51 protein-coding genes are annotated in these 57166 nt (G+C 70.6%); 27 read left to right on the top strand and 24 right to left on the bottom strand.

Annotated elements, in window-relative coordinates; genetic code table 11:
* Window positions 1-43 precede the first annotated feature (43 nt).
* The 13 genes from E3O32_RS10790 to E3O32_RS10730 form a co-directional block, all read right to left on the bottom strand.
* Entirely contained in the window at window positions 44-4441 is a 4398-nt protein-coding gene (locus E3O32_RS10790) for a DUF4082 domain-containing protein (RefSeq protein ID WP_134509446.1), read from the bottom strand.
* 315 nt (window positions 4442-4756) lie between these two features.
* Window positions 4757-5638 carry a KPN_02809 family neutral zinc metallopeptidase gene (ypfJ, locus tag E3O32_RS10785; protein ID WP_134509374.1) on the bottom strand — a complete coding sequence of 294 codons (882 nt, stop codon included), beginning with the start codon at window positions 5636-5638 and terminating at the stop codon, window positions 4757-4759.
* Between the two features lie 10 nt (window positions 5639-5648).
* Complete coding sequence (gene pip / locus E3O32_RS10780; protein WP_134509372.1) at window positions 5649-6605, bottom strand: prolyl aminopeptidase; 957 nt, start codon at window positions 6603-6605, stop codon at window positions 5649-5651.
* A gap of 140 nt (window positions 6606-6745) precedes the next feature.
* Window positions 6746-7435, bottom strand: a complete 690-nt coding sequence (locus E3O32_RS10775; protein ID WP_420898109.1) for a response regulator — start codon at window positions 7433-7435, stop codon at window positions 6746-6748.
* Window positions 7432-8787: a sensor histidine kinase gene (locus tag E3O32_RS10770; RefSeq protein WP_134509370.1), complete on the bottom strand. Its 1356-nt coding sequence runs from the start codon at window positions 8785-8787 to the stop codon at window positions 7432-7434. Before E3O32_RS10770 ends, E3O32_RS10775 begins: the two co-directional genes overlap by 4 nt.
* A gap of 10 nt (window positions 8788-8797) precedes the next feature.
* A complete protein-coding gene (locus tag E3O32_RS10765) occupies window positions 8798-9667 on the bottom strand; it encodes an ABC transporter permease (protein WP_134509368.1) in 870 nt (289 codons plus the stop codon).
* A complete protein-coding gene (locus tag E3O32_RS10760) occupies window positions 9664-10596 on the bottom strand; it encodes an ABC transporter ATP-binding protein (RefSeq protein ID WP_134509366.1) in 933 nt (310 codons plus the stop codon). The genes E3O32_RS10765 and E3O32_RS10760 overlap by 4 nt, the downstream gene beginning before the upstream one ends.
* A 142-nt stretch (window positions 10597-10738) precedes the next feature.
* Window positions 10739-12847 (bottom strand): acyl-CoA dehydrogenase family protein, encoded by a 2109-nt coding sequence (locus tag E3O32_RS10755; RefSeq protein ID WP_134509442.1) that lies wholly within the window; start codon window positions 12845-12847, stop codon window positions 10739-10741.
* Between the two features lie 331 nt (window positions 12848-13178).
* Window positions 13179-13868, bottom strand: coding sequence for a class I SAM-dependent methyltransferase (locus E3O32_RS10750; protein ID WP_241974796.1), 690 nt, complete (start codon window positions 13866-13868; stop codon window positions 13179-13181).
* A gap of 3 nt (window positions 13869-13871) precedes the next feature.
* Window positions 13872-15872 (bottom strand): DNA helicase RecQ, encoded by a 2001-nt coding sequence (gene recQ / locus E3O32_RS10745; RefSeq protein WP_134509364.1) that lies wholly within the window; start codon window positions 15870-15872, stop codon window positions 13872-13874.
* A 9-nt stretch (window positions 15873-15881) separates the two neighbouring features.
* Window positions 15882-16574 carry a copper resistance CopC family protein gene (locus E3O32_RS10740; protein ID WP_134509362.1) on the bottom strand — a complete coding sequence of 231 codons (693 nt, stop codon included), beginning with the start codon at window positions 16572-16574 and terminating at the stop codon, window positions 15882-15884.
* A 9-nt stretch (window positions 16575-16583) separates the two neighbouring features.
* Complete coding sequence (locus E3O32_RS10735; protein WP_134509360.1) at window positions 16584-17291, bottom strand: YcnI family copper-binding membrane protein; 708 nt, start codon at window positions 17289-17291, stop codon at window positions 16584-16586.
* A 140-nt stretch (window positions 17292-17431) separates the two neighbouring features.
* On the bottom strand, window positions 17432-18100 hold the full coding sequence (locus tag E3O32_RS10730; RefSeq protein WP_134509359.1) for a hypothetical protein: 669 nt from the start codon (window positions 18098-18100) through the stop codon (window positions 17432-17434).
* Between the two features lie 124 nt (window positions 18101-18224).
* Here E3O32_RS10730 and E3O32_RS10725 point away from each other — a divergent pair, with 124 nt between their 5' ends.
* Window positions 18225-19154: an EamA family transporter gene (locus E3O32_RS10725; RefSeq protein WP_134509357.1), complete on the top strand. Its 930-nt coding sequence runs from the start codon at window positions 18225-18227 to the stop codon at window positions 19152-19154.
* Between the two features lie 297 nt (window positions 19155-19451).
* Here E3O32_RS10725 and E3O32_RS10720 read toward each other — a convergent pair whose 3' ends face one another.
* Together E3O32_RS10720 and E3O32_RS10715 are read right to left on the bottom strand one after the other, a co-directional pair.
* On the bottom strand, window positions 19452-19865 hold the full coding sequence (locus tag E3O32_RS10720) for a GreA/GreB family elongation factor (protein ID WP_134509355.1): 414 nt from the start codon (window positions 19863-19865) through the stop codon (window positions 19452-19454).
* 60 nt (window positions 19866-19925) lie between these two features.
* Entirely contained in the window at window positions 19926-20519 is a 594-nt protein-coding gene (locus tag E3O32_RS10715) for a helix-turn-helix domain-containing protein (protein WP_134509353.1), read from the bottom strand.
* A 90-nt stretch (window positions 20520-20609) separates the two neighbouring features.
* Between E3O32_RS10715 and E3O32_RS10710 the strand changes: the two genes are divergently transcribed.
* Both E3O32_RS10710 and E3O32_RS10705 read left to right on the top strand, forming a co-directional pair.
* Window positions 20610-21575, top strand: coding sequence for an NAD(P)/FAD-dependent oxidoreductase (locus tag E3O32_RS10710; RefSeq protein WP_134509351.1), 966 nt, complete (start codon window positions 20610-20612; stop codon window positions 21573-21575).
* A 73-nt stretch (window positions 21576-21648) separates the two neighbouring features.
* Complete coding sequence (locus E3O32_RS10705) at window positions 21649-21903, top strand: putative antibiotic biosynthesis monooxygenase (protein WP_174776505.1); 255 nt, start codon at window positions 21649-21651, stop codon at window positions 21901-21903.
* 291 nt (window positions 21904-22194) lie between these two features.
* Here E3O32_RS10705 and E3O32_RS10700 read toward each other — a convergent pair whose 3' ends face one another.
* Genes E3O32_RS10700 through paaA form a run of 6 tightly spaced genes read right to left on the bottom strand, consistent with a single transcriptional unit; the run spans window position 22195 to window position 26942 of the window.
* Window positions 22195-22968, bottom strand: coding sequence for an enoyl-CoA hydratase/isomerase family protein (locus E3O32_RS10700; RefSeq protein ID WP_134509349.1), 774 nt, complete (start codon window positions 22966-22968; stop codon window positions 22195-22197).
* A 27-nt stretch (window positions 22969-22995) separates the two neighbouring features.
* Complete coding sequence (gene paaE, locus E3O32_RS10695) at window positions 22996-24201, bottom strand: 1,2-phenylacetyl-CoA epoxidase subunit PaaE (protein ID WP_134509347.1); 1206 nt, start codon at window positions 24199-24201, stop codon at window positions 22996-22998.
* Between the two features lie 2 nt (window positions 24202-24203).
* Window positions 24204-24731: a 1,2-phenylacetyl-CoA epoxidase subunit PaaD gene (gene paaD, locus E3O32_RS10690; protein WP_134509436.1), complete on the bottom strand. Its 528-nt coding sequence runs from the start codon at window positions 24729-24731 to the stop codon at window positions 24204-24206.
* 11 nt (window positions 24732-24742) lie between these two features.
* Window positions 24743-25630, bottom strand: a complete 888-nt coding sequence (gene paaC, locus E3O32_RS10685) for a 1,2-phenylacetyl-CoA epoxidase subunit PaaC (RefSeq protein ID WP_134509345.1) — start codon at window positions 25628-25630, stop codon at window positions 24743-24745.
* Window positions 25627-25932 (bottom strand): 1,2-phenylacetyl-CoA epoxidase subunit PaaB, encoded by a 306-nt coding sequence (gene paaB / locus E3O32_RS10680; RefSeq protein ID WP_134509343.1) that lies wholly within the window; start codon window positions 25930-25932, stop codon window positions 25627-25629. The genes paaC and paaB overlap by 4 nt, the downstream gene beginning before the upstream one ends.
* Window positions 25932-26942, bottom strand: coding sequence for a 1,2-phenylacetyl-CoA epoxidase subunit PaaA (gene paaA, locus E3O32_RS10675; RefSeq protein ID WP_134509341.1), 1011 nt, complete (start codon window positions 26940-26942; stop codon window positions 25932-25934). Before paaA ends, paaB begins: the two co-directional genes overlap by 1 nt.
* Before the next feature lie 115 nt (window positions 26943-27057).
* Here paaA and paaI point away from each other — a divergent pair, with 115 nt between their 5' ends.
* The 7 genes from paaI (at window position 27058) to E3O32_RS10640 (ending at window position 33824) form a co-directional block, all read left to right on the top strand.
* A complete protein-coding gene (paaI, locus tag E3O32_RS10670) occupies window positions 27058-27492 on the top strand; it encodes a hydroxyphenylacetyl-CoA thioesterase PaaI (protein ID WP_198417552.1) in 435 nt (144 codons plus the stop codon).
* A gap of 32 nt (window positions 27493-27524) precedes the next feature.
* On the top strand, window positions 27525-28835 hold the full coding sequence (gene paaK, locus E3O32_RS10665) for a phenylacetate--CoA ligase PaaK (protein ID WP_134509432.1): 1311 nt from the start codon (window positions 27525-27527) through the stop codon (window positions 28833-28835).
* Between the two features lie 126 nt (window positions 28836-28961).
* Complete coding sequence (locus tag E3O32_RS10660; protein ID WP_134509339.1) at window positions 28962-29612, top strand: TetR/AcrR family transcriptional regulator; 651 nt, start codon at window positions 28962-28964, stop codon at window positions 29610-29612.
* A gap of 143 nt (window positions 29613-29755) precedes the next feature.
* Complete coding sequence (locus E3O32_RS10655) at window positions 29756-30127, top strand: hotdog fold thioesterase (RefSeq protein WP_134509430.1); 372 nt, start codon at window positions 29756-29758, stop codon at window positions 30125-30127.
* A 10-nt stretch (window positions 30128-30137) separates the two neighbouring features.
* Window positions 30138-30482, top strand: coding sequence for a helix-turn-helix transcriptional regulator (locus tag E3O32_RS10650; protein ID WP_134509337.1), 345 nt, complete (start codon window positions 30138-30140; stop codon window positions 30480-30482).
* A gap of 75 nt (window positions 30483-30557) precedes the next feature.
* Window positions 30558-31058, top strand: a complete 501-nt coding sequence (locus E3O32_RS10645) for a universal stress protein (RefSeq protein ID WP_134509335.1) — start codon at window positions 30558-30560, stop codon at window positions 31056-31058.
* Between the two features lie 9 nt (window positions 31059-31067).
* The gene (locus E3O32_RS10640) at window positions 31068-33824 is read left to right on the top strand and encodes a cation-translocating P-type ATPase (protein WP_134509333.1); all 2757 of its coding nucleotides are present in this window, start codon (window positions 31068-31070) and stop codon (window positions 33822-33824) included.
* 81 nt (window positions 33825-33905) lie between these two features.
* On the opposite strand, the gene E3O32_RS10635 is transcribed toward E3O32_RS10640, so the two are convergent.
* Window positions 33906-36152 carry a DEAD/DEAH box helicase gene (locus tag E3O32_RS10635; protein ID WP_134509331.1) on the bottom strand — a complete coding sequence of 749 codons (2247 nt, stop codon included), beginning with the start codon at window positions 36150-36152 and terminating at the stop codon, window positions 33906-33908.
* A gap of 264 nt (window positions 36153-36416) precedes the next feature.
* On the opposite strand from E3O32_RS10635, the gene E3O32_RS10630 reads away from it, so the two are divergent.
* The 4 genes from E3O32_RS10630 to E3O32_RS10615 all read left to right on the top strand — a co-directional run bounded on the left by E3O32_RS10630 (window position 36417) and on the right by E3O32_RS10615 (window position 39668).
* Window positions 36417-36926: a GNAT family N-acetyltransferase gene (locus E3O32_RS10630; RefSeq protein WP_134509329.1), complete on the top strand. Its 510-nt coding sequence runs from the start codon at window positions 36417-36419 to the stop codon at window positions 36924-36926.
* Entirely contained in the window at window positions 36923-38092 is a 1170-nt protein-coding gene (locus tag E3O32_RS10625) for an FUSC family protein (protein ID WP_241974790.1), read from the top strand. Before E3O32_RS10630 ends, E3O32_RS10625 begins: the two co-directional genes overlap by 4 nt.
* A gap of 101 nt (window positions 38093-38193) precedes the next feature.
* Window positions 38194-39222, top strand: coding sequence for an alpha/beta hydrolase (locus tag E3O32_RS10620; RefSeq protein WP_134509327.1), 1029 nt, complete (start codon window positions 38194-38196; stop codon window positions 39220-39222).
* A gap of 71 nt (window positions 39223-39293) precedes the next feature.
* Window positions 39294-39668 (top strand): hypothetical protein, encoded by a 375-nt coding sequence (locus E3O32_RS10615; RefSeq protein WP_134509325.1) that lies wholly within the window; start codon window positions 39294-39296, stop codon window positions 39666-39668.
* 40 nt (window positions 39669-39708) lie between these two features.
* Here E3O32_RS10615 and E3O32_RS10610 read toward each other — a convergent pair whose 3' ends face one another.
* A complete protein-coding gene (locus E3O32_RS10610) occupies window positions 39709-40482 on the bottom strand; it encodes an IclR family transcriptional regulator (protein WP_134509323.1) in 774 nt (257 codons plus the stop codon).
* An 89-nt stretch (window positions 40483-40571) separates the two neighbouring features.
* Between E3O32_RS10610 and hutH the strand changes: the two genes are divergently transcribed.
* The 5 genes from hutH (at window position 40572) to E3O32_RS17635 (ending at window position 47348) form a co-directional block, all read left to right on the top strand.
* Window positions 40572-42185, top strand: a complete 1614-nt coding sequence (gene hutH, locus E3O32_RS10605; protein WP_134509321.1) for a histidine ammonia-lyase — start codon at window positions 40572-40574, stop codon at window positions 42183-42185.
* 201 nt (window positions 42186-42386) lie between these two features.
* Entirely contained in the window at window positions 42387-43034 is a 648-nt protein-coding gene (locus tag E3O32_RS10600; RefSeq protein ID WP_134509319.1) for a response regulator, read from the top strand.
* 17 nt (window positions 43035-43051) lie between these two features.
* Entirely contained in the window at window positions 43052-44389 is a 1338-nt protein-coding gene (locus E3O32_RS10595) for a sensor histidine kinase (RefSeq protein ID WP_134509317.1), read from the top strand.
* Window positions 44390-44529: 140 nt separating this feature from the next.
* The gene (locus E3O32_RS10590; protein ID WP_134509315.1) at window positions 44530-45498 is read left to right on the top strand and encodes an AfsR/SARP family transcriptional regulator; all 969 of its coding nucleotides are present in this window, start codon (window positions 44530-44532) and stop codon (window positions 45496-45498) included.
* 539 nt (window positions 45499-46037) lie between these two features.
* Window positions 46038-47348: a M23 family metallopeptidase gene (locus E3O32_RS17635; RefSeq protein ID WP_241974789.1), complete on the top strand. Its 1311-nt coding sequence runs from the start codon at window positions 46038-46040 to the stop codon at window positions 47346-47348.
* A gap of 24 nt (window positions 47349-47372) precedes the next feature.
* On the opposite strand, the gene E3O32_RS10570 is transcribed toward E3O32_RS17635, so the two are convergent.
* Window positions 47373-47765, bottom strand: coding sequence for a PPOX class F420-dependent oxidoreductase (locus E3O32_RS10570; protein ID WP_134509313.1), 393 nt, complete (start codon window positions 47763-47765; stop codon window positions 47373-47375).
* Between the two features lie 134 nt (window positions 47766-47899).
* Here E3O32_RS10570 and E3O32_RS10565 point away from each other — a divergent pair, with 134 nt between their 5' ends.
* From E3O32_RS10565 to E3O32_RS10525, 8 genes are all read left to right on the top strand, one after another.
* Window positions 47900-48583 (top strand): IclR family transcriptional regulator, encoded by a 684-nt coding sequence (locus E3O32_RS10565; protein WP_134509312.1) that lies wholly within the window; start codon window positions 47900-47902, stop codon window positions 48581-48583.
* Window positions 48584-48666: 83 nt separating this feature from the next.
* A complete protein-coding gene (gene hutU, locus E3O32_RS10560) occupies window positions 48667-50325 on the top strand; it encodes a urocanate hydratase (RefSeq protein ID WP_134509310.1) in 1659 nt (552 codons plus the stop codon).
* Window positions 50322-51542 carry an allantoate amidohydrolase gene (locus tag E3O32_RS10555; RefSeq protein ID WP_241974787.1) on the top strand — a complete coding sequence of 407 codons (1221 nt, stop codon included), beginning with the start codon at window positions 50322-50324 and terminating at the stop codon, window positions 51540-51542. The genes hutU and E3O32_RS10555 overlap by 4 nt, the downstream gene beginning before the upstream one ends.
* On the top strand, window positions 51539-52981 hold the full coding sequence (locus tag E3O32_RS10550) for a formimidoylglutamate deiminase (protein ID WP_241974785.1): 1443 nt from the start codon (window positions 51539-51541) through the stop codon (window positions 52979-52981). The genes E3O32_RS10555 and E3O32_RS10550 overlap by 4 nt, the downstream gene beginning before the upstream one ends.
* Window positions 52978-54183, top strand: coding sequence for an imidazolonepropionase (gene hutI / locus E3O32_RS10545; protein WP_134509308.1), 1206 nt, complete (start codon window positions 52978-52980; stop codon window positions 54181-54183). Before E3O32_RS10550 ends, hutI begins: the two co-directional genes overlap by 4 nt.
* Window positions 54184-54247: 64 nt before the next feature.
* The gene (locus E3O32_RS10540; RefSeq protein ID WP_166790828.1) at window positions 54248-54892 is read left to right on the top strand and encodes a HutD/Ves family protein; all 645 of its coding nucleotides are present in this window, start codon (window positions 54248-54250) and stop codon (window positions 54890-54892) included.
* Window positions 54893-55323: 431 nt separating this feature from the next.
* Complete coding sequence (locus tag E3O32_RS10530; RefSeq protein ID WP_134509304.1) at window positions 55324-55866, top strand: GNAT family N-acetyltransferase; 543 nt, start codon at window positions 55324-55326, stop codon at window positions 55864-55866.
* Between the two features lie 166 nt (window positions 55867-56032).
* Window positions 56033-57166, top strand: a 1134-nt coding sequence (locus E3O32_RS10525; protein ID WP_134509302.1) for an HNH endonuclease signature motif containing protein, incomplete at its 3' end; no start/stop codon positions are given.

Raw genomic sequence — 57166 nt, 5'->3', positions numbered from 1 at the left:
GCTGCCGGTGGTTGTGGAGTCTCGATCGTGCCTGACTGGTTCGCTACGGCGTGGGGACGAAGTGCACGTCGACCCAGTAGTTGTGGCTGGCGACCCGATCCGGGAAGCCGGTCGAGTAGCTGTAGGCGCCCCCAGTCGCGACGGTGGAGAGCGACCCGTTCGCGACCGACGCCGCAAGCCCATTCAGGTCGATAGCGTAGGAACCCGAGTTGGCGTAGTAGCTTGCGCGGTACTCGACGCCGGCCTGGATGGCGACGGGAGTCGCAAAGTAGAGGTCCTGCCATCCGCTCGCCGTCGCCGGGGCGAAGGTGCCCGTTGCCAGAACTGCACCGGTCGGGGACCACAGAGCACCCTGGTGGGCGCCCGTGTCGGTCGGACCTCGGTAGTAGCGGATGCCGGTGATGGTTCCGGTGGTCGACGCCATGAACCGCACGCCCAGCTGAACCGACCCCGGGTCTGCCCAGGAAAGGTTCGTCGGCGTGCTCGTCGACGAGAAGATCGACACGCCGGGGACGGGTGTCGGCGGCGGGGGCGGCGGGGTCACCGCGAACACCAGATCGACGAAGTAGTTGGTGGCGTTCCAGGAATAGGTGGGGAACCCTCCGGCGGCGCCGTACAGGTAGCGCCCATTGCCGCTCACCGGCGCCGTAAGCGGCCCGCTGGTCTTGGCCTGGCTGAAGTACGCCGGAGTGGAGGAGTATCGTCCCTGCGGAGCCAGATAGGACACGATGTAGCTCTGTCCGGCTGACAGGGCGAGCGGGGTGCTGAGCTGCGCGGTCTGCCATCCGCTGGCTGTTTCATTGGCGAAGGTCACCGACGCCAGTCGCACGCCCGCCGAGGACCAGATGGACCCGGTGTGAGTGCCGTCGTTGCCGGCCCCCTTGAAGAACCGGATCGCGGACACTGTGCCGTCCTGTGACGGAGTGATGGAGACACCCAGTTCCACCGCGGAGGTGTCGCCGGAGGCCGAGAGAGAGGTGGGGACATCACTGCCGAACAGACTGTATGTGGTCGCTTGCCCACCGGCCGCAGCAACGGTGAACGACCAGGTCTGAGTGGCGAGCGCGATCCCCTGGGTCGAGGTCACGTTGCTCAGGCTCACGTTCACGGTGGCACCGTCGGGCAGGGGCTGCGCCGGCGTGAGGGTGATCGTCATGCCGTCGCCGGATAGCGCGGTCGACCCGGCGATGGGCGTGCCCGCTCTGTTCGCGGTCAGAGAGAACCCGGTCTTGACGGCCGTGGACAGTCGGGCGGCGATGGCAGACGCGGGGGCGACGCCCGTCGCACCGTTCGCGGGAGTCAGGCTGACGACAGTGATCGGGTCGGGGGCACGATTGAAGATGACGTCGACGAGGTAGCTGGTCGATGACCGCGAGGATGGGAAGGCATCCGCGTAGACGTACGAACCGGCGTTGGGGCCGGCGACGAGCGGGCTCTTGGTGATGCCCGACCCGCTGAAGACCCCCGGCGATGCCGAATACGTTCCGAGGGGTGCACGGTAGGACGCGATGTACTCGGTGTTCGGGGTGATCGTCACCGGGGTGCCGAAGTTCACGGTCTGCCAGCCGGAGGTACTCTCGCCGGTGAACGTGGCCGTAGCCAGCTGGGTGCCCGTGGACGTCCAAAGCGTCCCGATGTGGGTGCCGGTGTTGCCGGCGCTCTTGTAGAACCGAACGCCTGAGATGGTTCCAGCGGCGGTGCTCGAGAAACGAACGCCCAACGTCAGCATCGCGTTGTCGGAAACCTGCAGGATGGTCGGCACCGTGGCGTCGGTGAAGATACTGCACGGGCAGAGTCCGTCGGCCGCAGGTGGTCGCACGGTCGTGAACGTCCAGGTTCCGCCGGATGACAATGACAGCCCCGCGGTGTCCTTGGCGGTCAGGGTGACGGAATACGTGACGAATCCGTTCAGGGCAGTCGACGGCGTGAACGTGGCCGTTCTGGTGGCGGCGGTGTAGCCGCTGCTGCCGGCCACGGTTGCACCCAGCTGATCGACGAGCTTGAAGCTGATCGAAGCCGGGTCGGACTCCTTGGACAACACGGCGCTGATGGTCGTGCCCATCGGCACACTCGATGAGCCGGGCAAGGGCGACTGTCCGGTGGCCACCAGCGGTGAATTGTCGGTGGCGTCGAAGATGGCATCGACGAAGTAATTGCCCTGCCGGTAACTGTCGACGGGGAATGACCCGTTCGTGCTGTACACGCCCGCGGGCGCGGCGCCGAAGCCGCCGGCGACGCCGAGGGGCGCACTGGTGACTCCGCGGTAGGACCAGTAGTACGACGCTGCCGCATAACGGCCCTTCGGCGCCGAGTAGGACACCGTATAGCTGGTTCCGGTCGTCACCTGCACCGCGGACGTGAAGGTCGCGCTCTGCCACCCGGAGGCACTCTCGTTCCCGAACGTCACCGTTGCCAGGCGCACGCCGGTCGAACTCCACAGGGACCCCGTGTGGGTTCCGGTGTTCGCCAGGCTCTTGTAGAAGCGCACCCCGGTGATGTAGCCGTTCTGGGTCGGCGTGAAGCGCAGCCCCAGCTCGACGGCCGACGTGTCGCCGGAATCCGGCAGGGAGGGAACCTGGGCTCCGAAGACGGAGTACGGTCCGGTACTCGTGATCGCGACGAGCGTCGGAGTGGCCGGTCGGTTCAGGCTGTCGTCAATCGCGCGCACCCGGATGCTCTGCGCACCGACACCGCGCTGGAGGTAGGTGTAGGACCACGTGGTGGTGCCGGTCGCCGGGTGCCAACTGGCACCTGCGTCGGTGGAAACCTCGACGCCGGCGACGACGCCGCCGACATCGGCGGCCGTGCCGTTGAGGGTGACGGATGTCCCGTTGGCCACCGATGATCCCGACGCCGGCGAGGTCACGGTGACCGTGGGTGCTGTCGTGTCCGTGGTTGCGGTTGCCGCGATGAGTGCGTTGGAGAGCGTGGCGGGCTGGGCGCCCATGTCCGCGAGGAGGTTGACCTGTGCCTGTTGCATCCGCAGATCCGCGGCCGCGCCTGCACCGTCGTGGGTCTGGTCGAGGCCCCAGGACCACTGGATGCTCCCGGCCGAGAACACGAGTGCACCGCTGGCCGCGCGGTACATCGTCAGGTGGTGCGTGGTCGTTCCTGCGGCGACGGTGTTACCGAAGTCCTGCAAATATTCGGGTACGGCACCGGTGGTGGTCGACAGCCGGATCTGGCCGGCGGGCCGGAATCCGTTGTCGAGGTCTTCGTTGGATTCGTAGCCGATGGTGTGCGGGGCGAGCGCCGCGGTCGTCCCAGGGGCGAGACTGGTCAGACTGGTGTTCCGCCACAGTCGATTCTTGCCCTCTGCCGCCGACACCGTCACCGGAAGGTCGGAGAAGTTCGACTGGTACAGCGTGCCGGACACCGCGTTTTCGGGCAGGCCGGCCCCGTTCGCCTGCGACGCGAAGCGAGGGTCCCGCCAGGTTCCCGTCCATTGAGGCGACGGGTCGATCTTGGCGCTGTCCTTGGTCTCCTTGTAGGTGACGAGCGTGCGGTACGGCGTGGCGCCCGCAACCGAGGGCTCAAAGCGCGTGCGCCAATAGGCCTCGTTGCCGGAGAGGAACTGCAGGTTCACCCCCGCATCTCGCGCGGCCTCGATGTTGGCCCGCTGAGCACCGGACCAGTACTCATCGTGCCCGACCGAGAGGAATACCTTGTGGTTCAGCAGGGCAGAGCCGAATCGGTCCGTGTCCACGTTGCTGAAGTACGAGACGTCGTAGCCGTTCTTCTCCAGAAACCGCACCAGAGGGTATTCACCGCTGAAGTAGAAGTCCCGGCCACCGCTGACACCACGGGTGGTGAAGGGACGGTTGTAGCTCACCTTGTAGGCGCGACCGACCGGCCCACCCTGGTACAGGCTGGAGCCGCCGTAGTTGTTGTAGGCCTGCCAGGTCGAATCCGAGGTCTGGAAGAGCACCGCCGAACGGCTGGCCTCGTTGCGCACGATGAAGGTGATGTGACTCTGGCCGCCGGTGTCGGTGCGGGTGAGCAACGCGAAGTAGACTCCGGAGACGGCGTCAGCCGGTACCGGCCAGGAGGCTGAGACCGCCCAGTTGCCGCAATCGTACAGGCCCGTCGACGCGTCGCTCAGGCACGCCGGTTGCGTCTGGGGCAGAGCAGCCGAAGGGGTGACGCTGGCAACCTTGCGCGCACCGAGGCCCTGGTACCAGCCGGTCCGATAGATGTCGACCGTGTAGGCCCGCGCACCGGTGAGCACCTTGAAACCGACCGTCGTGCCGACGTTGACGCTGATGTCGGTTGAGAATCCCTGGATCGTGGCATCGCCCGAATCGTTGATGTCCCAGACGGTGGGGCTGGTCCCCGGGAGCGCGTTCTCGCAGACGATCGGATTGGCGGCGACGCCGCATCCGGTTGCGGCCGTCGCCGGGGCGGAACCCGTGAAGACGACGGCGACGAGCACCACAGCCATCAGGAATGCACTCGCGGTGAAAGATGTCAGTCGTTTCACCGGCGTTCGGGGCGCCAGCGTTTCGTGGAAGAATCCACTTTTCAAGGTCGACACACGTACTCCCAGGCATCCCGGGTGGCTGTGGCCGTTCGGGTAACGACCGCCGTTGCTGGACTCCGTCGGGGTAGCTAGGCGAAGTGGATGCCGATCCAGCAGGTGTTCGCGGAAACCGAAGGAGGGTAAGTGCCGACGGGAAGTTGAGTTCCGCTCACAACACAGACAATGCCATAGGTCCGGGATACCCACACACCCCCATTCGGGGGCTAAATGGGGGGCCTAGAGTTCGGCGTCGCCGGGGGCGAAGGTGTCGCAGGCGCCGGCGCCCTGTTCCAGGCCGGTGCTGAACCAGCGCTGGCGCTGTTCGCTTGAGCCGTGGGTCCAGCCCTCGGGGTTCACCTGGCCCTGCGTCGCGGCCTGGATCCGGTCGTCGCCGACCGCAGAGGCCGCGCTCAGGGCATCCCTCAGCTGCGCCTGGGTGATCGGCTTGAGGAAGGTCACCCCGTTGTCGTCCGTGTTCGTCGTGGCCGCGCCGGTCCAGGCGCCGGCGAAGCAGTCCGCCTGCAACTCGACCCGCACCGAATTGGAGGCAGCGCCGGTCTGGCCGTCCTGCGACTGGGCCAGCACGCCGGTCAGGTTCTGCACGTGGTGGCCCCACTCGTGGGCGACCACGTACATCTCGGCGAGCGGCCCGCCGGAGGAGCCGAACCGGGTGCGCAGGTCGTCGAAGAATGCGGTGTCGAGGTAGATGGTCGCATCCGGCGGGCAGTAGAACGGGCCGGTGGCGGCGGATGCTGCGCCACAGCCGGTGCCGGTGCTGCCGGTGAACAGCGCGACCGGCTGCGGCTGCTGGTAGGCGACGCCGAGCCGGGGCAGCTCCTGCGCCCAGTAGGCGTCGAGCGAGGCCGCGGCACCCTTCATCCGGCATTCCACGTCGGCGTTCGCCTGCGCGCCGGTCGTGCACTCGGCGAGGTTGGAGACGCTTCCCGGCTCGGCGGCCGGCTCACCACCGGCGAGGCCGGTCAGGTCGACGCCGAGGAACTGCGACAGCAGGAACAGGGCGATCACGCCCAGCCCGCCGCCGCCCACGGCGATCCCCGTGTTCCGGCCCCGTTTGCTGACCCGGCCGCCGCCGATGTTCGCGTTGTCGTTGAACGTCATGAGTAAAAAGTTACAGCGCGAAGCGGTCCGTCGCCTCAATGATCGCGTCCAGGTTTCCGGGCTCGTCGAACGAGTGGCCGGCGTCGGGGATCAGGCGGAAGTCCGCCTCCGGCCAGGCCTGGTGCAGCTCCCAGGCGGTGAAGGCCGGAGTGCACATGTCATAGCGGCCCTGCACGATCACGCCGGGGATGTCTTTGAGCCGGTCGGCGTCGCGAATCAGCTGGTTCGGCTCGAACCAGCCCCGGTTGGTGAAGTAGTGGTTCTCGATCCGGGCGAACGCGACGGCGAAGGACGGTTCGGTGAACCGGGCGATCGTCTCGGGCTGCTGGAGCAGGGTGATCGTCGACGACTCCCAGGTCGACCAGGCGACCCCGGCCCGTTCCCGCACCGCCTGGTCGGGGTCGTGCAGCAGCCGGCCGTAGGCCTCGATCAGGCGGCCGCGCTCGTCGACCGGCACCGGCGCGATGAAGTCTTCCCAGAGGTCAGGGTAGATCGCGGCGGCGCCGCCCTCGTAGAACCAGTCGAGTTCGACCGGCCGCAGGGTGAAGATCCCGCGCAGCACGAGTTCGGTGACCCGGTCGGGGTGGGTCTCGGCGTAGGCGAGGGCGAGCGAGCTGCCCCAGGACCCGCCGCAGACCAGCCACCGGTCGATGCCGAGGTGCTCGCGCAGTTTCTCGATGTCGGCGACGAGGTGCCAGGTCGTGTTCGTGGCGAGGTCGGCATCCGCTTCGCTCGCGTGCGGGGTGCTCCGGCCGCAGCCGCGCTGGTCGAACAGCACGATGCGGTACTTCTCAGGGTCGAACACCCGACGCTGCTTCGGGCTCGAGCCGCCGCCGGGTCCCCCGTGCAGGTAGACCGCCGGCTTGCCGTCGGGGTTGCCGGATGCCTCCCAGTAGATGGACTGTCCGTCACCGACCTCGAGCATTCCGGTTTCGTAGGGTTCGATCTCTGGATAGAAGGTGCGCATTCCTTGAGCCTATTGGCCGCACCGGGCCGGAGCGAAACCGCGGATGCCACCGGCTACTCCGCCGCGGCATCCGTCGCCGCGCCCGGATCGGCAGCCCGCGCCCGCCGGCGCGGCCGCGCCGTGCGCAACCGGGCGCGGTGTCAGCGGCCGACGAGGCCAAGCCGGTAGGCGAGGATGACGACGTGCACCCGATCGCGCAACCCCAGTTTCGCCAGGATGCGCCCGACATGGGTCTTCACGGTGGATTCGGAGAGGAAGAACCGTTCGGCCAGCTCGGGGTTCGACAGGCCCTCCGCGATCGCGAGGAACACCTCCCGTTCCCGCTCGGTGAGCGCGCCGAGTCGGGAGGCGTCGTCGTCGTCCGCGGCCGGCAGCTTCGACCCGAACAGCTCGAGCATGCGCCGGGTCACCCGGGAGGAGACCGACGCGTCGCCGGAGGCGACCGCGCGGATCGCCGCCGTCAGCTCGCTCGGCTGCGCGTCCTTGAGGAGGAACCCCCGGGCTCCGGCGCGCAGCCCGCCGAAGGCGTACTCGTCGAGGTCGAAGGTGGTGAGGATGATGATCCTGCTGTCGGGGTGGGCCGCGCTGATCTGCCGGGTGGCCTCGATGCCGTCGATCCCGGGCATCCGCACGTCCATCAGGATGACGTCGGGCAGCACGCTCGCGGCGAGCGTGATCGCCTCCGCGCCGCTGCCTGCCTCGGCCACGACGGTGAAGTCGTCCTCGGCCTCGAGCACCATTCGGAAGCCGGTGCGGAGCAGGGCCTGGTCGTCGACCAGCATGATCCGGGTCTGCGTCATTCCGGTCGGGGTCGTTCGGGCCTGGGTCATTCGGCTGCCTCCGGTTCGTCCACGTCCATCACGGCCCGCACCTGCCACCCGCCGCCGCCGGGGATCGCCCCGGCCTCCAGCGTGCCGCCGTAGAGCGCGGCGCGTTCGCGCAGCCCGATGAGGCCGCGCCCGGGCGGCTGGGCCGGGCCCTCGACCCGGCGCCGGCCGTTGTCGGCGACGACGACCTCGACCCGGCCGGGCGTCGACGCCACGCGCACCGAGACGAGCGTGGCCGCGGCCGCGTAGCGCAGCGCGTTCGTCAGGGACTCCTGCACGATCCGGTAGATCGTGAGCTGCAGGCCCGGGTTCGCCGGGATCCGGCCGCTGAGTTCGAGCCGGGCCGGGAGCCCCGCAGGACGGAAGGAGTCGACCAGGTCGACCAGCTGGTCGGCTCCCGGCTGGGGGTTCAGGGGCGCATCCGCTGACGCCGGGTCGGCCTGGTCTGGACCGTCACGGCCGTCGTGATCCGCCGGGTCGGCCCGGTCGGCCGGGTCGGCCAGGCCTGCCGGACCGGGCGGGTCTTCGGCCAGCACCCCGAGCAGCCGGCGCATTTCGGTCATCGAACTCCGGCCGGTGGCGGCGACCTCGCGCAGCGCGGTCCTGGACCGTTCCGGGTCCTTGTCCAGCAGTGCGTCGGCGCCGTCGGCGAGCGCCACCATGACCGAGAGGCTGTGCGCGACGATGTCGTGCATCTCCCTGGCGATCCGCCCCCGTTCGGTGACCCGGGCGAGCTGGGCCTGCTGGTCGCGCTCCCTGGCCAGCTGGGCGGCCAGGTCGACCAGGGCGGCGACGTAGCGTTTGCGATCGCCGATCGTGACGCCGAGGAGAGTGGCCGCGAGCATGAGGATGGCGTACTGGCCGGCCACGCTGGGCCAGGCCGCGTAGGTCGCGCCGTCGGCCAGGTACGCGCCGAGCGCCGCGACACCGACGCCGGCGATCAGCCCGAGCCAGGCGCTCCGCACGCCGCGGTAGACCGCGACCGCGTAGAGCGCGATCAGAACGGGCACCGTGTCGCCCTGCCCCTGGCTCGGGAAGGAGGCGAGCAGCCCGGCGCAGGTGACCCCGAGCACGAGCAGCGGGGCGTGCCGGCGGAAGAGCAGCGCGGCGGTGAGCAGGGCGGTCACGACGGCGGTCACGACGACCGCGGACGGCCGGGCCGGGCCGCCGGGCGCCGCCAGGTCGATCAGCACGGTGATCGTCATCGGCACGAAATACCCGGCGGCGACGAGCGAATCGGTCAGCCACGGATGCCGCGCCCAGAACCGCCGGGCGACACCGGGCGGTGTCGGCAGGCGCAGGTCACCCCCGGGAGGCCGGGAAGGCCGCCCGGGGGTGAGCTGCGCGTTGGTCATTCTGTGGACTCTACGCGTCCCGCCGCTTCAGCAGCACCGCTGCGCCGACCAGGCCGGCCGCGAGCCAGCCGAGAACGACGAGCAGGTCGACCCACCATTCGATCGGCACCTGGCTGAACGACATCAGCCCGAACATGTTGATGCCGGCGTTGGAGACCAGGTAGGGCAGCAGCGAGGTCGCCCACGCGGCGGGGATCATCTGCAGCACGATCGGCACGAGCAGCACAATGCCGAGGACGACGGCGATGCCGCCGGCGCCGCTGCGCACGATCGTTCCGATTCCGAGGGCGAAGACCGCGATCAGGCCCAGGTAGAGGGCCCCGCCGAGCACCGGGAAGAGCACGGCCGGATCGAACAGGCCGGCGTGCAACCCCTTGCCGGAGAGCACGGCCGAGGAGACCAGGTAGGACCCGACGGTGCTGACCAGGCCGACCAGGAAGGTGGTCACGAACAGCACGGCGGCCTTCGCCCAGAGGGCAGGCAGCCGGTTCGGCACGGCGGCCAGGGTGGACCGGATCATGCCGGTGGAGTATTCGCCGCTGATGGTCAGCACGCCGAGGACGGCGACGATCAGCTGCCCGAAGAACACCCCGAAGGTCGAGGACTGGGCCACGAAGGTGGCCTGGTTCGCGGCCGGCACCATCGAGACGTCGGCGCCCTGCAGGTCCAGCGAGGCGGACATGATCGCGGCCAGTCCGAGGGAGAACACCACGAGCAGCGCGTACGACCAGACGGTCGAACGCACGCTGCGCAGTTTGATCCACTCCGAACGGATGAGGCCTGCCGCGCTCAGCCGGATGGCCGCCGCGTCCTTCCCCGGGCCGGACGGTGTCGCGTTCGGAGCGGCCTCGGGGGCGGTGGGCAGTGTGGTCGTGGTCATCGTGCTGCCTCCTGCAGTTCCGCGGAGCCGCCCGTGCGGTACTCCACCTCGTTTTGGGTGAGGGCCATGTAGGCGTCCTCGAGCGACGCGCCGATGCTGGTGAGCTCGTGCAGCACGATCCCCGCGGCGGCGGCCTGTTCGCCGATCTCCACGGCGGAGATGCCGGTCACGTCGAGCGTGTCCTGCTCGCCGGCCGTGACGGTCACGTCAGGCTGGGCGAGCAGGGTGGCCAGGCGGGTGGCCTGCGGGCTGCGCACCCGCACCGTGTTGCTCCCGGCGCCGCCGATGATGTCGGCGACCGGGGCATCCGCTATCACGCGTCCCCGGCCGAGCATGATCAAGTGGTCGGCGGTGAGCGCCATTTCGCTCATCAGGTGCGAGGAGAGGAGCACGGTGCGCCCCTCCGCGGCGAGGTGGCGCATCAGGCGACGCACCCACTGGACGCCCTCCGGGTCGAGGCCGTTGACCGGCTCGTCGAGGATGAGCACGGCGGGGTCGCCGAGCAGGGCCGCGGCGATGCCGAGGCGCTGCCCCATGCCGAGGGAGAAGCCGCCGACCCGCTTGCGGGCGACGGAGCCGAGCCCGGTGAGTTCGATCACCTCGTCCACCCGGCCGGCGGGGATGCCGTGGGTGGCGGCCAGGGCCAGCAGGTGGTTGCGGGCCGAACGGCCGGTGTGCACGGCCTTGGCGTCGAGCAGCACGCCCACCTCGCGGAGCGGCGCCGCGTGTTCGCGGTAGTGCTTGCCGTTCACGGTGACCGAACCGGCGCTCGGCCGGTCCAGCCCCACGATCATGCGCATGGTGGTGCTTTTGCCGGCTCCGTTCGGGCCCAGCAGGCCGGTCACCTTGCCGGGCTGCACGGTGAAGTCGACCGCGTCGACCGCCGTCTTGCTTCCGTAGCGTTTGGTCAGGGACTGTGCCTGGATCATCCGTCTCCTCGTTTTCGTCGCGGGGCCGTTGTCGCGTATCTGACAACGGCTACCAACGACGCTACGGGCGACGGATGCGGCGCGCATCGGCCGGGCGGCCCCACCTGGGCCGCCCGGCCTCGTACCTGGGTACGACCTGCTACTACTTCTTCTTCGCCGCCTTCTCGGGGGCGGGGGCCTGCCCGGACGCCCGCAGGGTGCGGTAGTAGTCGCGGGCCTCGTCCTGCCGGTCCTTCTCGGCGCCGCTGGCGATGCTCGACCGGAGGTGGTCCTGGCTGTAGCCGAACGCGTCGACGAGGTCGATCGCGTGCGGACGCAGCCGCGCGATGATCCGGTCGATGTAGGCCGTCACCGACTGGGCGCGCTGCGCCGAGAGCCGGCCGTTGATCAGGTACCAGGCCAGGTGCTTCTCGACCAGGCCGAGTCCGAAGAGGTCGCGCAGCCAGGTGAGCACCTGCCGGTTGCCCTCGTCTTCGGTGGCCTCCACGGCCTGGGTGAACGCCTCCCACTGCAGCAGCTCGCCGTGCGAACGGGCGGCCTCGATCAGGGCGTCCTGGTACGAGTTGAAGAGAGCGGCGGCTTCCTTCGCCGGGAGCTTCGCGGCCGGGCGCAACTTGCCGGCGATCTCGCCGATCATGGTCTCGACCCGGTCGGTGAGCAGCTCCCGCTGCACATTGGTCTCCCGGAGGGCGCCGACCGAGCGGGCGGTCGAACCGAAGTCGGAGACGGCCTGCGCCAGCGTGCGGAGTCCGGTGCCGTGGTAGGCGCGGTCCGCGGCCTGGGCCACGACGTAGCGGGCGAGCACACCGGTGCCGGCATGGGCGAACTTGCGGCTGTAGTCGGTGAGCAGGCGCTTGGCGACGAGCTGCAGCAGCACGTTGTTGTCGCCCTCGAAGGTGGCGTAGACGTCGAGGTCGGCCCGCAGCCCGACGAGACGGTTCTCGGCCAGGAAACCGGCCCCGCCGCAGGCCTCGCGGGCCTCCTGGAGGGTGTCGAGGGCATGCCAGGTCGACAACGGCTTGAGGGCGGCTGCCAGGGTTTCCAGGTCCTGGCGGTCGGAGTCGGTGTCGGCCGTGCCGCTGAAGACCTGGTCGAACTTGACCAGGAACTGGTCGTGCGCGAAGGTCTGCGCATAGGTCGTGGCCAGGCGGGGCAGCAGGCGGCGCTGGTGGCGCTGGTAGTCGAGGATGACCTCTTCGTCGGTGTCGCTGCCGGCGGTGAACTGGCGTCGCTGGCTGCCGTAGGTGATCGCGATGGTCAGGGCCATCGCCGAGGCCTGGGTGGCGGCGCCGTCGAGCGAGACGCGCCCCTGCACGAGGGTGCCGAGCATGGTGAAGAAGCGACGCCCCGGGCTCGCGATCGCGCTGCTGTACTTGCCGTCCACGGCGACGTCGCCGTAGCGGTTGAGCAGGTTCTCCCGGGGGATGCGCACCTGGTCGAAGTGCAGCCGGCCGTTGTCGATGCCGTTGAGCCCGCCCTTGAGGCCGTCGTCCTCGCCCCCGATTCCGGGCAGGAACGCCCCGGTCTCGTCGCGGAGCGGCAGCCAGAACGCGTGCACGCCGTGGTTCACCCCCTGGGTGATCAGCTGCGCGAACAGCACGGCGGCGACGCCGTCCCTGGCGGCGTTGCCGAGGTAGTCCTTCCACGCCGCGCGGAACGGGGTGTGGATGACGAATTCCCGGGTTGAGGGGTCATACGTCGCGGTCGTGCCGATGCTGGCGACATCCGACCCGTGGCCGGTCTCGGTCATCGCGAAGACGCCGGGGGTCTCGAGCGTCATGATGCCGGGGAGATAGGCGTCGTGGTGCTTCTTGGTGCCGAGGTGCAGCACCGCCGCACCGAACAGGCCCCATTGCACGCCGGCCTTGATCTGCAGGCTCGGGTCGGCGGTGACGAGTTCCTCGAAGCCGGCGATGTTTCCGCCGTGGTCGTCCGAGCCGCCCAGGTCCTTCGGGAACGCGCGGTGCACGTGACCGTTGGCGGCGAGGATCTTCAACTGGGCGAGCACGCGGTCACGGTGCTCGGTCATCGACTGGCCCTCGATCCGGTGCAGGTCGGCGCGGGCGGTGAGTTCGCGGGCGAGCACCCGCACATCGGCCCAGGTGCCGAGCAGCTGGCGGTTCAGTGCGGCGATGTTCACGGTCGGGGCGCCGGGGTGACCGGCCACCGTGACCGGGCCGGTGTCGACGGCCGGAGTGGCCGGGGTTCCGGTCGTGTTGAGGGCGGTGTAGCGCTGGGCAGTGTCAACCATCATTGGTCCTTCGTCTTCGCGCGGAATTTTATTACACGCTAGGTCGAGGACCGGGCACACGGAAATAGTGCGTGACGGGGCTACAACAAAGCGTGCTGGCCCCGGCATACGTATTGTAGGAATCCACAGCCGTATCACGCTTGGAGTCGGGCTAATCCACAAACGGCCGTGCTCGGCTGTGACCGCCAGGGCCCTCTTCCCCGTCGAATTCGACGGAGATATTCCCGAAAATGCGGCTGCAGACCCCAAAAAACCGCCGAATCCTCAAAATCTCCGTCGAATTTGACGGGGGGCGAGGGGCGGGGCGGCGGGAATGTGTGCGGCGGACGGGTTACGACGGGTTGCGGGCGATGATGTGGAAGACGTGCCAGTGCCTGGGACCCATCGCCGACTGGCCCGGGCGGTCGTCCTCGACGAGGCTGTGGATCTCCAGGCCGGCGAGCAGCGACTCGACCTCGGCCCGGTCGTGGAAGTTCATTTCGGCCCGGCCGGCCCAGTCGTCGTGCGGCCCGAACAGCTCACCGGCGAACCAGGCCCCCGGTTTCAACGCGGCACGGATGTCCGCCCAGAGCCCGGGGAACGCGGCCGGGTCGCAGAACGGCAGGGCGAAGCCCGCGTAGACGAGGTCGGCGGGAGGGAGCTCGGGCAGGTCCTCGAACCGGGCCTGGCCGAAGGCCAGCCGGCCCAGCTCCGCGGGGTGCAGGCCCCGCTGCACGAGGTCCTTCGCGCCGGGGTCGGCGTCGAACGCCAGGACGCGCCAGCCGGCCCGGAGCAGGTGCCGGGTCTCCGTGCCCTCGCCGCAACCCAGGTCGATCGCGGCACCGGCCGGGGTGTCCCCCCGACGCCGAAGTGCCTCGACCAGCACCGACCGGGCGGACCGGCCGGCCTGGGCGTCGTAGTAGGCAGGCCAGTCCATCGGCCCGGCGCCCATCGGCCCGGCGCCCATCGGCCCGGCGCCCATCGGCCCGGCGCCCATCGGCCCGGCGCCCATCGGCTTGCTGCCTGTCGGCTCGGCGCCCATCGGCTAGGCGCCGGCCGTGACGACCTCGAGGATCGCTGCCCCGTAGGAGTCGAGCTTCTTGGCGCCGACCCCGGAGATGCCGTCGAGGTCGGCCAGGCTGGTCGGCCGGGTCGCGGCGATCGCGAGCAGGGTCGCATCGCCGAAGATGATGTACGCGGGCACCCCCTGCTCCTTGGATTGCACGGAGCGCCAGGTGCGGAGCGCCTCGAACAGGGTTTCCTGCTCGGGGCTGAGGTCGGCGGCGGCGGCCTTCGCCGCGCTCTTCCGCGCGCCGGCCGCCGGGCGGGCGGCCCGTTCGGGTTCGGTGCGCAGTTCGACGGTTCGGCGCCCGGCGAGCACCTCGGCGGCGGCATCCGTGAGCACGAGCGTGCCGTATTCTCCGGAGGTGGCGAGGAATCCCTGGGCCAGGAGCTGGCGCACGACCCCGCGCCACTGCTGGTCGCTGAGGTCGGCGCCGATACCCCAGGTGGCCAGCTGGTCGTGGCCGTGCTGGGTGGTGCGCGGGGTCACCTTGCCGCGGAGGATGTCGATCAGCTGGCCGGCGCCGAAGCGCTGGTTGCGCTCGCGCAGGAGGCGCACGACGGTGGAGAGCAGCTTCTGCGCGGCCACGGTGCCGTCCCAGCCGACGGGGGGCTCGAGGCAGGTGTCGCAGTTGCCGCAGGGTTCGCTCGGCTGGCCGAAGTAGCGCAGCAGGTTCACCCGACGGCAGCTCACGGTCTCGCAGAGCGCGAGCATGGCGTCGAGGTGCGCGGACAACTTGCGCCGGTGCGCGAGGTCGCCGGGCGACTCGTCGATCATGCGGCGCTGCTGCACGACGTCTTGCAGTCCGTAGGCGAGCCAACCGGTCGACGGCAGGCCGTCGCGGCCGGCGCGGCCGGTCTCCTGGTAGTAGCCCTCGACCGACTTGGGCAGGTCGATGTGGGCGACGAAGCGAACGTCGGGCTTGTCGATGCCCATCCCGAACGCGATCGTGGCGACGATGACGACGCCGTCCTCGCGGAGGAACCGGGACTGGGTGCGGGCACGCAGGCCCTGGTCGAGGCCCGCGTGATACGGCAGCGCGTTGACGCCGTTCTGGCGCAGGAACTCGGCGGTCTGCTCCACGGTCTTGCGGCTGAGCGCGTAGACGATCCCGGCGTCGCCCTGGTGCTCGGCGCGGATGAAGGCGAGCAGCTGCTTGCGCGGTTCGGCCTTGCCGACGATGCGGTACTGGATGTTCGGCCGGTCGAAGCTCGCGACGAAGTGGCGGGCCTGGCCCAGCTGCAGACGGGTGGTGAGTTCCTTGTGGGTGGCATCCGTCGCCGTGGCGGTGAGCGCGATCCGCGGCACGTCGGGCCAGCGGTCGGCCAGTTCGGACAGGGCGAGGTAGTCGGGCCGGAAGTCGTGCCCCCACTGCGACACGCAGTGCGCCTCGTCGATGGCGAAGAGCGCGATGGTGCCGCGGTCCAGGAAGCGTTTGGTGGCCTCGGAGGAGAGCCGCTCGGGGGCGACGTAGAGCAGGTCGAGGTCGCCGGCGAGATAGTCGCGTTCGACCTGGCCGCGGGCAGCGGAATCCTGGCTCGAGTTGAGGAACGCGGCGCGCACGCCGACCGCGGTCAGGGCATCGACCTGGTCCTGCATCAGGGCGATCAGCGGCGAGATGACGATGCCGGTGCCCTCCCGCACGAGCGACGGGATCTGGTAACAGAGGCTCTTGCCGCCGCCGGTGGGCATCAGCACGACCGCGTCGCCGCCATCGATGACCTGGTCGATGATCTGCGCCTGTTCGCCGCGGAAGGAGTCGTAGCCGAAGACCGTGCTCAGCGCTTCCGCGGCCGTGGCGAACTTCGCGGTGGCGCGCCGGGGCGCGGCTACCGGGGGGCGCCCGCCGGAGGCCGTTTCGGCCGAGCCGGATGCCCCGGCGAACGCGGCATCGGCGTAGCCCTCCGGCGGGGGCGGGGCGTCGAAATCGTCGGGTGGTTCGAACTCGTCAGGATCCCACGGTATTTCGGCGTTCCAACTCACCCGGCAACTCTACCCGCGACCTCCGACGGACTCCTCCTCCTCCTCTTCCGCTTCCGGGCCGGCGGCCGACGTCCGGCCGCGCCGGTTGACCACGAGCAGGGTGCCGCCGATGGCCAGGACGACGGCGCCCAGGGCGCCGCCGATCCAGGCCAGGTCGCCGACGCCCGGGCCGGCCGGCGCGGAAGCGGGTGCAGGGGCATCCGCCCCGGTCTGCGCCGTGCCACCGCAGCGGGGAAGCGCCGGTGACCCCTCGGCCAGTTTCTGGCCGGCGGCCGGCTGCCAGCTGAAGGTGTAGTCCTTCGACACGGCGTGCCCGTCGGTGGAGACGACCTGCCAGATCACGGTGTACTCCCCCGGCTGGCCGAGCTGGGCCTTGGTTTCGATGCTCGGCCCGAACAGGGTGACGCAGCCGTCGCCGTAGTAGAGCGGGGTGGCCGCGCCGGCAGGGCCCCGGATCGCCATGGCGTTCCCGGAGCCCTCGCCGTGCAGGTCGAGCAGCTGGTCGTTCGTCGTCACCGTGAACGTGCCCGGCTGCTCGGTCACGACCGCGCCCTCGGACGGCGACGAGCCGACCGGATAGTTGTGCGCGAAGGCGGGCGCGGCGGATCCCCCGACCAGTGCCGCGACGACGGCGGCGGCGCCGAGCACCCTGACCGACCAGCGGCGGTTCCCCGCGCCGTGCGTCTCCCTGTTGCCTCGCATGGATCGAGCCTAGACCGACCGCTTGGTGCGTCGCCCGGTCACGGCCAGCACGATGCCGATCGCCCCGACGACGAGCCCGCCGACTCCGAGCACCCGGGCGAGCACGTCGTCGCCGGGGGCCGCGGCCGACGTCGCCTCGGCATCCGTGGCACCGGCCGCATGGCCCTGCTCACCGCCTGCGACGGCGGCCGTCACCGCGACGGACGGCGCCGGATGCTCCGGCTCGGCCTCGCCCTCCACGGCGTGCTGGTCCCAGGCCGTCGACCCGGTGGCACAGGTCTGCAGCACCGGGAACTCCAGGGTCTGCCCGGCCGCGTCGGCCGGGAGCGGCACGCTGAGGTCGAAGGTGGTGCGCAGTCCGTCTTCCATCGGGGTGATGGCCGTGTAGACGACCCGGCCGATCCGGGTGCTGATCGTGTTTCCCTCCGCGTCGGTGATCGGCTTGGCCAGGTCGACCGAGGTCTTCGCCACGGTCCAGCCGGGGTTGACCGTGGGGGTGACGCTGACGACGCTCTCCGGGATGCTGATGCTGATGCTCGTGGTCGGCGAACCGTCGCAGCCGTGCGGCAGCGCAAAGCTGAGCACCGCGTGGGAGCCGGCCGCGGTCGACGACGGGTCGATGTCGATGTGAGCGCTGGCCGCGAGCGGGGCTACGAGAGCGAGGAAGGTGCCGGCGGCGAGGGCCGACGCGGCGAGGGCGGTTTTCTGGAACTTCATGGGGTGTCCTTGCTGTGGGGCGCGCCGGCGGGAACGCAGGACGAGGCCTGCAGAGGGTTCGGCGCGGTGGCGCAATCGGTCTGGTCTTAACGATGTCCGACGCGCGGGGCCGACTAGACGGGAGCGTCAGGCAGGCAGCGTCAGGCGGGCAGGGAGACCGGCGGGCCACGATGCCGCATGGTCGAGAGGAGCACGCTCAGGTCTCGGGGCGTGAAGACCCGGGCGGTGGCCACCGTGCGGCGCGGCGACCGCGGCGGCAGCGTGAGGGCGTGCTGCGCGAACAGCGCACGGATGATCGGGCGCGCGTTCTCGAGGAGACCCCAGAACGCGCGTTCACCGAACCGGAGGGCGAGGATCGTCACGGCGGCGGCGGCGAGGTGGGCCAGCCGCATGGCGATGCCGTCGGCGGGGCCACCGGCCATGGCACCGGCCATGGCGCCGGTCATGGCGCCGGAGCCGAGGCGTCCGGAACCGGGCGCGGCGAGCAGCGCCGGGTCGGCCAGGACGGCGATCCAGCGGTGGTCGTGCGGCGCGGCAGAGGGCGTCGCCATCGCACCACCCGAGCCGCCGAGCGAGAACAGGCCGTGGAAGATCAGCTGGCTGGCGAGCACGGACAGGCTCACCCGCCAGAGCGAGAGGGTGCGGCCGGCCAGTCCGACGCAGACGATGCCGGCGAAGGCGACGGACAACAGAACGGGTAGGAGAGCCGGGCCGGACCCGCCGCCGAGGGTGTGTGAGAGCGCGGCGACGAAGGTCGAGAACAGGGCGGCGATCCAGCCGCGGGCGAACCGTGCCCACCGTGTGGTCATCGTCGCCCCCTCGGCCCGTTCGCTCCCACCCTACCCGGCACCGGACGACGGGCAGGCGGGACGGCGGGCAGGCGGGACGGCGTCTCGCCCCGGCTCCGCCGCCGCTCGCTAGGCTGGGCTTCTCATGCTCACCGCGGGACTCGGCCTCATCGGGGCGCTCATCTTCGGCAGCGCCGACTTTCTGGGCGGCCTGGCCGCGAAGCGGATGAGTTCCATGCTCGTGACCGCGGTCGCCGCGGCATCCGGTCTGGCCGCGCTGCTCCTCGCGCTGCCGTTCGTCGGCGGCGTCTGGTCGCCGCAGGCCGTGTTCTGGGGCGCCCTGTCCGGGGTCAGCGGGGCCATCGCCATCTCGCTCCTGTACGCCTGCCTCGCGATCGGGCCGATGAGCATCCTGTCCCCGCTCACCGCGGTGGTGTCCGCGGTGGTGCCGATGGCGGCCGGACTGGCCGGAGGCGACCGGCTCGCCCCGATCGGCTACTGGGCCCTGGGGCTGGCCCTGGTGGCGGTCGTGCTGGTCGGCTTCGTCCCGGAGAAGGGTGCGGTGCGGCCGAGCACGGTCGGGGTGCTGATGGCGCTCGGCTCCGGTGCCATGATCGGCGCGTTCATGATCATGATCGACCTGACCCCCGACGACAGCGGGCTGGTTCCGCTGGTGCTGAACCGCGCCGTGAACGGCACGATCATGTTCGTCCTGGTCGGCGTGCTGGCCCTGGCCGGCCTGCGCCGACGACGGATGCCGGCCGTGCCGGCGACGGGCCGGTCACGGGCGGCGGGCGCCCCGGGCCCTCGGGCCGCGCTGCCGCTTCGGCGCCCGACCCTGCTGGTGGGTCTCCGGCTGGCGGCGGCCTGCGGCGTGGTCGACGTCACGGCCAACTTCCTGCTGCTCCTCGGGATGCGGGCAGGGGACCTCAGCGTGATGAGCGTGCTCACCGCGATGTACCCGGCCGGCACGATCCTGCTCGCGGCCGTGGTGTTGCGGGAACGCATCGCGCCCGTGCAGTGGCTCGGCCTTGCCCTCGCGCTGGCCGCCGCCGGGATGCTCGCCGCCGCCTGATCCGTGCCGGCGGCGGGTGGGGGTCGGGCGAATGTCGCTGTGGGGCGGCCACCCGAGGCAGCCCCACAGCAACTCATCGAGCGGGTCGTCGGCCACAAACCCGAATTGTGGCGGGGAACCCGAACGGATGCCACGACTCGCGTGCGAGCCGCAGGTACAGGCAGCATATTGCGCCGCGCCCGGCACCAGCGGCAGCAACACGCCAGTGAGCCGGGTCGAACTTGTGGGACGGGACCGTGATGGCGAAGTGAGGAGACCCGGCCGGAGGCCTCCGCAGCGGCCGACCGGTCGACCGCCTCAGCCGGCGTAGGGGACGGCGGCGAGGATCTCGATCCGAACGCTCGGGTTGGAGGGGGTGGCGTACGTGACGGTGTCCCCGACATAGGAGCCGATGATGGCCCGGCCCACCGGTGACGACGGGGAATACACATCGATGTCCACGCCGGGATCGAGCGAAGCGAGTTCGCGTTCCCCGAGCAGGAACACGGTCGCCCGGGTGTCGCCGGAGAGCATCGCGGTGACCCGCATCCCGGGTTCGACCAGCCCGTCGTCCGGTTTGATCTCGGATTCGGAATGACGAAGGGTCTTTCGCAGCGCGCGGATGCGGTCGACCGTGCTGGCGTCGGGACGGGGGTGCGTGGCCAGTTGCGCGAGTTCCTCGATCATCGAGGCGAGCGCGCTGGGCGGGACCCAGACTGTTCCTGCGGTCATGGGATCTCTCCGTAACGTACGCGAAACGCTCGTGCGTTCCGCAGTGGTCAATCCACCATGCTACCGGCGAACCTCGCCGGGGGGTCGGGCGCGCACGTGGATGCGCTCTCCCTGCTTGCCGAACATGCTCAGGATCTCGACAGCCCCCGCGCCGGTCGACCCGAACCAGTGCGGGTTCCGGGTGTCGAATTCCGCGGCTTCGCCGGTTCCCATGATGATGTCGTGCTCCCCGAGGACCAGCCGCAGCCGGCCGGAGAGCACGTAGATCCACTCGTAGCCGGAGTGGGTTCGCGGCTCAGGGTCGCGATCCGTCGCGGGGATGGACATCTTGAACGCCTGCGGCTCGCCCTGGTGCACCGACAGCGGGGTGAGGGTGCGCCCGTCGGTGCGGGTGGACTTCTGGAGCACGCGGGGGTCTTCGATCCTCGGCGGCGTGACGACCTCGTCGAAGGGCACCCCGAGGGCGGCCACGATCGGCAGCAGGAGTTCGAGACTGGGCTTCCGCTGCCCCGATTCGAGGCGGGACAGCGTGCTCGTGGAGATCCCGGTTGCCTTCGACAGCTCGGCCAGGGTCAGGTCCTTCTTCTGGCGGATTCTACGCAGCCGGGGCGCGATCTGGCTGAGCGCGGTCTCGATGCGTTGCGCAGTGCTCATGCGCCCATCGAATCAGCTTCTCCCTGTTTCGGCAACAAAACTTCCACTCCGCGCCCCGGCGGTGGGACTCTGTGTGCGGAGGTGGTGACAATGACCGAGAAGACACACCACGATGTGATAATCATCGGCGCGGGAGCCGCGGGGCTGAGCGCCGGACTGGTGCTCGCGAGGGCCCGCGCGAGCGTTCTGCTGCTCGATGCCGGCGAACCGCGCAACGCACCGGCCGCCCACATGCACGGCTTCCTCTCCCGGGACGGCATGGCGCCGGCGGAGTTCCTGGCCGTCGGGCGGCGCGAGGCGACTGCCTCCGGCGCCACGATCGAGCCCGCGACGGTGAGAGGAATCGAGCGCCGCGACGACGGCGGATTCGACGTGACCCTGGCCGGCGGCACGGTCGAGGTCACCCGGACCCTGCTGGTGGCGACCGGACTGAAGGACGAGCTCCCCGGCATCCCCGGAGTGAGCGAACGATGGGGCGCGCTGGTGCACCACTGCCCGTACTGCCATGGCTACGAGGTGCGGGACCGTTCGATCGGCGTGATCGGCGGGGCCGCCCGCGAGATGTCACTCAAGCAGGCCGGGCTCCTGCGCCGGTACAGCGACCGGGTGACCCTCCTGACCAACGGCATCGAGCTGACTCCGGCCGAGCGGCACTACCTGGGGGCCTTCGGCATCCGGATCGTCGACGGCACGGTCTCCCGGCTCAGCGGAGAGGTTGACGGCCCCGTCGCGGTCAGCCTCGATGACGGACACTCCCTCGAGTGCGAGGCCGTGTTCATCGCTCCCGTCCCCCGCCCCACCGATGATCTCCTGCGCTCCCTGGGCTGCGAGGCCGACCCCCGCACCGGGCTCGTCGCCGTCGACGCGGCCGGCCAGACCAGCGTTCCCGGCGTCTGGGCCGCGGGCAATGTCGTCACGCCCAGCGCACAGGTCATCACCGCGGCCGGCGCCGGAAGCGCCAGCGCCATCGCGATCAACGGATGGCTGCTCCAGCAGGACATCGTCGCCGCATCCGCCGGCCGGCAATCCGGCGGCCGGCAATCCGCCGGCCGGTAGTCCGCCTGACCGAGCTCGATTCACGACCACTCTCAACTCACAACCACTGCATGACCCAACGAAAGGAACAACCATGTCCATGTCCCAGCCGAACCAGAGCAGCCCCGCGTCAGCACCCCCGTCCGTGCACGTCAGGGCGATGATCACCTGGATCGCCATCTTCCCGCTCGTGACCCTGGGCTTCTTCGCGATCGCGCCGTTCGCGGCCGACTGGAACCCGGTTCTCCGGGCGTTCGTGCTGTCGATCGTCGTGGTGCCCGTCGCCGTCTACCTCGTGGTTCCCCAGCTGATGCGTGCCTACCGCGCGCTCCAGGGCCGCCGCCGCTGACCGACCGGCGGATCTCAGTGACGAGCGGCGGTGTTTCCTGCCGCTGGTCCCAGACGCGTGGCGCATGGAGACGTGCACGTGTCCGCGCGTGTTCGCCCGCCTCCATCGCACTGCTCCCGGGGTGTCTCACGACCAATGGTGAGCAGCCAGGGGATGCCAGATACTCCGGCCGCTCTGAAGTCCGGCGGTAGTGCCGCAGAGCCTGGGCAGGGTGCGGTCTCGACAGGCTCGACCACCGGGCGGCGCCGGGGCTCGATCACCCGACGGGTGACCTCGGGGATGGGGAAGCGGTCAGTCCCGTCCGGTGAACACCGGCCGGCGCTTCTCCTGGAACGCGGCGAAGCCCTCCCGGTAGTCGTTCGTGGCGCAGAGTGCGGCCTGGGCGCGGTTCTCCGCCGCGACGCTCTCCCACAGCCCGAGCCGGTCGTCGCGGAGCGCCCGCACGAGCTCCTTGCTGGCCAGGAACGCCTGGGTGGCACCGGTCGCGGCCCGCGCCGCGGCCTCCTCGGTCGCCGCCCGCACCGCGTCGGCCGGGAAGACCTGGCTGAACAGCCCGGCGGCCACCGCCTCGGCGCCCGACATCAGCCGGCCGGAGTAGATCAGGTCGAGGGTTCGGTGCGCGCCGAGCCGCTCCACGAACAGGGCGTGCCCGCCCGAATCGAGCGTGGCGCCGAGGTTGGCGAACGGGGAACCGATCTTCGCCGTGTCGGCGACGTAGACGACATCCGTCGCGATCAGCAGGCCGAGGCCCACGCCGAGGCAGGCGCCGTGGGCGACCGCGAAGGTGGGGGCCGGGAAGGCGCTCATCCGTCTGAGCAGGGGGGTGACCAGGCCGCCGAGGAACCCCATCACGTCGTCGCTTCGCGGGTCGACGCCGGCGATGTCGCGCCCGGCGCAGAACGCCCGGCCCTCGCCGCGCAGCACGAGGGCGCGCACCCCGGCCGTCTCCGCCGCCTCGTAGGCGGCGTCGAGTTCGGCGAGCGCGGCCGCGTCCAGCGCGTTGAGCCTGTCGGGGGCGTTCAGGACGACGTGTGCGACGTCGTCGCGGATGGTCAGTTCGATCACGGCTGGTGGCCTCTCAACGATGGTCGGTCAGACGTCGTAGTCGACGACGACTTTGTCGGTCGTGGGGTGCGACTGGCAGGTGAGCACGTAGCCGCGGGCGATCTCGTCCGGCTCGAGGGCGTAGTTCTCGGTCATCGTCACGTCGCCGCTGACCAGCTTGGCGCGGCAGGTGCCGCACACTCCCCCGGCGCAGGCGAACGGCACGTCCGGCCGCACCCGGAGGGCGGCGTTCAGGATGCTCTCCTTGGCGTTGACGGGTGTCGTCACCGTGGCGCTCTCCCCGTCGAGGGTGAACTCGATCTCGAAGGTCTTGTCCCCGGCCGCGACGATCACCGGGCGACCGGTGTCACCGCCGGCGTGGGCCGGCTCGCCGGTGGTGAACAGTTCGAAGCGGATGTGCTCCGGCGCGACGCCGACGCTCTCCAGGGTGTCGCGGCACAGCTGCACGAGTTCGAACGGTCCGCAGAGGAACCACTCGTCGACGGCGGCCGGCCGGATGATGCTCGCGAGCATGAGCCGCAGCTTCTCCTCGTCGATCCGACCCGAGAGCAGGGTCGAGGAGCGGGTCTGGCGGGACAGGACGTGGTGCAGCGCCAGCCTGGCCGGGTACTTGTCCTTGAGGTCGGCGAGTTCGTCGAGGAACATCACGTCCAGGGCGGTGCGGTTCGTGTAGACGAGGGTGAACCGGGAGGTCGCGGAGCGCTCGAGCACGGTGTGCGCGAGCGACATCAGCGGGGTGATCCCGCTTCCGGCCGCGATGCCGACGATGTGGGTGTCGTCGAGGGTGTCCAGGGCGGTCGTGAAGGTGCCCTGGGGGCTCATCACGTCGAGCCGGTCGCCGGCGTGCAGCTCGGTGTTCGCCCAGCTCGAGAAGACGCCGCCGAGGTCGCGCTTGATCGCGACGCTCACCGAGCCGACGGTGCGCGGGCGGCAGATGGAATAGCTGCGCCGCAACTCCCGCCCGTCGATGGTGGCGCGCAGGGCGAGGTGCTGGCCGGGGTCGTAGTCGTACTCCCCGTGCAGCTCGGGCGGCACGGCGAAGGTGACCTCGACACTGTCCTGGGTGAGCGGGCGCACCTCCGCCACGGTGAGGGTGTGGAACCGGCCGCGGCGTTTGCCGGCCGGCGCGCCGGGCGCGCCCTCGAGGGGTGCGTCCTCTTGCGCCGGGTCGAGCCGGGCCGGGTCGAGGACGGTCGTGGCTGAATCGGAACTGCCGAGATTTCGTGCGGCCATGGTCACAACACCTTGAAGTAGTCGAACGGTTCGAGGCAGTCCCGGCACTCATAGAGCGCCTTGCACGACGTCGAGCCGAAGCGGGCGAGTTCCCGCGTGTTCAGAGAGGAGCAGCGCGGGCATTTGACTGCGAGCTGCAGGCGCACCGCGCCGGCCGGGCGAACACCGGAACGCCCGGTGGGGGCGGCGATGCCGTAGGTCACCAGCTTCGCCTTCCCCTCCTCGCTCATCCAGTCGGTGGTCCAGGCGGGGGCGAGCACGAGCTCGACGGTGACGTCGTCGTAGCCGGCGCCGCGCAGCACGGTGAGCACGTCGTCCCGCATGGCCTCCATCGCGGGGCATCCGCTGTAGGTCGGGGTCAGCGTGACGGTCGTTCGCGTGCCGTCGACCGTGACCGAGCGCAGCACGCCGAGGTCTTCGATCGTGAGCACCGGGATCTCGGGGTCGCAGACCCGCGCGGCCAGGTCCCAGGCCCGCTGGGAGGCCAGGTCGGCCGGCCGCGGGCGGGCTACGGATGCGCCGGGCGCCACCCTCGCCTCGGTCACCAGGACGCCCCGGGGTGGGACCTCGCCAGCACCTGCATCTCGGCGAGCAGCGGGCCGAGGTTCTCGGAGTGGTCCCCGCGGCGGCCGCCGCCGGAGGAGATGAAGCCGCGCGGCTCGTCGAGCTCAGCCTCCCGCAGCACGGGGGCCATCGCCTCCCAGGCCGGGCCGCGCAGGGTGGACGGTCGCACGGCCACACCCTCCAGCCGGTCGATCAGCGGCTCGTCGACGAAGAGTTCGTCGACGAACGGCCACAGGTCGCCCAGCCCGGTGATCATCCGGGCCCGGGATTCCTCGGTGCCGAGAGCCAGGCGCAGCACCCACTGGGCGGCGTGGTCGCGGTGGTAGTCGACCTCCTTGACCGCCTTCGCGGCGATCGCGGCCAGGGTCGCGTCGGCCGAGCCGGCCAGCCGGCTGTAGAGCTCGAACAGGTAGTTCGCGGCGATGAACTGCCGGGCGATGGTGTGCGCGAAGTCGCCGTTCGGCTGCTCGAACAGGTGCGCCGAGCGGAACTCTGGTTCGGTGCGCCAGTAGGCGAGGTCGTCTTCGGTACGGTTCGATTCGGCGCCGGCGTAGTGCAGCAGCGAGCGGGCGTGGCCGATCAGGTCGAGGGCGATGTTGCCCAGGGCGATGTCCTCCTCGAGCTCGGGGGCGCGGGAGATCCACCAGCCCAGCTGCTGGGCGAGGACGAGGGAGTCGTCGCCGAGCCAGAGCGCGTATTCGGCGACGTCGTGCGAGGCGACCGAGGGACCCTCGACCAGTTCGGCGGAGAGTTCGACGCCGTCGACCTCGACGTGGCCGTGGCCCTCGTTCTCGCCGTGGTCGTGGCCCCGGTCGGGGGCGTTCGTGGCGTTGGTGCCGGCATCCGTGCGGCTGGGGGTGCTCACAGGTGTTTCACCCCTTCGCTCTTGGAGTAATAGCTGGCGTGGCGGTAGTTCTTGCCGGCGGGCGATTCGAAGAAGGCGCCCTTCGCATCCGGGTCGCTGGTGGTGATCGCCTCGGCGGGCACGACCCAGATCGAGACACCCTCGTTGCGGCGGGTGTAGAGGTCGCGGGCGTTGCGCACGGCGAGGGTGGCGTCGGGGGCGTGCAGCGAACCGACGTGGGTGTGGCTGATGCCACGGCTGGAGCGCACGAAGACCTCCCAGAGGGGCCAGACCTCTTTCTCGGATGCACCGGGTGCACTCATCAGGCGACCGCCGTCTCGGTCAGCGCGGTTCCGGTCGAAGCGTGGGCCTGCTTGCGGGCGTACGCGGCCGCGGCCTCGCGCACCCAGCGGCCGTTCTCGTGGGCGTCGCGGCGACGCTGCAGGCGCCGGGCGTTCGCCGGCCCCCTGCCCTGGAGCACCTCGTGGAATTCGGTCCAGTCGATCTCGCCCATGTCGTACACACCCTTCTCTTCGTTCCAGCGCAGGTCGGGATCCGGCAGCGTCACGCCGAGGACCTCGGCCTGCGGCACCAGCATCCCGACGAAACGCTGGCGCAGTTCGTCGTTGGAGAACCGTTTGATGTTCCACTTCATCGACTGCGCCGAGTTGGGCGAGTCGTCGTCGGGCGGGCCGAACATCTGCAGGGCCGGCCAGTACCAGCGGTTCACCGATTCCTGGGCCATCGCCCGCTGCTCGTCCGTGCCGTTCATCAGCTCGAGCAGGATCTCGAAGCCCTGGCGCTGGTGGAACGACTCCTCCTTGCAGATGCGCACCATGGCGCGCCCGTACGGTCCGTAGGAGGCCCGGCAGAGCGGCACCTGGTTGCAGATGGCGGCGCCGTCGACGAGCCAGCCGATCGACCCCATGTCGGCCCAGGTCGGGCTCGGGTAGTTGAAGATCGAGGAGTAGCGGGCCTTGCCGGCGATGAGGGCATCCGTCATCTCGTCGCGGGTGATCCCGAGGGTCTGCGCCGCGGAGTAGAGGTAGAGGCCGTGGCCGGCCTCGTCCTGCACCTTCGCCAGCAGGATGGCCTTGCGCTTGAGGCTGGGCGCCCGGGTGATCCAGTTGCCCTCCGGTTGCATGCCGATGATCTCGGAGTGCGCGTGCTGGGAGATCTGGCGAATGAGCGTCTTGCGGTACGCCTCCGGCATCCAGTCACGCGGCTCGATCCGGGAATCGGCCGCGATCAGGTCGTTGAACTGCTGCTCTTCCGGTGACAGGCCGGCGGCAGGGCTCGGGGCAATGTCGTAGGGAACTGGCGGGATTGTCATCATTGACTCCTGGTTTCGCGAACTTTTACCAACCGATCGTTCAGTTAGTATATGGTTTCCCTACTACCCCCACAACCATGCGTTGCGGCCAGCGGAACTCAATGAGGAGAACCAGATGACGGATGCTTCACCGCCCTCCAACGGCGCCATGATGCAGAATGACCGGGCATCGGCAGCACTCGGAATGGTCGTTCGCGCGGTGGAACCGGGCCGCGCGGTGGTGTCCATGGTCCTCCGGGACGACATGATGAACGGGTTCGACGTGACCCACGGCGGCATCGTCTTCGCCCTGGCCGACACGGCGTTCGCGATCGCCTGCAACGACGACCACCACGTCACGCTCGCGGCGGGCGCCGACATCACGTTTCTCAAGCCGACCGCAGTGGGGCAGACCCTCACGGCGACCGCAGTGCTTCGCACAAAAAGCGGGCGTTCCGGACTGTACGACGTGCGCGTCACCAACGATCACAACGTGCCGGTCGCGGAGTTCCGCGGTCGAAGCCGCACCACCAACCTGCCCCTGCCCGGTACCGCCGCACCCTCTCGCTAGTTCACATTCAACCTGGAGGCCCCATGTCAACGATGACCAAGACCCGCTTGCACGCCCCCGCCCTCGATGAGCTCGACCCGGAGGAGCGCATGTCCCGCGACGAGCTGCAGGCCCTGCAGCTGCGTCGCCTGCAGAAGACCGTGCGCCTCGCCTACCAGAACGTGCCGTTGTACACCCGCAAGTTCGACGCCGCCGGAGTGCACCCCGACGACATCCGCACCCTCGAAGACGTGAACCTGCTGCCGTTCACCACCAAGGACGACCTGCGGGTCTCCTACCCGTTCGGCATGTTCGCCGTGCCGATGGACCAGGTCGCCCGCATCCACACCTCGTCCGGCACCACCGGCCTGCCCACCGTGGTCGGGTACACCAGGAACGACCTCGCCATGTGGGCCGGCCTCGTCGCCCGCAGCCTCCGCGCCTCCGGGGTTCGGCCGGGCATGCGCGTGCACAACGCCTACGGCTACGGACTCTTCACCGGCGGCCTCGGCGCGCACGCCGGCATCGAGGCGCTCGGCGCCACGGCGATCCCGATGTCCGGAGGCCAGACCAACAAGCAGGTCAAGATGATCCAGGACTTCGAGCCCGACGTCATCATGTCCACCCCCAGCTACCTTTTGACGATCACGGATGCCATGGTCGCCGCCGGCATGGACCCGCGCTCGTCGAGCCTCAAGGCCGGCGTGCTCGGCGCGGAGCCGTGGACCAACCAGATGCGGCGGGAGCTCGAGGACCGTCTCGACTTCGACGCCCTCGACATCTACGGGCTGAGCGAGGTGATGGGCCCGGGCGTCGGCAACGAGTGCATCGAGACGAAGGACGGCCCGCACCTCTGGGAAGACAACTTCCTGCCCGAGGTCATCGACGGCGACACCGGGCTCGTGCTCCCCGACGGCACCCAGGGCGAGCTCGTCTTCACCTCCCTGACCAAGGAGGCGTTCCCGGTCATCCGCTACCGCACCCGCGACCTCACCCGGCTGCTTCCCGGTTCCGCCCGGCCGGGCATGCGCCGGATGGAGAAGATCACGGGGCGCAACGACGACATGATCATCCTGCGCGGGGTGAACCTGTTCCCGACCCAGATCGAGGAGATCGTGCTCGGCATCCCGAGCCTGTCGCCGCACTTCGTGATCGAGCTGACCCGCCCGAACCGGATGGACGAGCTGACCGTGCGGATCGAACGGCACGAGCACGCCAGCGACGAGGCATCCGACATCGCCAGCGCGCTGCTGATCCACCGGATCAAGGACCTGATCGGTTCGAGCGTGAGCGTGCTGATCGTGGAGCCGGGCACGCTCGAGCGCAGCACGGGCAAGCACAAGCGTGTCTACGACCTGCGGTAACAGCCGCCTGCCCGTCGAATTCGACGGAGATTTTGGCCGAATCACCCCAAAACAGGGCTTCCGGGCTCCAAAACACGAAAATCTCCGTCGAATTCGACGGAAGCGCCCATGAGAGACTTCTCCGTGATGTCTGAACAAGCTCTGACCCGGCGGGGCCGTCCCGGCTACGATCAGCGCGCCATCCTCGAGGTGGCGGTGGCGGCGTTCATCGAGTTCGGCTACGACGCCACCTCGATGGGCGTGCTCGCGACCCGGCTCGCCCTGTCCAAGTCGGCGATCTACCACCACTTCGCGTCGAAGGACGAGCTGCTCGAGCTCGCCCTCGCCGAGGCCCTGGACGGCCTCGAGGGTGTGCTCACCGAGGAGAGCGTCCAGGTCGGCCCGGCGATCGACCGGCTCGCCCGGGTGTTGCGCGGGGCCGTGCGGGTGCTCACCGACCGGCTGCCGTACGTGACCCTGCTGCTTCGGGTGCGCGGCAACACGGATGTCGAGCGCTCGGCCCTGTCCCGCCGGCGCGCCTTCGACAGGGCCGTCACCACCCTCGTCACCCAGGCGCGCGACGAGGGTTCGCTCCGCGGCGACATCGACCCGCGCGTCGTCACCCGGCTGCTGTTCGGCATGGTCAACTCGATCGCCGAGTGGTACCGCCCGGAGGGCCCGGAGGATGCCGCCCAGCTCGCCGACGACGTGCTCGCCGTGGCGCTCGACGGCCTCCGCGTCAACCCGCGCGGCGGTCCGCCCGCGTCCGCCGACCTCGCGGCACCAAGCCCGGGCTGACTTGCGGACAAAACACCTTCGCGCGCGTCGAGGGTGCTTTTTCCGCAACTGAGCGTTCGCTCGCCCGGCTCGAGCACCGTCACCAGGAAAAGAGAAACGTGAACGACAGCTGGAAGATCACCCTCGGCGAGCTCGACCTGAAGATGGGCGTGACCATCCTCGAGCAGTCCGCCGAACGTGTCGTCGCGACGATGCCCGTGGAGGGAAACCGGCAGTCGTTCGGGCTGCTGCACGGCGGGGCATCCGTCGCCTTCGCCGAGGCGCTCGGCTCGTGGGCGGCCGTGATCCACGCCGGGCCGGGCCGGAGCGCCGTCGGCCTCGACATCAACGCCACCCACCACCTCGCGGCCAGGGAGGGCGTCGTGACCGGGGTCGCCACGGCCATCCGGCTGGGCCGCACCATCGCCTCCCATGAGATCGTGATCAGCGACGACCAGGGCCGCAGACTCTGCACCGCCCGAATCACCAACCTGATCATCGACGCGCCGCTACCTGACCCCACACCGGTGGACTAGTCTCCCCTACATGACCGCTGCGGACCCCGACCTGAAAAACCGGCCCACCCTCGGCAGCGACGCCCGGTGGACGTTCCTGACCAACCACGGGCACGTTCTCGTCACGATCGCGCGGGATCCGCAATGCCGGATGCGCGAGGTGGCGTCCCGGGTGGGAGTCACCGAGCGCGGCGCCCAGAAGATCGTCGCCGACCTCGTGGCGGACGGCTACATCACGAGAACCAGGGTCGGTCGTCGGAACAGCTATCAGATCGCCACCGGGAGACCGTTCCGGCACCCGGTGACCGACGGCCACGAACTTGACGAATTGCTCGCCGTGCTGGTGCCGATCCCACCCCGAACACTGGACGCATGAACTGGAGTTCACTAATCTGGGAGTGTCCTGATCGTTCTGCCACACTCGTCATCCAGTTCGGAGAGTCAGTAAGCCGTGAGCAATGAAGGCATCATCCCAGCAGGCACCCCGGAAGCCCCACCGTCCCCAGCGCCGGCGGGCAGCATCGTGGTCGGGCACGACGGTTCGACCGATGCGGATTACGCGCTCACCACCGCGCTCGGGCTCGCCGATCAGCTGCACGCCCCGGTCGTGATCGTGCGCGCGTGGTCGATCGACACCGCCCCCAAGCCCGCGAACTGGGAGTTCGGCTACGTCTCGTCGTTCGCCGAATACTCGGAGGCGGTTCGGGCCGCTGTGATCGAGGACACCGCAGCGTCGGTGCACGCATTCCCCGGCGTGAGCGTCGACTACCGGGCTGTGCACTCCGGGGCGGCGAAGAGTCTGATCGAGGCCTCGCGGGAGGCGCGCATGCTCGTGGTGGGCTCCCGCGGCCGCGGCAACCTGGCCGGCCTCCTGCTCGGCTCGGTCAGCGACCAGTGCGCCCGGCTCGCGGTCTGCCCGGTGCTGGTGACACGCAAGCGCCCGGGACGCTGACCCGACCGGATGCCCGCCCACCCACAGGCGGCGGCAGCCGCCGAGCACGCCGCCTGGCACACGCTGTCGGCCGCTGAAACCACCGCGGCTCTCGGAGTCGACTCCGGGACCGGGCTCGCGGCATCCGTCGTCGATGACCGACGGCGGCTCCACGGACCGAATCTGCTGGTCGAGCCGAACCGAGTGCCGACCTGGCGCAAGATCGCGCACCTTCTCGCCGAGAAAATGACGATCGTGCTGCTGGTGGCCGCGGTCGTGAGCGCCCTCGTCTCCCGGGAGCTGGAGACGCCGATCGTGATCCTGGCCGTGATCATCCTGAACACGGCCTTGAACTATGTGCAGGAGCGACGGGCCGAGAGCAGCCTCCAGGCGCTCCAGAAGCTGTCGGAAGGCAAGGCCGTCGTTCGCCGGGACGGCACCGATCTCGAGGTCCTGCGTTCCGACCTGGTGCCGGGCGACATCGTGCTTCTCGACGCCGGGGACTCCGTTCCGGCAGACGGCCGCCTCATCGTCAATGCAGGCCTGCAGGTGGCGGAGGCGACCCTGACCGGCGAATCCGAGCCGGTCGGCAAGACGATCCCGTCGCTGGGTGATTCCGGCTTGCCGCTCGCCGACCGCACCAACATGCTCTTCATGAACACTTTGGTCACCCGTGGCCGGGCCACCATGGTGGTCACCGACACCGGCATGGGCACGGCGGTCGGCGGCATCGCGGCACTCCTGAGCGAGGTGAAGAACGACAAGACGCCGTTGCAGCGGAGGATCAACCAGCTGGCCCAACTACTCACCGTTGCGGCACTGGTAGTGGTGGCGATCGTCTTCGTGCTGGGTCTCGTGCGCGGCGAATCCTGGTCCGAGCTCCTGATCACCGCCGTGTCGCTGGCCGTGGCGACCATACCGGAGGGCCTCACCGCGGTGGTCGCGTTCACCCTGGCGATGGGTGCCTCCCGGCTGGCCGCCCAGGGTGCCATCATCAAGCAGCTCTCGGCGGTGGAAACCCTCGGCAGCGTCAGCCACATCGCCACAGACAAGACCGGCACGCTGACCATGAACGAGATGACCGCCCGCCGGCTGCACACCCACGGCCGCGATTTCCGCATCACCGGCGAGGGCTACGCCACCGACGGCAGGATCCTCACCGGCGACGACCGGCCGATGCCCGACCTCACAGAGGCGTTCCTCACCATGGCCCTCTGCAACGACGCCGTGCTGAACGACGGCGTGCTGGTCGGCGACCCCACCGAAGGGGCTCTGGCCGTGCTGGCCGAGAAGGGTGGCGTAGACGTCGCCGGCGCGCGGCGGGCCCACCCGCGGGTGGCCGAGGTCCCCTTCGACTCCGACTACAAGTTCATGGCCACGTTCCACCGGATGGCGGAGCCGGCGGCAGGTCCCCCGCGACCGCCCGAGCTCCGCTGCTTCGCCAAGGGCGCACCGGGCGCTCTGCTGCCCCTGACCGACTCGGTGCTGACCGACGACGGCATCCGTCCACTCGACGACACGCTGCGGCAACGGATCCACGACGCCGTCCAGGAGCTGGCCGGAGAGGGCCTCCGCACGATCATGATCGCCGGACGCACGCTTGACACCGGAACCGTTCCGGGAGACGACTCAGGTCGGTCACTGGTCACCGGACTGACCCTCTACGCCGTCGTCGGAATCGTCGACCCCCCGCGGGTCGAGGCGGCCGAGGCCATCGCGGTGGCGCTCGGCGCCGGCATCCGGGTTCACATGATCACGGGCGACCATCTCGTCACGGCCTCGGCCATCGCCCGCAACCTGGGCCTGCCGGGCGAAGCCGCGGCCGGTCCCACGCTCGACGACCTCGACGACCTCGAGCTCGCGGCCCGCGCCGCCGACTATGGTGTGCTCGCCCGGGTCACCCCGGCCCACAAGATCCGGGTGGTCAGGGCGTTGCAGGCCGGTGGCAACGTCGTCGCCATGACCGGCGACGGCGTCAACGACGCACCGGCCCTGAAGCAGGCCGACATCGGCATCGCCATGGGCATCACCGGCACGGATGTCTCAAAGGGCGCCGCCAACATGATCCTCACCGACGACAACTTCTCCACGATCGTCGCCGCGGTGCGGGAGGGTCGCGGCATCTATGCCAACATTCTGAAGTTCGTCCGGTTCCAGCTCACCACGGCGTGGGGCTTCGTGCTCATCTTCCTGATCGCGGGCGTCACGGGGTGGGCCGCCGGTGCACCGTTCACCGCGCTCCAGATTCTCTGGGTCAACATCATCATGGACGGGCCTCCCGCGCTCGCGCTCGGCGTTGACCCGGCCGAACCCGGAACGATGAACCGGCCGCCTCGCCCGTCTGACGAACGGCTGCTCACCCGGGAGCGGCTGCTCCGGATTCTCGGGCTCGGCCTCGTCATGGCCGCGGGAACCCTCACCGTTCTCACCCAGGCGCCGGCGCTCTTCCCGGACAGCGCGGGGAACCCTGCCTTCGCCAGCACCCTCGCGTTCACCACCTTCGTCTTCTACCAGGTGTTCAACCTGCTCAATGTGCGCTCCGACACCCACTCCGTCTTCTCGCTCCAGACCTTCACCAACCGCAGCATCTGGGTGGCTCTCGTCGCCGTGATCATCCTTCAGATCCTCGTGGTGCAGGTCGACGTGCTGCAGGCACTTTTCGACACCACGTCGCTCACGGCGACCCAGTGGGGCCTGGCCGTGCTGGTCGGCTCCTCGGTGCTCTGGATCGAGGAAACAGGGAAGGCCATCGCGCGCGCGGCCGGCCGCCGCGCGGCCCGCCGCTGACGCCGCCTGCCGGGAACGCGGGAGGGGCACCCACCGGTAACGGTGGATGCCCCTCCCAGGTCGTGCTGCGGCTACCGCTGCCTAGCTGTCCGCGAGGTCGCGAACGGCCGCATCGCCGGGGGCGGCGCTGGTGAAGCTGGCCTCGATCTCGGCGCGGCCGAGCAGCTCGTCCATGCGGCGGCGACGCTGCTTCGGGATGAGCGTCACGACGGTGCCGGACTTGCCGGCGCGGCCGGTGCGGCCCGAGCGGTGCAGGTAGGTCTTGTACTCGTCGGGAGCGTCGGCCTGGATGACCAGGTCGATGTCGTCGACGTGGATGCCGCGGGCGGCGACATCCGTGGCGACCAGCACGTTGACGCGTCCGCTGGTCAGCATCTGCAGGTTGCGGGTGCGGCGGGCCTGGTTCAGGTCGCCGTGCAGGCTGGTCGCCTTCACGCCGGCGTCTTCGAGCTGCTCGGCGAGCTGCTCGGCGTAGGCACGGGTGCGGGAGAAGATCAGCGTCTTGCCCTGGCGGTCGACGAGCTGGCCGATGATGGCGCTCTTGTCACGGTGTTCGATCATGAGCACGCGGTGGTCGATGGTGGAGGAGGCCTGGTCTTCACCGGCAACCTCGTGCACGGCCGGATTGGTCAGGAATTCCTTGACCAGCTGGGCGACGCCCTTGTCCAGGGTGGCCGAGAAGAGGAGCTTCTGGCCGCCCTTCTTGGTCAGGCGCAGGATGCGCTGAACCGGCTCGAGGAAGCCCAGGTCGCACATGTAGTCGGCCTCGTCGAGGACGGTGACGACAACCTCGGACAGGTCGAGGCGACCCTGCTCGATGAGGTCTTCGATGCGGCCGGCGGTGCCGATGATGATGTCCACGCCGCGCTGCAGGGCGCTGACCTGGCGGTACTGCGGAACGCCGCCGTAGATCTGGGTGGTGAAGAGGCCGACGCTGCGGGCGATGGGCTGGATGGTTCGGTCGATCTGCAGGGCCAGCTCACGGGTCGGAGCCAGGATGAGCGCGCGGGGCTTGCGAGCCATCTTGCGGTCCTTGGCGCCGTTGTTCTCGAGCAGCTTCTCCACGAGCGGAGCACCGAAGGCAATGGTCTTGCCGGAACCGGTCTTGCCGCGGCCGAGCACGTCGCGGCCGGCGAGGACATCCGGGATGGTCGCGGCCTGGATCGGGAACGGGGTAGCGGCGCCGAGTGTGGCCAGCTCGCGGACGATGTTCTCGCCGAGGCCCAGATCGCCGAAGGTCACGCCGACGACTTCAGCAGCCGTGGTCGCGATGGCTTCGAGGCGCTCCAGAACCACGTCGTCACCGGCGGCGAAGTGCGCCTTGGTGTCGCGGCTCGGGTAGAAGTTGCTGGAGTGGCCGCCGTCGTCGTGCGAACGGTTCGGGCGGTCGGAGTGCGAGCGCTCGGGGCGGTCCCCGTAGGAGGGACGCTCGGTGCGGGCCGGACGGTCGCCGTAGGACGGACGATCGGAATTCGAGCGGGCCGGACGGTCGCCGTAGGACGGACGATCGGAGTTGGAACGTGCCGGACGGTCGCCGTAGGACGGACGATCGGAGTTCGAGCGGGCCGGACGGTCGCCGTAGGAGGGACGGTCGCTGTTGTACGCGGGGCGGTCCGTGCGGGGAGCGCGGTCGCCGTAGGACGGGCGGTCGTTGTTGTAGGCGGGGCGGTCGGTGCGCGGAGCACGGTCACCGTAGGCAGGACGGTCCGTGCGGGGACGGTCGTTGTTGTAGGCGGGCCGGTCGGTGCGCGGAGCACGGTCGCCGTAAGCCGGACGGTCCGTGCGGGGACGGTCATTGTTGTAGGCGGGGCGATCGGTGCGCGGAGCACGGTCGCCGTAAGCCGGACGGTCCGTGCGGGGACGGTCGTTGTTGTACGCCGGACGATCCGTGCGGGCACGGTCGTTGTAGGACGGACGCTCGGTGTTGCTGTGCGTCGGGCGATCCGTGCGCGGGGCGCCGTTGTACGACGGGCGGTCGTTGTTGTAGGCGGGACGGTCCGTGCGGGGACGGTCGTTGTTGTACGCCGGACGGTCGGTGCGGTTCGGGCGGTCACCGTAGGCGGGACGTTCCGAGCGCTGGCCGTAGGCCGGGCGGTCGTTGCCGTAGGCGGGACGGTCATTGGCCGGGCGGCCGGCGGCGCGGTCCGCGCGCTCTCCGGCATTCCAGCGGGCCTTCTTCGGCGCCGCGGCGTCGTCGTGGTGGCCGCGGTGTCCGGGGCTCTTGCTGCCCGGGGCGCTGCCGCCGCGTGCGGGGCCGCCCTTGGCGGAGTACTTGGGATCGTAATTCTTACTCGAACGGCCGACGGCCGGATTCTTGCTATTAGGCATAGAAAAGTTCCTGGGTTGTGTTGAGTACATGGCAGAACGACGACGCACATGCGCGACGCAACCTGAGAACCCGGGCAGTCTATGGCCGGGGCCGTTCACATACAGTGATTTTTCACCAGCGGATTACTGGGAAACCGGCCCATCCTGACTTACAAACCCATCCGCGCACACGTAAAAATTGCGCGGTGTCAAGAGCCGACTTACCCACGTTACCCGATCGATGCTCTTAAGTCACGGAGTGCTTTCTCCGTCTAGTCTGATTCCATGCTGACGACCATCGCGATCGAGTCGCCGAGGCAGCCCGGGATCGCCGCCCTGCTCCGCCAGAGCGCCGAGTACGCGCAGTCCCTCTACCCGCCCGAAAGCAACTTCCTGCTCGGCGTCGACGAGCTCGAACTGCCCGGCGTGACCTTCTACGCGGCGCGGGACGCATTCGGCCTGGCGCTGGGCATCGCCGCGCTCGTGAGCCAGGGCGACGGCACCGCCGAGCTGAAACGGATGTTCGTGCACCCTGGCGCGCGCGGCCGCGGCGTCGCCGGCCGCCTGCTCGCCCGGGCCGAAGCGGATGCCCTGGCCGCCGGCATCCGTCAGGTCGTGCTGGAGACCGGACCGCAGAGCGACGCCGCCCTGGCGCTCTACCGACAGTGCGGCTACCGGGAGATCGCCCCGTTCGGACAGTACGTGGGCGAGGAGTTCAGCGTCTGCTTCGCGAAAGACCTCACCGGCCCCGGAGCCTCGGGGGACGACCCGAGCCGCAGGGCGGACTCCCCGTGACACGGTCGGTCGCACGTCCGGCGCGCACCGCCATTTCCTGGCTGGGCACGAGCGCCACCAGCCCCAAGGTTGTGCAGGCGCTGAAGGCCGCGGTCGCCGTGGCGATCGCCTGGTCGGTGGCGCCGCTCCTGCCGGGCGTGGCCGAGGGGTACCCCTACTACGCACCGCTGGGCGCGCTCGTGAGCATGTACCCCACGCTGATGAGCTCGGTGAGGAACGCCCTGCAGACCCTGGGCGGGCTGGTGGTCGGCATCCTCCTGGCGGCCGCGGTGCTCATCTTCAGCGAACCCAACGTGTTCACGATCTCGCTCGCGGTCGGCATCGGCGCCGTGATCGCGGCCACCGGCTGGTTCGGCGCGAACCGGGAGTACATCCCGGTGACGGCCCTGTTCGTGCTCATCATCGGCGGCCCGAACGCCGACGGTTACTCGATCGGGTACCTCGCGCAGATGAGCCTCGGGATCGTGATCGGGCTCGCCGTCAACCTCCTGGTGCTGCCGCCGCTGGCCTTCGACGCGGTCGGCCTGCAGCTGAAGCGATTCCGCACGAGCCTGGCCGACCATCTCACCGAGATCTCCCAGGCGCTGACCGAGGCCTGGCCTCCCGAGCGCGACGGCTGGGCCACCCGCAACCTGGCGCTCGTGCAGCTCGGCCGCGAGGTCAGGACCGCGCTGCAGCACGCCGACGACAGTCGGAAGGGCAATCCGCGGGCGCGCTTCCACCGCCGCGACCTTTCCGCGGACTACGACGACCTGTCCGCCTTCGAGACGGTCACCTTCCACGTGCGCGATCTGACGGATGTTCTGGCCGGTGCCGTCTGGGGAACACCCGTCCCCCTCGAACTCCGCCCGGAGCTCCGGCCCGCCGTGAGCGCCACCCTGGCTGCGGTCGCCGCAGCGCTGACGGAGTGGGACCCGGACGCCCCCGAACAGGCGGCGATCACCGAGGCGGATGCCGCCGTCGAGGCGCTGATGGCCGAGCTCGACGAGCGCAGGGACACCGCCCCGATCACGTCGATGGCGGTGGCCTCCTCCATCGCGATGGACGTCAAGCGCATCCTGGCCGCCCTCCGCCCGCGCCTCGAAGGCCCCGAAGAACCCGAAGAACCCGAAAAACCTTTCGATGCCCCGGCAGAACCACCGGTGCGCCCGCCGTCCTCATCCTGAACGGCGCGCGCGGGGGCGCCGCCCGTCACCCCCGAACGGGATTCGCCGCCCGGTGGAAGACGACCTATTCTCAAGGCATACCCCCGCACTTCGGAGCACTCGTGAAAACCCGCCTTCCCCACACCCGATTCGCCACCCGGCGCGCCCGCCTGCTCACGGTCCTGACCGTCTTCGCCGTCGCCCTCGTCGGCACCGCCGGCCTGGCCGGGTTGCAGTCGGGCACGACGGTCCCCGACGCGACCATCGCCGCGTCGAAGGGCACCGCCGTCGGAGCGCCCAGCGCGTCGATGCTCGGCATCCGCACATTCGCCAAGCCGGCGGGCGTGACGGTCACGGCCGACGTCGTCTACACGACCGAGGCCGACGGCACCCCGCTCGCCCTCGACGTCTGCTCCCCGGCCGGGTCGACCCCCGGCACCCCCGGCGCCGCGGCGCTGCCCGCGGTGGTGTCCATCCACGGCGGCAGCTGGACCCGCGGCGACAAGGCCAACGACGACTGGCGCGGCGTCTGTGAATGGCTCGCCTCGGAGGGGTTCGTCGCGTACTCGGTCGACTACCGGCTCGCGCCCGCCTCGGTGTTCCCCGCCGCGATCGACGACCTCGCCACGGCCGTGGAATGGATCCGTCGGCCCGACAACGCGGCCCGGTTCGGCATCGACCCGGCCCGGATCGGCGCATTCGGCGGTTCGGCCGGCGCGAACCTCGCCCTGCTCCTCGGCACCCGAGGCTCGGGCCCGCTCACCGAGGGGTCACGCGTCGCCGCGGTCGCCGAACTCTCCGGTCCGACGGACCTGACCGGCCAGGCCCTCGCCACCGACGGAGCCTCGGAGCGGCTGCAGGACCTCGTGCTCCGGTATCTCGGCTGTTCGTCGCTCGCCGACTGCCCCCAGGCCGTCGCCGCGTCGCCGGCCCGGCGACTCGACCGCACCGACCCGCCCGTCTTCATCGGCCAGTCCGACCACGAGTTCATCCCCCTCGCCCAGGCCACCCGGTTCAGCACGAACCTCGAACGCCTCGGCATCGACCACGAGCTGGTCGCGGTGCCCGGCGCGGTGCATTCGATCGGCATCCTCGACGAGGGCATCCGCGCACGGGTCGCCGCGTTCCTGCATGGGGCGCTCGGACACTGAGCCTCGATGCACCGGATGGGCGTAAGAATGGAGCATGTCGTCCGTCCGCGGCGATCGAAGTGGAGCCCCGCATGACTGAATCCGAGCTCATCAACCTGTGGGTCAAGACCCGCTGGCACATCATCGTGTCCCAGGTCGCCCCCACCGTCCTGCTCACGGCGCTGGTGGGCTTCCTGGCCCTGGGCCTGGCCACAGCCGACCCGAGCGTGCGGGTCGCGGCCGCCGGCGTGCTGCTGGCCTCCGGCATCCTCGGCGCGCTGGTGCAGATCAACGCCGCCAACGAGGCCCTGGCCGTCATCGCCGACCTGCGCGCCGTGGGCGGCATGTCGGCCGTCACCCGGCGCATCCTGTCGGCGGCACCCTGGGTGAACGTGGTGCGGTTCGTGACGCCGGCCGTGTTCGTCGTCGTCTACGTTGCCCTGCTGATCGCCCTGTTCGCCGGCTGAGGCAGCTGCGGGGGCGGATCGAGGCTCCGGGAGCGAGCACTCAGCCGGACGGACGCCCGCGGATGCGGCGGGAGAGTTCCGCGGCGGTGCCAGCCAGTTCCGCGGCGAGGGCCGGCCACTCCGCCGGCGCGATCCGTTCTCGGGGGAAGGTGACCGCGATCCCTGCGGCCGGCCAGCCGGCGTGGTCCCGCACCGCCACGGCCACGGATGCCATCCCCGCCGTGATCTCGCCGTCCTCCTGGGCGAACCCGTCGGCCCGCACCCGCTCCAGCAGCCGGCGCAGCTCACCGGAGGTGCGGGGACCCTGCCCGTCGCGGGCGGCGAACGCCGCCGCGTTGGGGTACAGCGCGCGCAGCTGGGCATTCGGCAGCGCCGCGAGAAGGGCGCGCCCGCTCGCGGTGAGGTGGCTGGGCAGGCGCACGCCGACATCCGTCACGAGCGAGGGCCGGCGCGGCGCCCGCTCCTCGATCAGGTAGACCACGTCCCGGCCGTGCAGCACGACGAGGTGCGCGCTCTCGCCGATCCGGTCCACGAGCGCGGCGATCAGCGGGCGGCCGAGGTGGGAGAGCGGCTGCTGCCGGGAGAAGCCGGAACTCAGCTCGAAGGCGGCGACGCCCAGCCCGTAGCGGCGCTCCTCCGGCAGGTGGAGCACGAAGCCCCGGTCGGCGAGCACGGCCAGGAGGTCGTAGACGGTCGACCGCGGCAGGCCGAGCGCCGTGGCGATCGCCGAAGCCGGCACCGGACCGCGTTGCCCCGCCAGATGGGAGAGGATGCGCAGCGTGCCCTCCGCCGCCGGAACCTTCGAGCCGGCCATGCGACACCTTCCTCTCCATGTCCGGGATCCCGGACAGCAGCCAGTCTAAACGAGTGGTGGCATGGCCCGCACTGGTGTCCAATCGAAGTATGTCCCTCAGCCACGCAGCCCCCGCAGCCGTCAGCCCCGCATCCAGCAGCCACGCAGCCCCCGCAGTCGTCAGCCCTGCGGTCGTCACCGTGGGCGCCGGCCCGGTGTCCTTCACCGACCTGGTCGCGGTCGCCCGGCTGGACGCCCCGATCGTGCTCGACCCGGCCGCGCTGGACGGAGTCGCCGCTACCCGGCGGATCATCGACGGCCTGGCCGTCGACGTCAACCCGCACTACGGCATCTCCACCGGCTTCGGCGCCCTGGCGACCACCTTCATCACGAGCGATCGCCGCGCCCAGTTGCAGGCCAGCCTGGTGCGCTCGCACGCCGCCGGCAGCGGCCCCGAGGTGGAGCGCGAGGTGGTGCGCGCGCTCATGCTGCTGCGACTGTCCACCCTGATGACCGGCCGCACGGGGGTGCGCCCGGTCACCGCCGAGACCTACGCCGCCGTGCTCAATGCCGGGATCACGCCCGTCGTGCACGAATACGGGTCGCTCGGCTGCTCGGGCGACCTGGCCCCGCTCGCCCACTGCGCCCTCGCGGTGATGGGCGAGGGGCGGGTGCGTGACGCCTCCGGCACGCCGATGAGCGGCCAGGCCGCCCTCGCCGCGGCCGGCATCGAACCCGTCGTTCTCGCCGAGAAGGAGGGCCTCGCCCTGATCAACGGCACCGACGGCATGCTCGGCATGCTGGTGCTCGCCCTGGCCGACCTGACTCGGTTGCTCACGACGGCCGACATCGCCGCCGCGATGAGCGTCGAGGCTCTGCTCGGCACGGATGCGACCTTCGCCGCCGACCTGCAGGCCCTCCGCCCCCAGCTCGGCCAGGCGGCGAGCGCGGGGAACCTGCGCGCGCTGCTGCACGGCTCCCCGCTGCTGGCCAGCCATGCCGGCCCGGACGACCCCACCGTTCAGGACGCCTACTCGCTGCGCTGCTCCCCGCAGGTGCACGGCGCCGCCCGCGACACGGCCGACCACGCCGCGCTGATCGCCGGGCGCGAGCTGGCCAGCGCGGTCGACAACCCCGTCGTCACACTCGACGGCCGGGTGGCGTCCAACGGCAACTTCCACGGCGCCCCGGTCGGTTACGTGCTCGACTTCCTCGCAATCGCCGCGGCCGACGTCGCCAGCATGAGCGAACGCCGCACCGACCGGCACCTCGACGCGAACCGCAACAAGGGGCTGCCGCCATTCCTGGCGCACGAGGTCGGCGTCGACTCCGGGCTGATGATCGCGCAGTACACCGCCGCCGGGATCGTCTCCGAGCTCAAACGGCTGGCGGTGCCGGCATCCGTCGACTCGATCGCGTCGTCGGCGATGCAGGAGGACCACGTGTCGATGGGCTGGGCCGCGGCCCGCAAGCTGCGCCACTCGATCGATGGCCTGCAGCGGGTGCTCGCGATCGAGATCATGACCGCCGCGCGCTCCCTCGACCTGCGCGCCCCGGTGCGGCCGGGCGCCGCGACCGGAGCCGTGCGCGACCTGGTGCGCACCGTGGCAGAGGGCCCCGGCCACGACCGCTTTCTCTCCCCCGAGATCGAGGCGGTCGTGGCCCTGGTGGCGTCCGGCGCAGTGATGGATGCCGCGGCCTCCGTCGCCGGGCCCCTCCGCTGAGTCCAGCGGGCGGAAATCGGCACGACTGCACCAGAACGGACCCTCCGCTAGTCCCTGAACGGGGGCGGGCGCGAGCGTGGACCGCACCGCGAACCGGGCGCATAATGAAGCTCACCACCGGCCGCCCGGCCCCGAATCCGGGCGCGCCGGAGAAACCCAGTGACGTGAACCGCGCCACCGACTCCCCGCCCAAGGAGTGACATGATCCGGATCCTCATCGTCGACGATCACAATACTTTCGCAGAGCTCCTGGCCGAGGCTCTCGATCGCGAAGCGGACCTGTGCACGGTCGGTTCGGCGAACAACGGCCGCCGGGCGATCGAGCTGTGCGACACGCTGCGGCCGGACCTCGTCGTGTTGGACTACCACCTGCCGGACGAAAGCGGCCTGAGCGTCGCCGCCCTGATCCTGGCCCAGGCTCCCGCCACCCGGATCGTGATGCTCACGGGCGATCCCACCCCGGAAATCCTCGAACGGGCGGCCTCGATCGGGGTGTGCGCGTTCCTGCCGAAGGACGGGTCACTGATCGGAATGCTGGACACCTTGCGCCACGCCAGGGTCGGCGGATTCATGGTGCACCCGTCGCTGGTCGCGCAACTGAGTGCGCAGTGGCGTCTGCACGAGTACAACCCCGCCGTGCAAGCCCTCACCCGGCGCGAGCTCGAGGTGCTGCACCTGATGGCCCGGGGAAACGACGTGCGGGCCAATGCCCTGACCCTCGGGATCTCCGAGAACACCTGCCGTGGCTACGTGAAGTCCATCCTCGCGAAGCTCGAGGTGCATTCCCAACTCGAGGCGGTCGTGAGCGCCACTCGGCTCGGCCTGGTCGGGGTGAACGAACGTGTCTGAGCCGACGGCGCCGGGGAATGTCTAGGCCGACGACCCTGGCTGCCGACCCATCGCTCCTGGGCGACGGGAGGTCAACCGAGCGCTCCGAGGTGCGCGCGGCGGTCACCCGCTTCCTGCTCATCGGACTCCTCACCCTGGTGGCGATCTCCGTGCCGGTGGCGCTCTGGATCCGTGGCCAGGCGGAGCGCCACATCCTCGCGTCCGCCACCGAGCACACCCAGGAGCTCGCCGACCGCACGGTCGCCCCTCTCATCACGGAGCAGCTCCGCGCCGGCGAACCCGCCGCCCTGCGCATTCTCACCCGCACGCTCGCACCCTGGCTGGCCGAGGGCTACATCGTGCGGGTGAAGGTGTGGGACCCAAACGGGCGGATCATCTACTCCGACCTGCCGTCGCTGATCGGACGCAGCTTCCCGCTTCCCCGCTGGAGCACCGACCTGCTGGCCGGGGGTGCGGAGCGCGCGTCGTTCGGCACCCAGCGCGAGGCCGACAACGAGCAGGACTACGCCCTGGGCGAGTTGGTGGAGATCAATGTACGCTCGGCGGATGCCGCAGGCCGGCCGATCATGTTCGAGGCCTACTTCGATGATGAGGCAGTGCGGGAGGAGCAACTGGCTCTGACCGAGGAGATCACCCCGGTCTTCGCATTGTCGCTGTTCGCGCTACAGTTCGCACAGCTCCTGCCCGCGACCAGGCTGGCCCGACGCATCCAGGCCGACCAGGCATCCCGTCGGCGGCTGCTCCAGCACGCCATCGCGGCCTCGGATTACGAACGAAGGCGGATCGCCCGCGAACTGCACGATGAGGTCATCCAGGACCTGGCCGGTCTCTCCTACGCCTTCGCGGCGGAAGAAACGCACGGGCCGCCGGGAGAACGCCCACTCTTCGGCCGCGCCCGCTCGATCCTGCAGCGCAACCTCGGCACCCTCCGCGGAATGACGACCGAGCTGTATCCGCCCGACTTCGCGCTGCTGGGCCTGACCAAGGCCCTGCTCGGACTCACCGCGCCTCTCGCCGGCCAGGGAATCGAGGCCATCGTCTCGCTGCCCGAACGAATCGAACTCGACCGGGACCGGGCCGCGATGCTGTACCGCGTGGCCAGGGAGGCCCTCGCCAACACGGTCAAGCACGCCGGCGCCTGCGTCGTCGAGCTCGCGCTCGTGCAGAACAAGGATCGCACCACGCTGACGGTGCGCGACAACGGGCGCGGCTTCGATCCGGACAGCCCGTCGCCCGACGGTCATCTGGGCCTCCGGATCATGCGGGACACCGTGCGGGTGGTCGGTGGTGACCTTGTCATCACCTCTCGGATGGGCGAGGGCACCACCGTCGTGGCCACCCTCCCGCGGGTCTAGCCGTGCCGGCCCTGACGATGCCGCAGATCGGCCGAATCCGCGACCCCCGAATTTTGGGGAGCCGGGCATCCCTCACCTGCGGCTTACTCACGATCGACATGGTCGGCAGTCTGGAAGCCAATCCGCTATTGGAGGCCGTCATGGAAAGAACCCATGGCTCATCCGGGCCAACATTCGACACACCTCCCGGCCGCGTCACCATCCAGATCCTCGGCAACCTGCGAGTCTGCCGGGGCGGCGCCGTCCTCGGCGCCCATCACCTTGGCGGACCCAAGCCCCGGCAGATCCTCGAAATCCTGCTGCTCCAGTTGGGGACTCCGGTATCCAAGGAGCACCTGATCGACCTGCTCTGGGGAGGCAACCCGCCCGTTGAAGCGCAGCCCACCCTGGAAAGCTACGTCTGCGTGTTGCGCCGGAACCTGCAGCCGGGCGCCGGCAAGCGCGGTCCACTGCAGACGGTCAACGGCGGCTACGTCATGGACAAGGCCCTGGTCGACCTTGACCTTGATCGGTTCGACACGCTGCTCCGCCTCGCCCAGCATTCCGGAGCGGCGGATGCCCTTCCGTTGCTGAGCGAGGCCCTCGGCCTGGCGGTCGGGCCGCTGCTCGGCAGCGAACTGCTGCCCGCCTGGGCTGCCGATGAACGTTCCCGCCACGCTGCCCGGGTCACCGAAGCGAGGATCATCGCCGCGGAGTCCGCCTCTGCCCTCTTCCGGCCGGGGGAAGCGGTGGGCTGGGCCGGCCAGGCCGCCGACGGCGACCCGCTGAACGAGCGCGCCTGGACCGCCCTGATCCTGGGACTGGAGCTGTCCGGCCGGCCGGCCGACGGCCTCGCGGCATTCGACCGATTCCGCCGGATCCTGGACCGAGAATTGGGCTGCGCGCCCGGTCCCGACCTCCGCCATGCCCAGGTCAGGATGCTGCACGCCACCGCCGACGGTGAGCTCTCCGACGTCCTCTCCGCGCTGCTCCTGCTGCACGATCGGCTCCACCACGCCGGAGCGCCGAATGGGACTGCGGCGTCGCCGGCGTCGCTCGCCTCCGAATCACTCCGGGAGGCCGGCCTGGTGATCGATTCGTTCCTGCGTCGCGCCCTCGTGGCGGTCTGAGATGGCCTCCCCGGCGCCCCAGCCCGCACCTCCCGGCCCGCGCAACCGGATGCTTGTGCCCCCCGCCCGCGCGTGTAATGATGGCCGGACGCTGACCCGTTCCATCTGGCTGTCCATTACCCGAACATGGATTGCATAGGCTCATGAGCTCACTACGAAGTGTTCGTCGAACCAGTCGCCCCGGAAACCCGCATCGGTCCCGGCGATTGGCGCTCCCGCTTGCGTCGATCGTGATCGTCGCGCTGGCGATCGTGGGCGTACCGACGTCGGCGCACGCCGATGATGGGCAAACCGTGGTCGCGGTGGAGACCCCCGCCCCCCTTCCGGCCTCGGATCCGGCACCGGCACCCGCACCGGCACCAGCGCCCGAACCAGCGCCAGCACCAGCGCCAGCACCAGCGACAGCACCCGCGCCCGAGCCCGCTCCCGCGCCCGCACCGGCACCCGCCCCCGCACCGGCGCCAGCGCCAGCGCCCGAACCTGCGCCCGCGCCAATTCCCGCACCCGCCCCTGCGCCCGCCCCCACGCCGACTCCCGTCGTGACGACTCCGGATCCTGCGCCCGACCCCGCCCCCACGCCCGACCCCACCCCGTCACCGACACCGACACCGGACCCCACACCGACACCGGACCCCACCCCCACTGCCACGCCCACCCCGACGTCGGCGCCGACGCCCACCCCGACCCCGACGGTCGCGGCTCCGGAGCCTCCACAGGTCTTCGGCCCAACGGCACCGAAGGTGTCCACCGCCGCACGGCAAGCCGCCGCCGCCGCGGCCGCCAACGCAGCCCGCGCCGCCCGGGCCGCGACTGAACGAGCCTCCGCCGCAGCCTTCGCCGCCGCCTCCGCACCCCACGCCGCCGCCGTCGCAACGGCCCAGGCCCAGCTGGGCGCTGCACGGACCATCCTGGGTAAGGCGAATCTCGCCTACGCCTCAGCCAAGGCCGACTACGAGGCCGCCGCCAGCCGGGCCGACCTCGTGCACGCGCTGAGGGAGAAAGCGGTCACCACGGCCGACGCGTCCCGCCGGGTGCTGGCGATGCTCGTCCGGGGGCTGATGCAGCAATCCGGCACGGCCACCGTCGACGTGCTGTTCGACGACACGGCCGGACGCGATCTGCTCTTCCAGCTCGGCACGCTCGACGCCCTGTCCAGGCTCACCGCGAACCTGGACGAGGTGCGCGCGCGGGTCGCCGCCGACACCGAGCGCGAGCAATCGCTGGCGAAACAGGATGACGCGGCCCAGGCCGTGATGGCTGCGGTCCCGGTCGCCGACACCCTCGCTGCCGTCCAGGTGGCGCAGGCCGACGTCGACGCGGCATCCGCCGACCTCGCCGCCCTCGCCCTGACCACCCCGGCCGCCGCCGTGGTGAGCGAGCTGAGACCGCTCCCGGCGATTCCACCGGTTGCCGACACCGGGCGTCTCAGCGACCAGGGTTGGGCCAAGCCGGCCGCCGGGCGCATCACCGACTCATTCGGACCGCGTCTCGTGCACCCGGTGCCCGGGGTGAGCGACTTCCACCGCGGCACCGACATCGGCGCCGGCTGCGACGCGGCCATCTACGCGGCGACCGACGGCATCGTCGAGTCCGCCGGCGCGCTGGGCACCTACGGCAACTGGATCCTGCTCGACCACGGCAACGGCATCGAGACCGGCTACGCACACATCGCCGCCGGGGAGATCCTGGTCGGTGTCGGCGATCGGGTGAGTGCCGGCCAGGTGATCGCCGGGGTGGGCAGCACCGGCGCCTCGACCGGCTGCCACCTGCACTTCGAGGTCAGGATCGACGGGACCGCCGTCGACGCCATGCCGTTCATGGCCCAGCGCGGCGTGAACGTCGGCAACTGACCGACCGACCGCAGCCGGCGCCGGTCAGGCGGGCGTGATCACGATGGCCACCGACTCCGTCGCGGAACCGCTCAGCCTCCGAGCACTGCGGATCGCCCGGTAGGCCAGACCGTACTTGCCCAGCAACGCCGCCTCGAGCGCGGCGATCGTGGCCTCATCGGCGCGAACCTCCGCCTGCGCAGTGACGGTCACCGCCGCGTCCGTCACGACCCCGGGCGCATTGCACGCCGCGAGCTCGATCCGGGCGGTATGCCGCAGCCGCTTGACCTTGCCCGAGGAGGATGCCGTCGTCACCAGCAACCGGTCGGCATCGACGGCCACCCAGACCGGCGTCTTCACAGGGTCGCCGGTCTTGCGGAATGTGGTCAGGAGCACGAACTTCTCGGCCCCGAGGGCGAGCAGAGCCTTAGTCGTCATGACTGATTATCCCGCCCACGGCTGGGACCGCGATCGGAACGCAGCCATTCTCCGGCCACCCTCCGGTCGATGAGTATTGCCAGCCAGTGGCATCCGTGTTTTACTGAATGGAATAGTCAAGGCAAGGGAGCAGCATGGCCGAGTCGTCCACCCGCACCGTGGAGCGCGCGCTCGACCTGCTCGCCGTGATCTGCGACGGTGACGGGCTGACCCTCTCGGAGAGCTCGCGCGCCGTCGACCTCTCCCCCAGCACCGCCCTTCGTCTGCTGCGCACCCTCGAGACGCGCGGCTTCGTGCGCCGCGGCGACGACGGAAGCTACGGGCCGGGCAGCCGGATCATCCAGCTCGGGGCACAGTCGCTGAGCAGCGAGTCGCTGGTGACCCTGTCCAGGCAGGCCATGGAAGACCTCGTCGCCCTGACCGGCGAGTCCGCGTATCTCAGCGTGGAGGGCCACGACCGTTCGAGCCTCTACATCGCCATCGCCCCGGGCACCCACTCTGTGCGGCACGCCAACTGGGTCGGCCGCACCGTGCCGCTCGAACGGTCCGCGGTCGGCCAGGTGCTCACCGGGCACACCCCGGCGGTCGGGTACGTCGTCGTCGAGCGCGGCGTCGAAACGGATGTCACGGCCATCGCCGCCCCGATCCGCTCCGAGCAGCGGGTCGTGGCCGCCCTCAGCCTCGTCATCCCGAGCTACCGGGTCACCCCGGCCGACCTCGACCGATACGGTCCCCTGCTCGTGCGCGCCGCAGGCACCGTGTCGGCCGGGCTCGGCAAGACCGCCCCGGCCCCGCCTGAACCCCGCGAGCACGCCTGAGCCCGACCACGACTGGCCGGCCCGGTCCGCCGAGCCCCCGACCGTCACCCATCAAGAACAGCCACGAGCCAGAGGAACCAGTCATGAACGAATCCCGTCCCGTCCGCGCCGCGCGCGGCACCACCCTCACCGCCAAGAGCTGGCAGACAGAGGGCCCGCTCCGGATGCTCATGAACAACCTCGACCCCGAGGTTGCCGAGCATCCCGAGAACCTCGTCGTCTACGGCGGCACGGGCAAGGCCGCCCGCAACTGGGAGGCCTACGACGCGATCGTGCGCACCCTGACGACCCTGGAGAAGGACGAGACCCTGCTGGTGCAGTCCGGCAAGCCGGTCGGCGTGTTCCGCACCAACGAGTGGGCGCCGCGGGTGCTCATCGCCAACTCCAACCTCGTCGGCGACTGGGCCACCTGGCCGGAGTTCCGCCGCCTCGAGGCGCTCGGCCTGACCATGTACGGCCAGATGACGGCCGGCTCCTGGATCTACATCGGCACCCAGGGCATCCTGCAGGGCACCTATGAGACCTTCGCCGCGGTCGCCGCCAAGCGGTTCGGCGGCACCCTGGCCGGCACCCTCACCCTCACCGGCGGGGCCGGCGGCATGGGCGGCGCGCAGCCGCTCGCCGTCACCATGAACGACGGCGTCGTGCTGATCGTCGACGTCGACGAGACCCGGCTGCAGCGCCGGGTCGACCACGGCTACCTCGACTGCCTCACGACCGACCTCGACGATGCCGTCGAACGCGTGCTAGCGGCGAAGGCCGAGAAGCGCGCCCTCTCGGTGGGCCTGGTCGGCAACGCCGCGACCGTGTTCGCCGAGTTGCTCGCCCGCAGGGTGCCGATCGACATCGTCACCGACCAGACCAGCGCGCACGACCCGCTGTCCTACCTGCCGGAGGGCGTGACCGTGGCCGAATGGCACGCCTACGCCGCGGCGAAGCCGGAGGAGTTCACCCTGCGCGCACGCGCCGCGATGAGCAAGCAGGTCACGGCGATGGCCCGGTTCCAGGATGCCGGCGCCGAGGTCTTCGACTACGGCAACTCCATCCGCGCCGAGGCGCAGCTGGGCGGCTGCGACCGCGCGTTCGCGTTCCCCGGGTTCGTGCCCGCCTACATCCGCCCGCTCTTCGCCGAGGGCAAGGGACCGTTCCGCTGGGTGGCGCTCTCCGGCGACCCGGCGGACATCGCGGCCACCGACAAGGCCATCCTCGAGCTGTTCCCGGAGGACGAGCACCTGCGCCGGTGGATCACCAAGGCGCAGGACCTGGTGCACTTCGAGGGTCTGCCGGCCCGGATCTGCTGGCTCGGCTACAAGGAACGCCACCTGGCCGGCTTGAAGTTCAACGAGATGGTCGCCTCCGGCGAACTCTCCGCGCCGATCGTGATCGGCCGCGACCACCTCGACTCCGGCTCGGTCGCCTCGCCCTATCGGGAGACCGAGGCGATGTTGGACGGCTCGGACGCGATCGCGGACTGGCCGCTGCTGAACGCCCTGCTGAACACCGCGTCGGGCGCCACCTGGGTCTCGATCCACCACGGCGGCGGCGTCGGGATCGGCCGCAGCATCCACGCCGGCCAGGTCATCGTGGCCGACGGCACCCCGCTCGCCGCCGAGAAGATCGAGCGGGTGCTCACCAACGACCCGGGCACCGGCGTGATGCGACACGTCGACGCCGGCTACGAGCGCGCCGACGAGGTGGCCCGCGAGCGCGGCCTGCGCGTGCCGATGTGGGAGTCCGAGTGAGCAGGCCGACGTTGCTCGCGCACGGGCTGCTGGCCGGCCTCGACGAGATCGCCGGCACGGGCCGGGATGCGCACCGCGGCGGATACTCCCGCCACCTCTGGCAGGCCGCCGACCTCGAGCTGCGCGCCTGGTTCATCGAACGCGCTGAGCGCATCGGGCTCGCGGTCGAGACCGACCGCAACGGCAACATCTGGGCTTGGTGGGGCGAGCCCGGGGCGGATGCCGTCGTCACCGGCAGCCACCTCGACTCCGTGCCCGGCGGCGGCGCCTTCGACGGCCCGCTCGGCGTCGTGTCGTCGCTCGACGCCATCGCCCGACTGCAGGCGAGCGGCTTCGTGCCGTCGAGGGCCTGCGCCATCCTCGTCTTCGCGGAGGAGGAGGGGTCCCGCTTCGGCATCGCCTGCCTCGGCTCGAGGCTGATGACCGGTGCGCTGCACGCGGACCGGGCCAGGGCCCTCGTCGACCCCGACGGCATCACGCTCGCCGACGCCGCGGCCCACGCCGGACTCGATCCCGCCAGCCTCGGCACCGACCGGCAGTCGCTGGAGCGAATCGGACTCTTCGTCGAGCTGCACGTCGAGCAGGGCCGCGGCCTGATCGACCTCGGTGAGCCGGTGGCTGTGGCCTCCTCGATCCTCGCCCACGGGCGCTGGCGCCTCACCGTGACCGGCCAGGGTAACCACGCCGGCGCCACCCTGATGGCCGACCGCCGCGACCCGATGGTGGCCGCAGCCCGCGCCGTGCTCGCCGTGCAGGACACGGCCGCGGCCCGCCCGGGCACCCGGGCCACCGTCGGCCGGATGAACATCGTGCCCGGCGGCACGAACGTGATCCCGTCGAGCGTGCAGGCCTGGCTCGACGCCAGGGCGGAGACTGACGAAGAGACCCGCGCCCTGCTGGGAGAGATCACCGCGGCGGTCGAGGCCGTCGTGGCCGAGAACGGATGCTCCGTCTCGGTCGTGGAGGAATCCTGGGCCGATGCGGTGCACTTCGACCCCGAACTCCGGGACCGGTTCAGCGCCGTTCTCGGTGACGTGCCGTCGCTTGCGACCGGAGCCGGTCATGACTCCGGGGTGCTCGCGGCCAGCGTGCCCAGCGCCATGCTCTTCGTGCGCAATCCCACCGGAATCTCGCACTCTCCCGAGGAATTCGCCTCGGCCGACGACTGCGTGGCCGGGGTCGAGGCTTTGGAGAAGCTGCTGAGGACCCTGCTGTGAGCGCCGCGGCGACGCCCGACCCGACGGCGACAACCCCACCGAGCGCAGTGGCCGAACGCGCCTACTGGTGCGAGACCCTGCTCATCGACGGCGAGTCCACCGCCGGCGTTCGCGTCGAGGTGGGCGAGGACGGACGCATCGCCGACCTCACGCCCGGCTGCGCACCGAGGCCGCGGGACGTGCGCCTCGGCACCGTGCTACCCGGAATGGCCAACGCGCACTCCCACGCTTTCCATCGCGCATTGCGCGGCCGCACCCACGGCGCCGGCGGCGACTTCTGGCAGTGGCGCGAGGCGATGTACCTTGCGGCCGGTCGGCTCAACCCCGACCGGTACTACGCCCTCGCACGTGCCGTGTTCGCGGAGATGCTGGTCAGCGGGTGGACGGCCGTCGGCGAGTTCCACTACGTGCACCACCGCCCGGACGGCTCGCGGTACCCGCGCGAACACGCGATGGAACTCGCGCTGGCCGCAGCGGCCCGCGATGTGGGCATCCGTCTCGTGCTGCTGGACACGCTCTACCTGGCCGGCGGCATCGGGCGCCCGCTCGCTCCGGAACAGCGAGCCTTCGATGACGGTTCGGCGGCGGGCTGGCTGGAACGCTGGCGCTCCCTGCAGGACGCCCTCGGCACGGATCCGGGTTGCCGGGTCAGTCTCGGCGCCGCGATTCACTCCGTGCGCGCCGTGCCCACGGCCGCCATGCGGGAGGTGCTCGCGGGGCTGCCTTCCACGGCGCCCCTGCACATCCACCTCTCCGAGCAGCCGCAGGAGAATGCGGACTGCCTGGCCGAATACGGCCTGACGCCGACCGGCGTGCTCGCCGACCTCGGAGCGCTCTCGACGCGCCTGAGCGTCGTGCACGCCACCCACCTCACCAACGCCGACATCGCGCTGATCGGAAGCGCCGGCGCGACCGTCGTCATGTGCCCGACGACGGAGGCCGACCTCGGCGACGGGATCGGCCCGGCCAGGCGGCTCGCCGACGCCGGCGCGAGCATCGCCCTCGGCTCTGACCAGAACGCCGTCGTCGACCCCCTGCTCGAGATGCGCGGGCTCGAGGCCGGCGAACGACTGGCCTCCGGGGAACGCGGACGCTTCGATCCGTCCGCGCTGCTGCGCGCCGCCTCGGCCAACGGCTATGCCTCGCTCGGTCTCGGCGACAACGGACTCCGCCCCGGCGCCCTCTGCGACCTCGTCGAGGTATCGATGGACAGCGTGCGCACCGTCGGGTCGGTGCCCGCCCAGGTGCCGCTCACCGCCACCGCATCCGACGTGCTCCGGGTCATCGTGCACGGCGTGATCGTCGCCGATTCCGGTCGTCTGGTCTGCGCGAACGGCGGCGCGACCGACCGGCTGCCCCAGACGTTGCTGCGCGACGCCCTGACCGTGCTCGACAACACCCCGCCTACCCGCCACGACCCGTCGGGAGACCGCGCATGACAGGCCAGCAGACCAGCCCGCAGACCACTGAACTGATCATCGGCATCGCCGAGCTGACCAGCCAGGCCGACGACGGAGAACGCCTGCGGGGTGCCGCCCTGGTGATCGAGCGCGGCCGGATCGTCTGGCTCGGCCCGGCCGCCACGGCGCCGGCCGCCGATATCCGCACGGATGTCGCCGGTCGGGCCGTGCTTCCCGGCTGGGTCGACACGCACACCCACCTCATCTTCGCCGGCGACCGGGCCGCGGAGTTCGAGGCCCGGATGGCCGGGCAGCGCTACGCGGCCGGCGGCATCAACACCACCGTGGCCGCGACCCGGGCGGCCACCGAGGAGCAGCTCGTCGCGGGTGCCGCCCGGCTGCGGCGGGAGGCCGAGGCCCAGGGCACCACGTTCCTCGAGACCAAGACCGGCTACGGCCTCGACCTGGCGAGCGAGGTGCGGTCGGCGCGCGCCGCGGCGTCCGTGGCCGACGTGGTCACCTTCCTCGGAGCCCACCTCGTGCCGGCGGGGATGGACCGGCGCGACTACCTCGACCTGGTCACCGGGCCGATGCTCGCCGCGGTGGCCCCGCACGCCGACTACATCGACGCGTTCTGCGAGGTCGGCGCGTTCGACGTGGAGGAGAGCCGCGAGGTGCTGCTCGCCGGCCGCGCGGCCGGGCTCGGCGTGCGCGTGCATGGAAACCAGCTCGGCTTCAGCGGCGGGGTGCGGCTCGCGGTCGAACTCGGCGCGGCCAGCGTCGACCACTGCAATCACCTGGAGGAGCGCGACATCGAGGCCCTCGCGGGGTCGGCGACCGTGGCGACGCTGCTGCCGGCCTGCGACCTGTCGACCCGGGAGCCGTTCCCGCCGGCCCGGCGGCTGGTCGACGCGGGGGCGCGGATCGCCCTGGCCACGAACTGCAATCCGGGCACCTCGTACACGACGTCGATGCCGTTCTGCGTGGCGACGGCCGTGCTGCAGATGGGGCTGACCATCGAGGAGGCCGTCTGGGCGGCGACCCGCGGCGCCGCGGCGGCGGTCGGCCGCGAGCACGGACCCGACGCGGTCGGGTCGCTTCGGGTGGGCGGGTGGGCCGACCTGCAGGTGCTCGACGCGCCATCCGTCGCCCATCTGGCCTATCGGCCGGGGGTGCCCCTCACCGCCGCGGTCTGGCGCCGGGGCGTGCGGAGCCGGCGCGGCGGCGGTCTCGATGCCTGAGGTGGGCAGGATGCCTCGGGCGGTCCCGATGCCTCAGGTGCGCCGGATGCCTGAGGTGGGCAGGATGCCTGAGGGCGGCCCGGTGCTGCTGCCGGCCGCCGACCGGGTGCGCACAGTGTGGCGGAATGGCGGGGGCACGACAGCCGAGGTGATCGTCCGGGGCGACAGCCGGAATCCGGGCGCGGAAACCGGTTTCGACTGGCGGGTCAGCATCGCGACGGTCGACTGCGACGGGGACTTCTCTCCCTATCCGGGCGTGGACCGGTGGCTGATGCCGCTGTCCGCCGGCGGGCTGCGGCTCGTCGAGGAAGGGGAGCTCGTGCCGGTCGGGCAGCACGAGGTGCGCGCCTTCCCCGGCGAACGGGCCGTTTCGGCGGTCGGCGTCACCGAAGCGACCCTCGACCTGAACCTGATGGTGCGCCGGGGCGAAACGACCGGAGCGCTGTGCGCAGCGGAGGTGGCCGGGCGCGCCGAGCTGGCGACCGCCGCCGGCGAGCAACTCGTGATCCTCGTTCTCAGTGGTGTTATCGACGCCGCCCTCGACACCGCTCCCGAGGGCACTCCCCCGGGCGCCCGGTCCAGCCGCACGCTCGCCCGTCACGATGCCGTGTTCCTCGGTGCCGGCAGGCAGCTCACCCTGCACGGGGTCGGGCGGTTCGCGGTGGCCCGGATCGCGACGGTGCCCGGCGACGACCCGGTGGCCGCCTGAGCGATCAGAGTTGTCACTCCGCTGTGTGGTCACGCCACTGTGTCGTCAATGCAGGCAAACCCCGGCAACCGCGCTACCGTCGACGAGCTGGAGCCGAAGGTACGCCGGGAGCGGCGACTGCGCGAGCCGAGTCGGCCCGGTAGTTGATCAGCCGGCGACGTTCGATGGTCGCGGCCAGGGTGGGCAGCGAGATCCCCACGGCGTGACCTCGGCCGCGGCTGGCCGGACCGACGTCTCTGCGCCCGGGCGCAGGCCGCGCAGCAGCATCTGCTCTGGGCAGACGGTGGAGAGGAAATCCCCGACCGACAGGGCGAGCCTGTCCCCGACGAGGGAGTAGAGGATGCGGTTCGAATCGCGGCGCTCGGTGGCACGGAGCACGGAGCACGGAGCGACCCTCTCCGATCGCACCCGATCGCCCCTAGTCTGGGCGGATGCCTTCCGAACTCCGTACCGACCGGCTCCTGCTCCGCCGGTGGCGTGAGTCCGATCGGGAACCCTTCGCCGCCATGGGGGCCGATCCGGCCGTGATGTGTTACTTCCCCGCGACGCTGACCCGGGCCGAAAGCGACGCTCTGGCGGCCCGCGCCGACGCCCTCTTCGATCAACACGGCTACGGGCTGTGGGCCCTCGAAGATGCCTCCTCGGGAACGTTCCTCGGTTTCACCGGACTGGCGCCGATGCCCGTCGGCATCCCGGGTTCCGGCGGGGTCGAGGTTGGCTGGCGCCTGGCCCGGGGCTTCTGGGGCCAGGGTTACGCGACCGAGGCTGCCCGCGCGGCGCTGGGGTTCGCCTTCGGGGAGCTGGCGCTTTCCGAGGTCCAGTCCATCACCGCCGTGATGAACCTCCCGTCCCGTGCCGTGATGGAACGACTGAGGATGACCTTCGTCGACGAGTTCGAGCATCCGCGCGTCGCCCTCGGCTCCCCACTTCGCCCCCACGTGCGGTATCGAATCATGCCTGCCGCCGGTGTTTGATCCTGTCGAAATCGCCGTCGGCTCGACCTCCGTCCCGGTGATTGAGCCTGTCGAAATCACTGCCGGCTTGTCGTCCACAAAGTGGGTTTGATCAGCTTATCCACGCCCAAGTGCGAGGGCCGGTTGGGCGCCTCGGAATGTCGGTGGCTGGTCGTAGTGTGCTCGTATGGCCACCCTGGTGAGCACCTCCCAACAGCAGCTCGGACTGCTCTTCGACGCGGTCGCGGCAGCCGACCAGGCGATCGCCCGGTGCTTCGCCGTGCGGGCCGAGGCTGTCGACCGGGCCCGCCGGTTCAGCGCCGCGCAGGCCGGGTCGATTCCGCTCAGCCTGCAGTCCCGGTGGAGTCGCGAGGAGCTCGCGCAGCGGGAACTCTCCAGCGAACTCGCCGCCACGCTCCGGATACCGGAACGCACGGCGGAGACCCTCCTTGCCGAGAGCCAGGCGTTGGCCGAGCACCTCCCCGCCACCCGGGCCGCGTTGGCGGAGGGGCGGATCAGTTACCGGCATGCGCAGGCGATAGTCCAGCAGTCCTGGTCGATCCCTGAGGAGGGTTTGGCCGCGTTCGAACAAGCCCTGCTGCCGTCGGCCGAGCATCTGACCGTGGCCAAGCTCAAGCACAAGGCCCGGCTGCTGCGGGAACGGTTGCACCCGGAGACGATCACGGCGCGGCGGGCGAGGTCGATCACGGACCGCACCAGCGGGGTGACCCCCGAGTACGACGGGATGGCGACCCTGTTTCTGACGACGGGGGCCGAGCTGGTGCAGGCGATCTTCCACCGGGCCACCGACCTCGCCGCCAGCCTGCAAGGGCCGGACGAGACGCGCACGCTCACCCAGGTGCGCACGGATGTGCTCAGTGACCTGTTGATCCACGGGGTCACCCCGACCGGCGTCGGCACCGGGGTCAAGGCCACCGTGCAGGTGACGGTGCCGGTGCTGACACTCCTCGGGCACAGTGAGGAACCCGGGTATTTGGAGGGGTATGGGCCGATCGATCCCGCGACGGCGCGGGATCTGGCGTCGAAGGCGCCGAGTTTCACCCGGTTGCTCACCCACCCCGAGACCGGGGTGATCCTCTCCGTGGGGAGGGACCGGTACAAAACGCCCAAGGCCATGCGCCGCTTCCTCCGCCTCCGCGATGAGACCTGCCGCTTTCCCGGCTGCAACCGGCCAGCAAGGGGTGCGGAGCTTGACCACTCGCATGATTGGGGGTTGCTCGGCGAGACCGCGCACGACAACCTCGCCCATTTGTGCACATTATGCCGATATCGGCATAAGGGACATTATTCCGATGTCCGG

The sequence above is a fragment of the Cryobacterium mannosilyticum genome (assembly GCF_004402705.1).
Classification (GTDB): Bacteria; Actinomycetota; Actinomycetes; order Actinomycetales; family Microbacteriaceae; genus Cryobacterium; species Cryobacterium mannosilyticum.
This window is presented reverse-complemented; position numbering and strand designations above follow the sequence as displayed.

Excerpts from the sequence above, each read along its gene's own strand:
- E3O32_RS10790 (WP_134509446.1), bottom strand. The coding sequence starts at position 4,441 with ATGGCTGTGGTGCTCGTCGCCGTCGTCTTCACGGGTTCCGCCCCGGCG.
- ypfJ (WP_134509374.1), bottom strand. The coding sequence starts at position 5,638 with ATGACGTTCAACGACAACGCGAACATCGGCGGCGGCCGGGTCAGCAAA.
- pip (WP_134509372.1), bottom strand. The coding sequence starts at position 6,605 with ATGCGCACCTTCTATCCAGAGATCGAACCCTACGAAACCGGAATGCTC.
- E3O32_RS10775 (WP_420898109.1), bottom strand. The coding sequence starts at position 7,435 with ATGACCCAGGCCCGAACGACCCCGACCGGAATGACGCAGACCCGGATC.
- E3O32_RS10770 (WP_134509370.1), bottom strand. The coding sequence starts at position 8,787 with ATGACCAACGCGCAGCTCACCCCCGGGCGGCCTTCCCGGCCTCCCGGG.
- E3O32_RS10765 (WP_134509368.1), bottom strand. The coding sequence starts at position 9,667 with ATGACCACGACCACACTGCCCACCGCCCCCGAGGCCGCTCCGAACGCG.
- E3O32_RS10760 (WP_134509366.1), bottom strand. The coding sequence starts at position 10,596 with ATGATCCAGGCACAGTCCCTGACCAAACGCTACGGAAGCAAGACGGCG.
- E3O32_RS10755 (WP_134509442.1), bottom strand. The coding sequence starts at position 12,847 with ATGGTTGACACTGCCCAGCGCTACACCGCCCTCAACACGACCGGAACC.
- E3O32_RS10750 (WP_241974796.1), bottom strand. The coding sequence starts at position 13,868 with ATGGGCGCCGAGCCGACAGGCAGCAAGCCGATGGGCGCCGGGCCGATG.
- E3O32_RS10740 (WP_134509362.1), bottom strand. The coding sequence starts at position 16,574 with ATGCGAGGCAACAGGGAGACGCACGGCGCGGGGAACCGCCGCTGGTCG.
- E3O32_RS10735 (WP_134509360.1), bottom strand. The coding sequence starts at position 17,291 with ATGAAGTTCCAGAAAACCGCCCTCGCCGCGTCGGCCCTCGCCGCCGGC.
- E3O32_RS10730 (WP_134509359.1), bottom strand. The coding sequence starts at position 18,100 with ATGACCACACGGTGGGCACGGTTCGCCCGCGGCTGGATCGCCGCCCTG.
- E3O32_RS10725 (WP_134509357.1), top strand. The coding sequence starts at position 18,225 with ATGCTCACCGCGGGACTCGGCCTCATCGGGGCGCTCATCTTCGGCAGC.
- E3O32_RS10720 (WP_134509355.1), bottom strand. The coding sequence starts at position 19,865 with ATGACCGCAGGAACAGTCTGGGTCCCGCCCAGCGCGCTCGCCTCGATG.
- E3O32_RS10715 (WP_134509353.1), bottom strand. The coding sequence starts at position 20,519 with ATGAGCACTGCGCAACGCATCGAGACCGCGCTCAGCCAGATCGCGCCC.
- E3O32_RS10710 (WP_134509351.1), top strand. The coding sequence starts at position 20,610 with ATGACCGAGAAGACACACCACGATGTGATAATCATCGGCGCGGGAGCC.
- E3O32_RS10705 (WP_174776505.1), top strand. The coding sequence starts at position 21,649 with ATGTCCATGTCCCAGCCGAACCAGAGCAGCCCCGCGTCAGCACCCCCG.
- paaE (WP_134509347.1), bottom strand. The coding sequence starts at position 24,201 with ATGGCCGCACGAAATCTCGGCAGTTCCGATTCAGCCACGACCGTCCTC.
- paaB (WP_134509343.1), bottom strand. The coding sequence starts at position 25,932 with ATGAGTGCACCCGGTGCATCCGAGAAAGAGGTCTGGCCCCTCTGGGAG.
- paaA (WP_134509341.1), bottom strand. The coding sequence starts at position 26,942 with ATGACAATCCCGCCAGTTCCCTACGACATTGCCCCGAGCCCTGCCGCC.
- paaI (WP_198417552.1), top strand. The coding sequence starts at position 27,058 with ATGACGGATGCTTCACCGCCCTCCAACGGCGCCATGATGCAGAATGAC.
- paaK (WP_134509432.1), top strand. The coding sequence starts at position 27,525 with ATGACCAAGACCCGCTTGCACGCCCCCGCCCTCGATGAGCTCGACCCG.
- E3O32_RS10660 (WP_134509339.1), top strand. The coding sequence starts at position 28,962 with ATGTCTGAACAAGCTCTGACCCGGCGGGGCCGTCCCGGCTACGATCAG.
- E3O32_RS10655 (WP_134509430.1), top strand. The coding sequence starts at position 29,756 with ATGGGCGTGACCATCCTCGAGCAGTCCGCCGAACGTGTCGTCGCGACG.
- E3O32_RS10650 (WP_134509337.1), top strand. The coding sequence starts at position 30,138 with ATGACCGCTGCGGACCCCGACCTGAAAAACCGGCCCACCCTCGGCAGC.
- E3O32_RS10640 (WP_134509333.1), top strand. The coding sequence starts at position 31,068 with ATGCCCGCCCACCCACAGGCGGCGGCAGCCGCCGAGCACGCCGCCTGG.
- E3O32_RS10635 (WP_134509331.1), bottom strand. The coding sequence starts at position 36,152 with ATGCCTAATAGCAAGAATCCGGCCGTCGGCCGTTCGAGTAAGAATTAC.
- E3O32_RS10630 (WP_134509329.1), top strand. The coding sequence starts at position 36,417 with ATGCTGACGACCATCGCGATCGAGTCGCCGAGGCAGCCCGGGATCGCC.
- E3O32_RS10615 (WP_134509325.1), top strand. The coding sequence starts at position 39,294 with ATGACTGAATCCGAGCTCATCAACCTGTGGGTCAAGACCCGCTGGCAC.
- E3O32_RS10610 (WP_134509323.1), bottom strand. The coding sequence starts at position 40,482 with ATGGCCGGCTCGAAGGTTCCGGCGGCGGAGGGCACGCTGCGCATCCTC.
- hutH (WP_134509321.1), top strand. The coding sequence starts at position 40,572 with ATGTCCCTCAGCCACGCAGCCCCCGCAGCCGTCAGCCCCGCATCCAGC.
- E3O32_RS10600 (WP_134509319.1), top strand. The coding sequence starts at position 42,387 with ATGATCCGGATCCTCATCGTCGACGATCACAATACTTTCGCAGAGCTC.
- E3O32_RS10595 (WP_134509317.1), top strand. The coding sequence starts at position 43,052 with ATGTCTAGGCCGACGACCCTGGCTGCCGACCCATCGCTCCTGGGCGAC.
- E3O32_RS10590 (WP_134509315.1), top strand. The coding sequence starts at position 44,530 with ATGGAAAGAACCCATGGCTCATCCGGGCCAACATTCGACACACCTCCC.
- E3O32_RS10570 (WP_134509313.1), bottom strand. The coding sequence starts at position 47,765 with ATGACGACTAAGGCTCTGCTCGCCCTCGGGGCCGAGAAGTTCGTGCTC.
- E3O32_RS10565 (WP_134509312.1), top strand. The coding sequence starts at position 47,900 with ATGGCCGAGTCGTCCACCCGCACCGTGGAGCGCGCGCTCGACCTGCTC.
- hutU (WP_134509310.1), top strand. The coding sequence starts at position 48,667 with ATGAACGAATCCCGTCCCGTCCGCGCCGCGCGCGGCACCACCCTCACC.
- hutI (WP_134509308.1), top strand. The coding sequence starts at position 52,978 with ATGACAGGCCAGCAGACCAGCCCGCAGACCACTGAACTGATCATCGGC.
- E3O32_RS10540 (WP_166790828.1), top strand. The coding sequence starts at position 54,248 with ATGCCTGAGGGCGGCCCGGTGCTGCTGCCGGCCGCCGACCGGGTGCGC.
- E3O32_RS10530 (WP_134509304.1), top strand. The coding sequence starts at position 55,324 with ATGCCTTCCGAACTCCGTACCGACCGGCTCCTGCTCCGCCGGTGGCGT.